This is a genomic window from Nocardia sp. NPDC088792, assembly GCF_044750615.1.
Taxonomy (GTDB): Bacteria; Actinomycetota; Actinomycetes; order Mycobacteriales; family Mycobacteriaceae; genus Nocardia.
Map to the genome: position 1 here is coordinate 1 of NZ_JBIVKC010000005.1, position 57671 is coordinate 57671.

Annotated in this window: 52 protein-coding genes and 1 pseudogene (1 of these 53 running past the window's edge); 24 read left to right on the plus strand and 29 right to left on the minus strand. The window is 67.3% G+C overall.

Annotation, left to right across the window (positions count from 1 at the left end; genetic code table 11):
- The 4 genes and pseudogenes from ACIP5Y_RS32205 to ACIP5Y_RS32220 all read right to left on the minus strand — a co-directional run.
- Positions 1-158 (minus strand): annotated as a pseudogene (locus ACIP5Y_RS32205) (mammalian cell entry protein); the annotation flags it as partial.
- Positions 155-1651 (minus strand): MlaD family protein, encoded by a 1497-nt coding sequence (locus tag ACIP5Y_RS32210; protein ID WP_400355896.1) that lies wholly within the window; start codon positions 1649-1651, stop codon positions 155-157. The gene ACIP5Y_RS32210 and the pseudogene ACIP5Y_RS32205, both read right to left, overlap by 4 nt.
- A 10-nt stretch (positions 1652-1661) precedes the next feature.
- Positions 1662-2525, minus strand: a complete 864-nt coding sequence (locus ACIP5Y_RS32215) for an MlaE family ABC transporter permease (protein ID WP_400355898.1) — start codon at positions 2523-2525, stop codon at positions 1662-1664.
- 3 nt (positions 2526-2528) lie between these two features.
- Positions 2529-3392 carry an MlaE family ABC transporter permease gene (locus tag ACIP5Y_RS32220; protein ID WP_400356911.1) on the minus strand — a complete coding sequence of 288 codons (864 nt, stop codon included), beginning with the start codon at positions 3390-3392 and terminating at the stop codon, positions 2529-2531.
- A 471-nt stretch (positions 3393-3863) separates the two neighbouring features.
- Here ACIP5Y_RS32220 and ACIP5Y_RS32225 point away from each other — a divergent pair, with 471 nt between their 5' ends.
- Positions 3864-4526 carry a serine protease gene (locus ACIP5Y_RS32225; protein ID WP_400355899.1) on the plus strand — a complete coding sequence of 221 codons (663 nt, stop codon included), beginning with the start codon at positions 3864-3866 and terminating at the stop codon, positions 4524-4526.
- Between the two features lie 83 nt (positions 4527-4609).
- Here ACIP5Y_RS32225 and ACIP5Y_RS32230 read toward each other — a convergent pair whose 3' ends face one another.
- Positions 4610-5248 (minus strand): hypothetical protein, encoded by a 639-nt coding sequence (locus ACIP5Y_RS32230; protein WP_400355901.1) that lies wholly within the window; start codon positions 5246-5248, stop codon positions 4610-4612.
- Positions 5249-5364: 116 nt separating this feature from the next.
- Between ACIP5Y_RS32230 and ACIP5Y_RS32235 the strand changes: the two genes are divergently transcribed.
- The 6 genes from ACIP5Y_RS32235 (at position 5365) to ACIP5Y_RS32260 (ending at position 12422) form a co-directional block, all read left to right on the plus strand.
- A complete protein-coding gene (locus tag ACIP5Y_RS32235) occupies positions 5365-6681 on the plus strand; it encodes a cytochrome P450 (protein WP_400355902.1) in 1317 nt (438 codons plus the stop codon).
- Between the two features lie 410 nt (positions 6682-7091).
- On the plus strand, positions 7092-7994 hold the full coding sequence (locus ACIP5Y_RS32240) for an Ig-like domain-containing protein (protein WP_400355903.1): 903 nt from the start codon (positions 7092-7094) through the stop codon (positions 7992-7994).
- A 176-nt stretch (positions 7995-8170) separates the two neighbouring features.
- The gene (locus tag ACIP5Y_RS32245) at positions 8171-9100 is read left to right on the plus strand and encodes a carbohydrate ABC transporter permease (protein ID WP_400355905.1); all 930 of its coding nucleotides are present in this window, start codon (positions 8171-8173) and stop codon (positions 9098-9100) included.
- A 53-nt stretch (positions 9101-9153) separates the two neighbouring features.
- The gene (locus ACIP5Y_RS32250) at positions 9154-9945 is read left to right on the plus strand and encodes a carbohydrate ABC transporter permease (RefSeq protein ID WP_400356912.1); all 792 of its coding nucleotides are present in this window, start codon (positions 9154-9156) and stop codon (positions 9943-9945) included.
- Positions 9946-9979: 34 nt separating this feature from the next.
- Complete coding sequence (locus ACIP5Y_RS32255; RefSeq protein WP_400356913.1) at positions 9980-11296, plus strand: ABC transporter substrate-binding protein; 1317 nt, start codon at positions 9980-9982, stop codon at positions 11294-11296.
- Between the two features lie 46 nt (positions 11297-11342).
- Positions 11343-12422, plus strand: coding sequence for an ABC transporter ATP-binding protein (locus ACIP5Y_RS32260; protein ID WP_400355907.1), 1080 nt, complete (start codon positions 11343-11345; stop codon positions 12420-12422).
- A gap of 52 nt (positions 12423-12474) precedes the next feature.
- Here the strand turns inward: ACIP5Y_RS32260 and ACIP5Y_RS32265 are convergent, their stop codons facing one another.
- The 3 genes from ACIP5Y_RS32265 to ACIP5Y_RS32275 are packed head-to-tail and all read right to left on the minus strand — an operon-like array spanning position 12475 to position 15754.
- Positions 12475-14457, minus strand: coding sequence for a M13 family metallopeptidase (locus tag ACIP5Y_RS32265; protein WP_400355909.1), 1983 nt, complete (start codon positions 14455-14457; stop codon positions 12475-12477).
- Between the two features lie 33 nt (positions 14458-14490).
- A complete protein-coding gene (locus ACIP5Y_RS32270) occupies positions 14491-14871 on the minus strand; it encodes a DUF397 domain-containing protein (protein WP_400355911.1) in 381 nt (126 codons plus the stop codon).
- Between the two features lie 10 nt (positions 14872-14881).
- A complete protein-coding gene (locus ACIP5Y_RS32275) occupies positions 14882-15754 on the minus strand; it encodes a Scr1 family TA system antitoxin-like transcriptional regulator (protein ID WP_400355913.1) in 873 nt (290 codons plus the stop codon).
- A gap of 90 nt (positions 15755-15844) precedes the next feature.
- Here ACIP5Y_RS32275 and ACIP5Y_RS32280 point away from each other — a divergent pair, with 90 nt between their 5' ends.
- On the plus strand, positions 15845-16318 hold the full coding sequence (locus tag ACIP5Y_RS32280) for a hypothetical protein (RefSeq protein WP_400355915.1): 474 nt from the start codon (positions 15845-15847) through the stop codon (positions 16316-16318).
- 25 nt (positions 16319-16343) lie between these two features.
- Here ACIP5Y_RS32280 and ACIP5Y_RS32285 read toward each other — a convergent pair whose 3' ends face one another.
- A complete protein-coding gene (locus ACIP5Y_RS32285; protein WP_400355917.1) occupies positions 16344-16829 on the minus strand; it encodes a DUF4190 domain-containing protein in 486 nt (161 codons plus the stop codon).
- Positions 16830-16839: 10 nt separating this feature from the next.
- A complete protein-coding gene (locus tag ACIP5Y_RS32290; RefSeq protein ID WP_400355919.1) occupies positions 16840-17619 on the minus strand; it encodes a pirin family protein in 780 nt (259 codons plus the stop codon).
- A 258-nt stretch (positions 17620-17877) separates the two neighbouring features.
- On the opposite strand from ACIP5Y_RS32290, the gene ACIP5Y_RS32295 reads away from it, so the two are divergent.
- From ACIP5Y_RS32295 to ACIP5Y_RS32305, 3 genes are all read left to right on the plus strand, one after another.
- Complete coding sequence (locus tag ACIP5Y_RS32295) at positions 17878-18345, plus strand: NUDIX hydrolase (RefSeq protein ID WP_400355921.1); 468 nt, start codon at positions 17878-17880, stop codon at positions 18343-18345.
- Positions 18346-18392: 47 nt separating this feature from the next.
- Positions 18393-19736 carry an MFS transporter gene (locus ACIP5Y_RS32300; protein WP_400356914.1) on the plus strand — a complete coding sequence of 448 codons (1344 nt, stop codon included), beginning with the start codon at positions 18393-18395 and terminating at the stop codon, positions 19734-19736.
- Between the two features lie 180 nt (positions 19737-19916).
- Complete coding sequence (locus ACIP5Y_RS32305; protein ID WP_400355923.1) at positions 19917-21602, plus strand: DUF4185 domain-containing protein; 1686 nt, start codon at positions 19917-19919, stop codon at positions 21600-21602.
- Here the strand turns inward: ACIP5Y_RS32305 and ACIP5Y_RS32310 are convergent.
- The 8 genes from ACIP5Y_RS32310 to ACIP5Y_RS32345 form a co-directional block, all read right to left on the minus strand.
- Positions 21571-22449, minus strand: a complete 879-nt coding sequence (locus ACIP5Y_RS32310; protein WP_400355925.1) for a biotin-dependent carboxyltransferase family protein — start codon at positions 22447-22449, stop codon at positions 21571-21573. The genes ACIP5Y_RS32305 and ACIP5Y_RS32310 overlap by 32 nt on opposite strands.
- A complete protein-coding gene (locus tag ACIP5Y_RS32315; RefSeq protein WP_400355927.1) occupies positions 22446-23144 on the minus strand; it encodes an allophanate hydrolase subunit 1 in 699 nt (232 codons plus the stop codon). The genes ACIP5Y_RS32310 and ACIP5Y_RS32315 overlap by 4 nt, the downstream gene beginning before the upstream one ends.
- A gap of 81 nt (positions 23145-23225) precedes the next feature.
- Positions 23226-23978 (minus strand): LamB/YcsF family protein, encoded by a 753-nt coding sequence (locus tag ACIP5Y_RS32320; protein WP_400355929.1) that lies wholly within the window; start codon positions 23976-23978, stop codon positions 23226-23228.
- A gap of 60 nt (positions 23979-24038) precedes the next feature.
- A complete protein-coding gene (locus ACIP5Y_RS32325) occupies positions 24039-25382 on the minus strand; it encodes a sulfate/molybdate ABC transporter ATP-binding protein (RefSeq protein WP_400355931.1) in 1344 nt (447 codons plus the stop codon).
- A gap of 161 nt (positions 25383-25543) precedes the next feature.
- The gene (locus ACIP5Y_RS32330; protein ID WP_400355933.1) at positions 25544-27163 is read right to left on the minus strand and encodes a DUF885 domain-containing protein; all 1620 of its coding nucleotides are present in this window, start codon (positions 27161-27163) and stop codon (positions 25544-25546) included.
- Positions 27164-27173: 10 nt separating this feature from the next.
- Positions 27174-28028 (minus strand): ABC transporter permease, encoded by an 855-nt coding sequence (locus tag ACIP5Y_RS32335; RefSeq protein ID WP_400356915.1) that lies wholly within the window; start codon positions 28026-28028, stop codon positions 27174-27176.
- Positions 28029-28117: 89 nt separating this feature from the next.
- Complete coding sequence (modA, locus tag ACIP5Y_RS32340; protein WP_400355935.1) at positions 28118-28873, minus strand: molybdate ABC transporter substrate-binding protein; 756 nt, start codon at positions 28871-28873, stop codon at positions 28118-28120.
- A gap of 14 nt (positions 28874-28887) precedes the next feature.
- The gene (locus tag ACIP5Y_RS32345) at positions 28888-29301 is read right to left on the minus strand and encodes a molybdopterin-binding protein (protein ID WP_400355937.1); all 414 of its coding nucleotides are present in this window, start codon (positions 29299-29301) and stop codon (positions 28888-28890) included.
- Positions 29302-29462: 161 nt separating this feature from the next.
- On the opposite strand from ACIP5Y_RS32345, the gene ACIP5Y_RS32350 reads away from it, so the two are divergent.
- Positions 29463-30215 (plus strand): hypothetical protein, encoded by a 753-nt coding sequence (locus ACIP5Y_RS32350; RefSeq protein ID WP_400355939.1) that lies wholly within the window; start codon positions 29463-29465, stop codon positions 30213-30215.
- Between the two features lie 10 nt (positions 30216-30225).
- On the opposite strand, the gene ACIP5Y_RS32355 is transcribed toward ACIP5Y_RS32350, so the two are convergent.
- Positions 30226-31659, minus strand: coding sequence for a CCA tRNA nucleotidyltransferase (locus ACIP5Y_RS32355; protein ID WP_400355941.1), 1434 nt, complete (start codon positions 31657-31659; stop codon positions 30226-30228).
- A 111-nt stretch (positions 31660-31770) separates the two neighbouring features.
- On the opposite strand from ACIP5Y_RS32355, the gene ACIP5Y_RS32360 reads away from it, so the two are divergent.
- The 8 genes from ACIP5Y_RS32360 to ACIP5Y_RS32395 all read left to right on the plus strand — a co-directional run bounded on the left by ACIP5Y_RS32360 (position 31771) and on the right by ACIP5Y_RS32395 (position 44332).
- On the plus strand, positions 31771-32343 hold the full coding sequence (locus ACIP5Y_RS32360) for an NUDIX hydrolase (RefSeq protein ID WP_397007913.1): 573 nt from the start codon (positions 31771-31773) through the stop codon (positions 32341-32343).
- Complete coding sequence (locus ACIP5Y_RS32365; protein WP_400355943.1) at positions 32340-34910, plus strand: hypothetical protein; 2571 nt, start codon at positions 32340-32342, stop codon at positions 34908-34910. The genes ACIP5Y_RS32360 and ACIP5Y_RS32365 overlap by 4 nt, the downstream gene beginning before the upstream one ends.
- A 671-nt stretch (positions 34911-35581) precedes the next feature.
- Positions 35582-39442: a murein biosynthesis integral membrane protein MurJ gene (murJ, locus tag ACIP5Y_RS32370; RefSeq protein ID WP_400355945.1), complete on the plus strand. Its 3861-nt coding sequence runs from the start codon at positions 35582-35584 to the stop codon at positions 39440-39442.
- 306 nt (positions 39443-39748) lie between these two features.
- Complete coding sequence (gene sigM / locus ACIP5Y_RS32375; protein WP_400355947.1) at positions 39749-40366, plus strand: RNA polymerase sigma factor SigM; 618 nt, start codon at positions 39749-39751, stop codon at positions 40364-40366.
- Between the two features lie 119 nt (positions 40367-40485).
- Positions 40486-41499: a hypothetical protein gene (locus ACIP5Y_RS32380; RefSeq protein ID WP_400355949.1), complete on the plus strand. Its 1014-nt coding sequence runs from the start codon at positions 40486-40488 to the stop codon at positions 41497-41499.
- 104 nt (positions 41500-41603) lie between these two features.
- A complete protein-coding gene (trxB, locus tag ACIP5Y_RS32385; RefSeq protein WP_400355950.1) occupies positions 41604-42587 on the plus strand; it encodes a thioredoxin-disulfide reductase in 984 nt (327 codons plus the stop codon).
- 11 nt (positions 42588-42598) lie between these two features.
- Positions 42599-42925, plus strand: coding sequence for a thioredoxin (gene trxA / locus ACIP5Y_RS32390; RefSeq protein ID WP_397007923.1), 327 nt, complete (start codon positions 42599-42601; stop codon positions 42923-42925).
- 219 nt (positions 42926-43144) lie between these two features.
- Entirely contained in the window at positions 43145-44332 is a 1188-nt protein-coding gene (locus tag ACIP5Y_RS32395; RefSeq protein ID WP_400355952.1) for an N-acetylmuramoyl-L-alanine amidase, read from the plus strand.
- 62 nt (positions 44333-44394) lie between these two features.
- On the opposite strand, the gene ACIP5Y_RS32400 is transcribed toward ACIP5Y_RS32395, so the two are convergent.
- The 10 genes from ACIP5Y_RS32400 to rpmH form a co-directional block, all read right to left on the minus strand.
- A complete protein-coding gene (locus tag ACIP5Y_RS32400; RefSeq protein WP_400355954.1) occupies positions 44395-45114 on the minus strand; it encodes a GNAT family N-acetyltransferase in 720 nt (239 codons plus the stop codon).
- 160 nt (positions 45115-45274) lie between these two features.
- Positions 45275-46291, minus strand: a complete 1017-nt coding sequence (locus tag ACIP5Y_RS32405; protein WP_400355955.1) for a ParB/RepB/Spo0J family partition protein — start codon at positions 46289-46291, stop codon at positions 45275-45277.
- Positions 46292-46335: 44 nt separating this feature from the next.
- Positions 46336-47304 (minus strand): ParA family protein, encoded by a 969-nt coding sequence (locus ACIP5Y_RS32410; protein ID WP_400355957.1) that lies wholly within the window; start codon positions 47302-47304, stop codon positions 46336-46338.
- Between the two features lie 409 nt (positions 47305-47713).
- A complete protein-coding gene (locus ACIP5Y_RS32415) occupies positions 47714-48058 on the minus strand; it encodes a hypothetical protein (protein WP_400355959.1) in 345 nt (114 codons plus the stop codon).
- Positions 48059-48143: 85 nt separating this feature from the next.
- The gene (rsmG, locus tag ACIP5Y_RS32420) at positions 48144-48866 is read right to left on the minus strand and encodes a 16S rRNA (guanine(527)-N(7))-methyltransferase RsmG (RefSeq protein WP_400355961.1); all 723 of its coding nucleotides are present in this window, start codon (positions 48864-48866) and stop codon (positions 48144-48146) included.
- A 96-nt stretch (positions 48867-48962) separates the two neighbouring features.
- Entirely contained in the window at positions 48963-49508 is a 546-nt protein-coding gene (locus ACIP5Y_RS32425) for a protein jag (protein ID WP_400355963.1), read from the minus strand.
- Between the two features lie 76 nt (positions 49509-49584).
- Positions 49585-50679, minus strand: coding sequence for a membrane protein insertase YidC (gene yidC, locus ACIP5Y_RS32430; protein ID WP_400355965.1), 1095 nt, complete (start codon positions 50677-50679; stop codon positions 49585-49587).
- A 4-nt stretch (positions 50680-50683) separates the two neighbouring features.
- Positions 50684-51025: a membrane protein insertion efficiency factor YidD gene (yidD, locus tag ACIP5Y_RS32435; RefSeq protein ID WP_400355967.1), complete on the minus strand. Its 342-nt coding sequence runs from the start codon at positions 51023-51025 to the stop codon at positions 50684-50686.
- Positions 51022-51456, minus strand: a complete 435-nt coding sequence (rnpA, locus tag ACIP5Y_RS32440) for a ribonuclease P protein component (protein WP_400355968.1) — start codon at positions 51454-51456, stop codon at positions 51022-51024. The genes yidD and rnpA overlap by 4 nt, the downstream gene beginning before the upstream one ends.
- A gap of 135 nt (positions 51457-51591) precedes the next feature.
- Positions 51592-51735 (minus strand): 50S ribosomal protein L34, encoded by a 144-nt coding sequence (rpmH, locus tag ACIP5Y_RS32445; protein WP_033085250.1) that lies wholly within the window; start codon positions 51733-51735, stop codon positions 51592-51594.
- Between the two features lie 649 nt (positions 51736-52384).
- Between rpmH and dnaA the strand changes: the two genes are divergently transcribed.
- The 4 genes from dnaA to ACIP5Y_RS32465 form a co-directional block, all read left to right on the plus strand.
- The gene (dnaA, locus tag ACIP5Y_RS32450) at positions 52385-54295 is read left to right on the plus strand and encodes a chromosomal replication initiator protein DnaA (RefSeq protein WP_400355971.1); all 1911 of its coding nucleotides are present in this window, start codon (positions 52385-52387) and stop codon (positions 54293-54295) included.
- A gap of 768 nt (positions 54296-55063) precedes the next feature.
- Complete coding sequence (gene dnaN, locus ACIP5Y_RS32455) at positions 55064-56233, plus strand: DNA polymerase III subunit beta (protein WP_400355973.1); 1170 nt, start codon at positions 55064-55066, stop codon at positions 56231-56233.
- Positions 56234-56388: 155 nt separating this feature from the next.
- On the plus strand, positions 56389-57561 hold the full coding sequence (gene recF, locus ACIP5Y_RS32460) for a DNA replication/repair protein RecF (RefSeq protein WP_400355975.1): 1173 nt from the start codon (positions 56389-56391) through the stop codon (positions 57559-57561).
- Between the two features lie 73 nt (positions 57562-57634).
- Positions 57635-57671, plus strand: the beginning of a protein-coding gene (locus ACIP5Y_RS32465) for a DUF721 family protein (RefSeq protein ID WP_400355977.1). 530 nt of this gene lie beyond the right edge of the window; only the first 37 of its 567 coding nucleotides appear in the window; the start codon lies at positions 57635-57637; the stop codon falls past the right edge of the window.

A 57671-nucleotide genomic window follows, 5' to 3' on the forward strand; every position in this document is an offset into this window, starting at 1 on the left:
TCGCCCACACGCAGGCCGAGCACATCGGTGAAGGTCGCCGAGTAAGTGTCGGTACTGCCACTCACGGTGCGCGCCAACGTGTTCCAGATGACCGCGGTCACCAGAATCGACACGATGGCGAAGAGGCTGAAGCCGATCAGCGGCTTGCGAATACTCACTTACCCGCCCCGCTTTCGGACACGGTCAACGTTCCACCCCTCAGAATCGAGCTCAGCAGCAGGTATTCGGCCGCGGTGGGACGCCGGCCGAGCAGGGCGGTGATGGCGTCATCGCCGGCATAGGCGATCGCTCCGGCCTGCGGTGCGGCGCCGGGCTGCGGGGCCGGCTGGCTTGCCGGCGCGGCGGGAACGGCGGGTGCGGCAGGTGCGCCGGGCAGGCCCGGGATGTTCAGGTTCGGGAACAGGCCCTCCAGCGGGGTGCCCGCGAAGGGGTTGCCCGGCTGCGGGTTCTGGCCCGGCTGCGTGATATCGGTATTGAGGCCCGGAATGCTGGGGAAGCCCGGCGGCGGCGGGCTCTTCGGCAGGCCGGCGGCCGAGTCGAGCGCCTTGGGGCGCAACGACTCCGGCAGCGTGCCCGGATCCGAGACCAGCGGCGCGGTGCCGCAGCTGGGCGCGGCGAGGTCGCCGTAGCGCGGGCAGTCGTCACGTGTGTACGGCTTGTACGGCGTGAAGGTGATGCCCATGTTCCAGATCATCTGGCGCTGCGGTCCCCAGTGGAACGTGGTGTTCAGCTTGCGGACCGAGTCGTTCAGGTTGGAGATGGCCTGTGGGATGGCATCCGGGTTGCTGGCCAGCGCGCCGAACAGGGCGCTGGTGCCGACGGTGACGTCCTTGCCCACGTTGGGGTTCCGGGCGAACAGCGCGTTGACCTTGTCGACGGTGCCGGAGGCGCCGGTGATGAGCGAGATCAGCTCGGCCCGGCGATCGGAGATGGTCTGCGCGGTCTTCACCGATTCCTGCAGCACGTCCATGAGTTCCGGCGCGGACTGGTTGAGCGCGTGGAAGGAGGTGGAGAAGTCGTCGAGGAAGCCGCCCAGATCCGGCACCGAGGCGCGGGTCTGCTGCAGCCAGTTGTCGATTCGCTCGATGCTGGAGCCGGGCATGCGGCCGCTGCCGTCGAGGGCGTAGGACAGGGTGCCGAGCACCCGGCCGAACTGCACCGGATCGATCTTGCCGAGGATATTGCGCACCGTGGTGAGCGTGTCCTGCAGGGCGATGGTGCCCTCGGACTTGTCCTCGGAGATCTGCGAACCCTCCTTCAGGTGCGTGGCGTCCGAACCGTTGTAGACGAGTTCGACCGAGGTGACCGCGAACAGGTTGGACGGCACCACCCGGGCGGTGACATTGGCCGGGATGCCGGTCACGAATTCGGGCTTCATCTCGATGTGAACCTCTTGCAGTTCACCCTGATTCGCGACCGAGACATCCTTCACCGCACCCACCAGCACGCCGCGGAACTTCACGTCCGCGTCGGCGGGCAGGCCGTCACCGGTGGTGGTGAGGTTGGCGGTGACATTGACCTTCGGTACGAGATAGCCCTTGTACCGCGCCATCAGGAAACCCAGGATGAGGGCGAACACCACGAGGCCCGCGACGCCCGCGAGCAGCAGTTGCCGCATGGTCGGGCCGCGCCCGCTCGGATCGATGATCATTTCGCGCCCCCTATCCCGAGATGCGGATTCCGGGGTTGACGCCCCAGATGGCCAAGGTCATGAAGAGGTCCGCGAAGACGACCGCGATGATGCAGAGCTTGATGGCGCGACCGGCCGCGACACCCACGCCCTCCGGGCCGCCCGAGGCGAAAAACCCGTAGTAGCACTGGATGAACGTGGTGATCGCGACGAAGATGATCGCCTTCAGCAGTGAGTACAGCACATCGTGAGGTATCAGGAACTCATAGAAGTAGTGCTGGAAGGTGCCTGTCGCGGTACCGCCGACCAGCGTCACCGTCAGCGAGCACGCGATGTACGCGAACGGCAGCGCCAGGCAGTACAGCGGCACGATGGCGATCATGGCCGCCATCATGCGGGTGCTCACCAGGTACGGAAGCGGCCGGATGGCAACCGATTCCAGCGCGTCGATCTCCTCGGAGATGCGCATGGCGCCCAGCTGGGCGGTGAACCGGCAGCCGGCCTGCGCCGCGAAGGCGACCGTGGCCAGCATGGGCCCGAGTTCCCGGGTGGTGGCGAAGGCGGAGATGGCGCCGGTCAGCGGCGCCAGGCCGAGCAGGTTGAGCGAGGTGTAGCCCTGGATGCCGACCGTCATACCGCCGAACGCGGACAGGATCAGCACGATGCCGATGGTGCCGCCACCGACGACGAGATTGCCGTTGCCCCAGGTGACGTCGGACAGCAGGCGCCAGACTTCCTTGGGGTAGTGCTTGAACGCCATCGGCATGGAGCCGATCGAGCGCAGGAAGAAGAAGACCTGATGGCCGATGCGGGCCAGCCAGTCCCGGGGCGCGGTGGCCGCGCCCCGGAGACGCTGGAACGGCCGCAGCAGCGGGGGAACATAAGTTGCAGACACGTCTCAGACCACCTGCGGGGGGAACAGGGAGTTGTAGATCTGGGTGAGGGCCAGATTGGTGCCGAAGAGCATGACGGCCGACATGACCACCGCGGTGTTGACCGCGTTCGCCACGCCGCCCGGCCCGCCGCGGGCATTGAGCCCCGCGTCGCAGGCGATGATGGCGGCCAGCAGTCCGAAGATGAGCGACTTCAGCAGCGCCACAAAGAGATCGAGGGTTACCGCGAATGAGGAGAAGGTGCCGATATAGGAGCCCGGCGTGCCGTTCTGCGCGAAGATATTGAAGATGTAGCCGGTCAGAAAGCCGACGAAAACCACGAAGCCGCAGAGGAGTACGGAGACCAGCATGGCGGCGCCGAGACGCGGGGCGACCAGCCGTCGCATGGGGTCGACGCCCATCACCTTCATGGCGTCGATCTCCTCGCGGATGGTGCGGGAGCCGAGGTCGGCGCAGATGGCGGAGCCGACCGCGCCGGCGATCATGAGGGAGGTGACCAGGGGCGCGCCCTGCTGGATGATGCCGAGCCCGTTGGCGGCGCCGATGAACGAGGTGGCGCCCACCTGTCCGGCGACCGAGCCGACCTGAATGGAGACGATGACGCCGATCGGAATGGCGACCAGCAGGGTGGGGGCGGCGGCGACATTGGCCATGAAGGCGCACTGCCGCACGAACTCTTTGAAGGGGAAACGCCTGCGGAAGATGGCGATGAAGAGTTCGGCCACCGCGGCCACACCCATGGTGATCATGCGGCCGCCGGTTTCCAGCGATGCCTGGGGGTGATCCCGCCAGTAGCCCTTTGCCCAATCCAGGGCGAGATTCGCCCGTGATTCGGTTGGGCTCCCCTGCCCATCCAGGCTCTTGCTCAACTGCACTGGCTACCCCTCTCGACGCCGGAGTTACCCGCCTCCGACGACTGTTTGCTTGACGCACCCTACTACGGAGTTAGAAAAAACACATCACCGATTGTGGTTCCCGTCATAGACCCGGATCACTTTCGGCGTACCGCTGTGAACAGCCACATCAGAGTTGGTTTCTCGCCCAAAGAACCAGGCAGTTATCTAGAACTTGTTCTAGTTTGATACTTTCCGCCGCAACTTCAGAACTTCTGAAGACCTTCTAGGTAAGAATTAATCGGATTGAATTTATCGGAAATCGATACCCGATGCCTATTGATCCGATAACTACATCCAACTAGCTAACCGACGCTTCGCGGTGCAGGACACGGCTCGGCAACATGTGGCAGTACAACCGTCGACCTGGCCCGAATACTGACAGGATGAGGGCAGGATGAGGGCAGTCACGTTCGATTCGCGAGCGCTTCCGACGTCTGGAGGGTCATGATCAGGAAATTCGCCGGGGTGGTCGGTGTTTTCGCCGTCCTGAGCACAGCGCTGCTCGGCGCCGGAACCGCGAACGCCGACCCCGCTCCGGCCGTCATCGGCGGCGGTTCCGGGATCATCATCGATGACATGTTCGAATGCACCGTCACCACAGTCGGATACGACGGCGCCGGCCGGCTGGTCGGCCTCACCGCCGGGCACTGTGGCGATCCGGGCGCCAAGGTATGGGCCGAAAAGGACCGCGGCGCAGGGCAGATCGGCACCTTCGTGTACTCCGACCACGACCTGGACTACGCGATCATCCAGTTCGATCCGGGCCGCATCATTCCGGTCAACCACATCGGGAACGTGACGATCACCGGACTGGGCGGCCCGCCCGGATTCCCGATGATCGTCTGCAAGGAAGGCCGCACCACCGGCAATACCTGCGGCATCTCCTGGGGCGACGTCTTCGACACCAGTGTGGAGACCTGGAGCCAGATGTGCGTCGTCGAAGGTGACTCCGGCGCACCGGTTGTCGTGGGCACCACGCTCGTCGGCATGGTGAACGCCTACCTGGCCGTGGCCTGCTTCGGCCCCGAGGTCGGCACCAATATGTCGTCGATCATGAACGACATCAACAATCGCGGCAGTATCGGCGCGGGCTACCGCCCGATCTGATCGGCGAAAGACACAGGAGGAGGCGGTGATCCGGGATCACCGCCTCCTTCTTTGTGTGCGAGCTACAAGTTCTCGTCCGCGAGCTACAAGGCCCCGACGCAGACGACCGTCCTGCGGTCCCGGTACACATAGCCGCTGTCGCCGACGGTGCAATCGTCGAGGCTGATGCTGTTGGGCAGGATCGCGAGCACATGCACGCCGTCGGTGACGCCGGGCGTGCCGCAGGGGATGCGGTGCGGATCGTCACCGCCGACATCGAAGCAGTCGCCGACCACCCAGTCGACATCGAGACACAGTGCGCCCGTTTCGAGGCCGTTGACGGTCTCGTAGTAGGCCTGGTCGACATCCTTGGGGCACTGGGTGTTCGAGGGCGCCTTGCCGATCACCTTGTAATTGGCGTCCTGACTGCCGCAGGGTTCCTTGGCGATGGTGGCGTTGTCCGTGGTGCCGCCGAGCTTCACGCAGTCACCGACGCTCGCCTGGAAGTCGGTGTTGCCGCCCTTGTCGGCGCGGGCGGTGGTGGTGGGCGCGGCCGGCGCGCCGGGGGTGGTGGTGCTGCCGGGGCCCGTCTTGCCCGGCGGCTTACCGGGATTCCCGGAGACGGCCTGCGGGGTGCCGGAGATGGTGGAGCCGCAGCCGGTGAGCGCCGCGGCGCCCGCGAGCAACAGGACGGCGGAGATCGCGGGCAGCGCGATCCGAGCGGTGAGCTGCCTACGCAACACGGGCAATCCTCGCCTCAACTGATGGAAACCGCACAATTCGGACTTGCTCCCCATGGTTACACGACCTGCGGGGCGCGTATCGAACCGGGCCGTCGGTGCATGTCGTATAAAGCAGTATGGGCACCGGCGGGCTCGATCTGGAGCACTACTTCCGCTGGCGGCGGGCACGCGACGGCGATCCGTTCCGCATCCGATTCCCGGGACTCGGCACCTGCGTCTGCACCGGCACCCCGGCGGGCGCACGAGAACTCTTCCGCGCGCCGATCGACCTGCTCGCGCCGCCGCTGCCCAACCCCATCGAGCCCATGGTGGGCGCGGCCTCGCTGATCCTCGCCCGGCCGGAGAAGCATCGACCGGAACGGGCGCTGCTCGCCCCCGCCTTCCACCACACCCGGATCGCGCACTACGGCACCGTGATCCGCGACGTGACCCGGGCCGAGTTGAACGGCGACCGCACCGGACAGGCGTGGCGGCCCGGAGCACGGGTGGATGCGCGCGCCGCGGCGCGCGCCATGACGCTGCGGGTGATCCTGGCCGCGGTATTCGGCATCGACGATGCACGGCGACAGGCCGAATACACCGTCGCCACAATGGATTTCGTCACTTCGTTCAGTGGAGTGCTGATGCTGGCGCCGGCGCTGCGGCGCAATCTACTCGGATTGTCCGGGTGGGAGCGGTTCCGCGCGGCGCGGGATCGGCTCGACGCACTCATCGACGCCGATATCGCGCGGCGGCGGGCCGGCAGCGGCCAGGCCGGCCACGATGGCTCGGATGTGCTGGCGTTATTGCTGGCTACCCGCTACGCGGACGGGACCGCGATGACCGATACGGAGCTGCGCGAGCAGGTGCGCACCCTGCTGGTGGCCGGGCACGAGACGACGGCCACCGCCCTGGTCTGGGCGTTGTACCGGCTGCATCGCGAACCGGCGACGCTGGCGCGGTTGCGTACGGAATTGGCCGCGGCCGGAACGGATCTCGATCCGGGCGAACTGGCCGAACTGCCCTATCTGGATGCGGTCTGCCAGGAGACGCTGCGCCTGCATCCGCCGGTGCCGATCGTATTGCGCAGGCTCACCGGTGATTTCACGCTGCGGGGCACGGCGCTGGTGACCGGGGACACCATGGGGCTGATTGTGCCGCTGCTGCACTCCGATGCGACAGTGTGGGAGGCGCCGCGGTTGTTCCGGCCCGAGCGTTTCCTCGAACGGCACTACAGCCCATTCGAATTCGCGCCCTTCGGGGGCGGGCACCGGCGGTGTATCGGGGCGGCGCTGGCGGAGTACGAAATGCGCATCGTGCTGGCGACGGTGCTGAATACGGTGCGGCTACGGCTGTCTCCGCGTTTCGCGCGCGGGCGGGTGCCGTGGACGGTGCCACACAACATCGCGACCGGTCCGCACGCCGCGATAACATTCGAGGTCGCCGCGTCCTGACCAGGTGGTCGCCGAATTCCGATGGGGCGCAACATCGCTGCGACTCCAGTGATTTCGATCACAACCAGGTTTGCGGAAGCGACCGCTCCACAACCGGGCGCACGCCCGCCGGCGCCGGGGAATCGCCGGTGTCATCGGCGCATTCGCGCCATCCTGGACGGCCGTACCAATCAATGTGACCTGTTCCACACCAGGAAGTTGGTATGCATAACTGGCAGAACACGATTGGACTACCGCGCCTCGCGCGGTAGTAATGGATGCTGGTTACAACTGATTTCGCAAGTTCCGGGTAACTCGTGGGGTACGCCCAAAATCGGGTTGCTCGCCAAACCACCGCCGCGTACGCAACTGTCCACGGCTCTCAGCCGTGCGCTGAAGTCACGGAGAGGCGGTACAGAGAGGACCAAGCTGTGCGAGTTACCCGGTACCGGAGAACGGGACTGATCGCCCTCGCTGCCATCGCGGCGACCGGAGCCGTGGTGGCCGGACCGGCCGCAGCCGCACCGCTATGGCCGGGCGGGCCGGATATCCCGGGCGTGCCCTCCGCCGTCATGCCGCAGCCCGCACCGGGTTCGCTGCCCACCGATCCGAACGCCAAGTCGCCCGTGCCGCCGGCGAACTTCGCCGCCCCCAACATCACCCCCGGTGACGGTGACACCGTCGGCGTGGCCATGCCGGTCATCATCAACTTCAAGGACCCGGTGACGGATCACGCCACCGCCGAGAAGGCCATCCGCATCACTTCCACCAACAAGGTGGACGGCCACTTCTACTGGCTGAGCGACAAGCAGGTGCGCTGGCGGCCCGAGCAGTTCTGGCCGGCCGGGACCGACGTGACCGTCTCCGCGGGCGGCACGGACGTCGCCTACCACATCGGCGACGCCCTCGTGGCCACCGCCGACGACGCCACCGAGACCATCACCGTCACCCGCAACGGTGACGTCGTGAAGACCATGCCCACCTCCATGGGCAAGGCGGGGCACGAGACCCCGAACGGGACCTACATCATCAGCGAGATGAATCGCAAGATGATCATGGATTCCGCCACCTACGGTGTGCCCAGCACCGCCGCCGAGGGGTACCGGCTCGAGGTCGAGTACGCGAGCCGCATGGCCAACAACGGCATCTTCCTGCACGCCGCACCGTGGAGTGTTGCGCAGCAGGGTGTTTCGGACACCTCGCACGGGTGCTTGAACGTCTCCACGGAGAACGCCAAGTGGTACTTCGAGAACGCCAAGAAGGGCGACCCGGTCATCGTGAAGAACACCAACGGCGGCACCTTCACCGGTGACGGCTGGAGCGACTGGAACTGACGTTCCACACAGACGGACAAGGGGCCCCGCCGGATGGCGGGGCCCCTTGTTGTTGATCTGACGTTCATCCGTTTCATGCTCGAAAGCGGTTACTCAATCGTATTATTCGCCGCATGTCCGCATTGTCGGTATCCCTGATTAACCGGCTATTTGCCAAAGATCGCGACAGTGCGCGGGTGCGATCACACCCCGAACGAGTCCTGCCACAGCCCAGAGGGCGTGGCCGGCGCAGCCGACCATGGCAGGACTATGCGCTGTTCGCCGTGCTCGTCGCACCCAACCTGATCCTGCTGGGACTGTTCGTCTACCGGCCGCTGATCGACAACGTCCGGCTGTCCTTCACCGACTGGAACCTCTCCGCGACCAGCCTGAGCTGGGTCGGTTTCGACAACTACACGGAGTGGTTCCGCCGCGACGACTCCTGGCAGATCGTCGGCAATACCGTGATCTTCACGGTCGCCGCCGTCCTCGGCAGCATGGTGCTGGGACTGGGGCTGGCCCTGCTGCTGGATCGCAAACTGCTCGGGCGCAATATCGTCCGGTCCGCCATCTTCGCGCCCTACGTCATCTCCGGAGCGGCCATCGGCGTGGGCTTCCAGTTCATCTTCGACCCCGGCTTCGGGCTGATCCCGGACCTGTTGCAGAAGCTGGGAATTCACTCACCCGACTTCGTGCAGAACCCGCACTGGGCGCTGTTCATGATCACGGTCACCTACATCTGGAAGAACCTGGGCTACAGCTTCGTCATCTACCTGGCGGCGCTGCAAGGAGTCCGGGCCGACCTGATGGAGGCCGCCGAGATCGACGGCGCGAGCCGCTGGACCACCTTCAGCCGGGTGCTGCTGCCGCAATTGCGGCCCACCACCTACTTCCTGTCGATCACCGTGCTGCTCAACTCGTTGCAGGTCTTCGACCTCATCAATGTGATGACCCGCGGCGGGCCGATCGGCACCGGCACCACCACCATGATCTATCAGGTCTATCGCGAGTCCTGGGTCAACCAGCGCGCCGGATACGGGGCGGCCGTCGCCACCATCATGTTCCTGGCGCTGCTGATCGTGACCGTGGTGCAGGTACGCATGATGGACCGAGGAGACGAGAAGTGAACCGGCTCAACGACAATCGGGACCTGTGGGCGAAGGTCTTCGGCTACGCCGCCATGCTGTGCGTGCTGATCATCGTCGGCGTCCCGCTGTACTACATCCTCACGCGCTCGTTCATGGCGCACTCCGAGGTCTACACCCAGCCCGTCACCTACTGGCCGAAACATTGGCTCGCCTCGAACTATCACGACGCCACCACCACACTGCCGTTCTGGCAGTTCCTGCGGAACTCGATCATCGTCACCGGCATCGTGTCCGCCGTGAAGTTCGTGCTCGGCGTGTTCAGCGCCTACGGGCTGGTGTTCCTGCGCTTCCCGGGCAAGAACATCGTGTTCCTGGTGATCATCGCGGCGCTCATGGTGCCCAACCAGATCACCATCATCTCCAACTACGCCCTCATCGCCCAGCTGGGCTGGCGGAACACCTTCCAGGGCATCATCATTCCGCTCTGCGGCGTCGCCTTCGGCACCTTCCTCATGCGCAATCACTTCCTGTCGCTGCCCGGTGAAGTGATCGAGGCCGCGCGCATGGACGGCGCCGGCTGGTGGCGGCTGCTCACCCGGGTGGTGCTGCCCATGTCCGGACCGACCATGGTGGCGTTCGCCGTGGTGACGCTGGTCAACGAGTGGAACGAATACCTGTGGCCGTTCCTCATGGCCGACGACGCGCGCGTCGCGACCCTGCCGGTCGGCCTGACCCTGTTGCAGAACACCGAGAACCCCAGCGTCACCAACTGGGGGCCGGTCATGGCCGGCGTCGTGCTGACCATGCTGCCCATCCTCATCGTCTTCCTCGCGCTGCAGCGCCAAATGATCAAGGGCCTCACCTCCGGTGCGGTCAAGGGTTAAGTCCCAGAAGGAGATTCCTGTGCCCGAATCACGTCTGCCCGCATTGTCCCGACGCGGGTTCCTAGGCCTCGCCGGCGCGGCCGCGGGCGCGGTCGCGCTGACCGCCTGCGCCGGTACCGGCGGCGGCGGTACGCAGGGTGGCGACTCGAAGACCATTACCTTCTGGTCCAATCACCCCGGTACCTCGAAGGATCAGGAAAACGAGCTGATCAAGCGCTTCGAAGCCAAGTACCCGGACCTGAAGGTCGACCTGGTCGACGCGGGCAAGAACTACGAGGAGGTCGCGACCAAGTTCAACGCGGCGCTCACCGGCGGCGAGCTGCCGGACGTGGTGATCCTGTCCGACGTCTGGTGGTTCAACTACGCGCTCAACGGCGCCATCGAACCGCTGGACAGCCACTTCTCGGCCGCGGGCGTGAACGTGTCCGACTACGTGGACACCTTCGTCGGCGACTACAAGTTCAACGGCAAGACCTGGGCGCTGCCGTACGCGCGCTCGACGCAGATCTTCTACTACAACAAGGACGTCTGGGCCAAGGCCGGGCTGCCCGACCGCACCCCGGACAGCTGGGCCGAATTCGACGAGTGGGGCCCGAAGATCCAGAGCGTGCTCGGCGGCGGTAAGTGGGCGCACGGCTGGGGCGACGCCAAGAACTACCTGGCCTGGACCTTCCAGGGACCGATCTGGACCTTCGGCGGCGCCTACTCCGACGAATGGAAGCTGAAGTTCGACGATCCCGCCACCCTCGCCGCCGGCAACTACCTGCGCGACTCCATGAACACCAAGAAGTACGCCAGCATCCGCCCCACCTACGCGGTGGACTTCGGCAACGGCATCATCGCCTCCGCCATCGGCTCCACCGGCGATCTGAAGGCCATCGACACCAGCTCCGCGGGCAAGGTGGAGTTCGGCACCGGCTTCCTGCCGCACCCGAACGGACTGGCGGGCTGCACCACCGGCGGTGCGGGCCTGGCGATTCCGTCGCGGATCAGCGACGCCCGCAAGGAGAACGCGCTGAAGTTCATCGACTTCATCACCGATACCACCAATACGGCGTACTTCTCGCAGGCCACCGGGTACGTGCCGGTGCGCAAGTCGGCGGCGCAGGAACCCGGCATGGTGGACTTCCTGGCCAAGAACCCGCACTTCAAGACCGCCATCGACCAGCTGCCGCTGACCAAGCCGCAGAACTACGCGCGCGTCTTCGTACCCGGCGGCGATCAGATCATCGGCACCGGCCTCGAGCAGATGGGCCTGCAGAACCGGGATACGGCAGCCACTTTCGCCGATATCGGCAAGCAGCTGCAGACCATCATCGACCGGCAGATCACGCCCAAACTGCCCAAGTAATCAGCAACCGCCTGACAGGTGGTGAGACACAAGGAGATCCGCCGGCATGGCGACTGTGCAGTTCGAGGGTGTTTCCCTCACCTATCCGGGTACGCCCGGCCCCGCGGTGGACGACCTGAACATCGAGATCGCCGACGGCGAATTCCTGGTGCTGGTCGGCCCTTCGGGCTGTGGCAAATCCACCAGTCTGCGCATGCTGGCGGGCCTCGAAGCGGTGACCGGCGGCCACATCCGCATCGGCGGGCAGGACGTGACCGGCCTGCCGCCGCGGGCCCGCGATGTGGCCATGGTCTTCCAGAGCTACGCGCTCTACCCGAACATGACCGTGGCCGCGAACATGGGCTTCGCACTGCGTAATGCGGGAATGAGCAAGGCGGACACCCGCATCCGGGTCGAGGAGGCCGCCGCCATGCTGGAACTCGAAGACCTCCTCGACCGCAAGCCCGCGAAACTGTCCGGCGGGCAACGCCAGCGCGTCGCGATGGGCCGCGCCATCGTGCGCCGGCCCCAGGTCTTCTGCATGGACGAACCGCTGTCCAACCTGGACGCCAAACTCCGGGTCAGCACCCGCTCGCAGATCGCGGCCCTGCAGAAACGCCTCGGTACCACCACGGTCTACGTCACCCACGACCAGGTCGAGGCCATGACCATGGGCCACCGGGTAGCCGTGATGAAAGACGGCAGACTGCAACAGATCGCGGCCCCGCGCGAGCTCTACGACAACCCGGTCAACACCTTCGTCGCGGGCTTCATCGGCTCACCGGGCATGAACCTGCTGACCGCGCCGGTCCAGGACGGGCAGGCGGTCCTGAACGAGCTGCGAATCCCCTTGCCGCGCACCGTCACCGGCAAGAACGTGATCATCGGCATCCGCCCGGAATCCTGGGAGGTCGCCGCCGGCGGCGAGAACGCCCTCACCGTCGAGGTCGAACTGCTGGAAGAACTCGGCTCCGAATCCTTCCTCTACTCCCACGGCGTCACCGCCGAATGGTCCAGCCGCTCCGGCCGCGTCGTCGCCCGGGTCGACCGCCGCTTCCGCGTCGCCCTCGGCGACCGCCTGTCCCTGACTCCCAAGCAGGACGAACTGTTCTTCTTCGACGCGGATACCGAAGAGCGCATCTCTTGACGGGCTCGTGCCCCCGTCCGCGGACGGGGGCACGAGATTCCAGCGCGGGGGGCTACCAGATCTTCACGCGCTCCGCCGGGTCGAGGTAGAGGGCGTCGCCTTGTTTCACGTTGAACGCTTCGTGGAAGGTGTCCAGGTTGCGGACCACGCCGTTGCAGCGGAACTCGGGCGGGGAGTGCGGGTCCACGGCGAGACGGCGGATGGCCTCCTCGGCGCGGGCCTTGGTGCGCCAGACCTGGGCCCAGCCGAAGAAGACGCGCTGCAGGCCGGTGAGGTCGTCGAGGACGGGGGAGTCCTTGCCCTCCAGGGCGATCTTGTAGGCCTCCAGGGCGATGGTGAGGCCACCCAGATCGCCGATGTTCTCGCCGATGGTGAACTCGCCGTTGACCTTGTGGTCTTCGGAGAGATCCTTCGGGGTGAACTGGTTGTACTGGGCGATGAGGGCCTTGGTGCGCTTGCCGAATTCGGTGCGGTCCGATTCGGTCCACCAGTCGATCATGTTGCCGTCGCCGTCGTACTTCGAGCCCTGATCGTCGAAGCCGTGACCGATCTCGTGGCCGATGACCGCGCCGATGCCGCCGTAATTGGCGGCGTCGTCGGCGTTCATGTCGAAGAACGGGGGCTGCAGAATGGCCGCGGGGAAGACGATCTCGTTCATGCCCGGGTTGTAATAGGCGTTCACCGTCTGCGGGGTCATGAACCACTCGCCGCGGTCCACCGCGCCGCCCAGCTTGTTCAGATCGCGATCGTGATCGGCCGCATAGCCGCTGCGGTAATTGCCGACCAGGTCGGCCGGGTCGACCGTGATCGCGGAGTAGTCACGCCACTCGTCCGGGTAGCCGATCTTCGGGGTGAACTTCTCCAGCTTGGCCAGGGCCGCCTGCCGGGTATCCGGACCCATCCACTCCAGCTGGGAGATATTGCGGCGGTACGCCTCCTGCAGGTTGGCCACCAGGTCGACCATGCGGGCCTTGGCCTCCGGCGGGAAGTGCCGGGCCACATACAGTTTGCCGACCGCCTCACCGAGCAGGTCCTGCACCAGGGACACGCCACGCTTCCAGCGCTCCCGGTTCTCCTGCGCGCCGGTGAGGGTGCGGCCGTAGAAGTCGAAGTTCTGCTCCACCAGGTCGGCGGTCAGGTAGGAGGCGCGGGCCTTCACGACACGCCAAGCCGCCCAGGCCTTCCAGTCATCCAAGGACTCCGACGCCCACAACTGGGCGAAGGTGCGCAGGTAATCCGGCTGGCGCACCACCAGTTCGGCGAACAACTCCGCGCCGGAACGATCCACGCCCGCGGCCAGCGCCGAAGTCCACGCGGCCCAGTCGAATTCGGGGTTCTCGGTGGTCAGCGCGTCGAAGGTGGTGAGGTTGTAGCTCAACTCGGCATCACGGCGGCGCACCACATCCCAGTGCCCTGCGGCCAGCTTGGCCTCCAGGTCGAAGACGCGCTGCGCGTCGTAGTCCAGACCGGCCAGTTCGAACATGCGGCGGGTGTGCGCAACGTACTTCGCGCGGATCTCCGCGTACTCGTCCTTGTGGTAGTAGGACTCGTCGGGCAAGCCGATCCCGGACTGGGAGACGTGCACCAGGTAGCGCTCGGAGTTCTTGTCGTCTGTGTCGACATAGAAGGACACCGCGCCACCCACGCCGGTGCGCTGCAGGCGGCCGATGAGCGCCGCGAACTCGGAGCGGTCCGAGACGGCGGCGACGGCGGCCAGTTCCTCGGCGATCGGGGTCAGACCGGCCGCCGCGACGGCGGCCTCGTCCATGAAGCTGTTGTAGAGGTCGCCGATCTTGCGCTCTTCGGTGCCGGGCGCGGCATCGGCGGCGGAAGCGTCCTGGATGATCTGCTGGACATCCTTCTCGGCCTGGTCGTACAGCGTGCGGAAGGCGCCGTCGACCGCGCGATCGGCCGGTATCTCGTGAGTGTCCAGCCATTTGCCGTTGACGTGCGCGAACAGGTCATCCTGCACACGGACAGCCTGATCTACGAAGGACAGGTCGATACCGGAGGGTGCGTTCAACTGCGAAGTCACGATCTCCAGTATGCCGATTTCGGACGATGCCGGTCAGGCGGCGACCGGAACTCGATCGAATTCACCGTCGCGGGCGCCGGCGGTGAAGGCAGCCCATTCGCCAGGGGTGTAGACCAGGGTGATCTCGGCGTGGCGGAGTTCGGTGTGGCCGTCGAGGCGGGTGTGTGCCGTGAGGGCGGTGCGGGCGGAACGGCGGTCCGGGAGGGTACCCAGGAACGACATCCATTCGCTCGCGGTGACAGTGATGACGGGCTCGGATTCGAGGCGATTTTCCGGGTTGCGCCGGTACTTGCTGTCGCGGATGAGCACCGACGCACCGTCGAATCGAACCTCCACGCACTGATTTCCGTTATTGGTACGGGTCGACGTGAACCAGCCGGTGGATTCCGGCTGGTACTTCGCGGTGGTAAGCATGCGCTGCATTTTACCGTCCGACCTCCGTATCCCACCCTTTCGAATAGCGTTCGATGAGCTCCAAAGAATCTGCGCGGCTGAGTGATTGGTCCAGCGCACGCACAAATGCGAACCCCAGATCGCGAACCTGATCCGTATCTTCCACGGCGCCACCGAAAACCGCGCTCTCCACCCAGGTGAAGGTGGGCAGATTTTCGGAAGCGAAATCCAGCAGATGGAAACTCGAGCCACCGAGCATCGCACCGCTCGTCGCGGTGAACGGAATCACCCGAACCGAAACGGAATCCAGTTCGGTGAGCAGATCCACCAGGTGTTCGAGTTGGCCGCGCAATACTTTCGGGCCGCCGATCTGTTGCAACAGCGTGGCCTCGCCGACCACCGCGGTCAATTCGACCCGGTCGTCACCGCGCAATCGCTCCTGCCGCCGCAACCGCACCGCCACCAGTTGTTCCACCTGGACCGGGCGGATCATGACGTCGGCGCTGATGAGCGCCCGCGCATACTCTTCGGTCTGCAGCAGGCCCGGCACCACCAGACTGTCGTAACTGCGGATGCTCTCCGCCCCGAACTCCATGCCGTAATAGCGCTGCAGTTCCGCGCCCAGCAGGGCCGAGGACTTGGCCCACCAGCCGCGCTCCTTGCTCTCGGTCAGCAGGGCGAGCAGTTCCTCGCGCTCCTCGCCGTCCACCTCGAGCAGTTCCAGCACCGGGCCGATGGTGGTCGCGGTCAGCACGCGCCGGGCCTTCTCCACATGCGACCAGTTGGCCGGCGTGAAGCCGGTGCGCTTGGCGAAGGTGGCCGAATCGAAGCCGCGCTGCTCGCGGAGTTCACGCAGCCGCAGAACCAGCTCCCACCGGGCGACCGTGGGCGAGACGGGTGCCATGACAGGCGATCCTACTCCGCACAACTCACTGGCGTGTGACTATTGTCATACAGATTGCGGGATAATAGGGTCGGTAGCAGGAGGTTCGCCATGAGCGCGCTGGACCCGTCCTCATACACCGCCACCCAGGAAGCACTGGCCCGCTGCCGGCGCTACCGCAAGGAGCACGGCCTGTACGGCGTCGTCGACTCGGCACTCGGGCGGATCATGCTGGAAGTCGGGGCGGTCGGCGCGGTCACCATGCCCGCTGAACTCGGCGCACGCGTCCGCAACCGGCTGCATGCACAGCATCGGTGCGGGCCCGTCATCGCCCATCCCCGGTCCGGGCGGTGGACCTTCCTCACCGGGCCCATGGACGACTCCTACCTCGACATGGCCCTGTTCTCCGACCTTTTCCGGGACTGCGCCGCGGTGGCGCTACCCGGTAGCCGCATCGTGCTGCCCTCACCCAGTGATGAGCACACCGGCTACCGCGCCTGGATCTGCCCGCCGCAGGGCGACTTCCGGCCCGAACTCGCCGAAGTGGTCCGGGCTACCCGCGAATGCCGCCCGGCCGCCGGTTGATCGAGAAACCGCTCAGGGCGCTCTCTCAGGGGGTCGGCTCGGGCGTGACGGTGATGCCGTACTTATCGCTGATGGTGGTCTTGAAGTCGTTCTGGCATTGGTCGACCTTGGCCTGATCGTTCCCGGCCTTGTTCAGGCAGTCGACCAGATCCTTACCGCCATTGTCGACGAACCAGCTGTAGGCGAAGACCGCAAGCAGAATCGAGATGATGATGCCGATAATGCCCAGGATCAGGCCCGACACTCCCATACCGAGACCACCCGCGGTGCCGTTGCGCGCCTTCACCATTGCGATGAGACCGAAGACCGTCGCGAACAGACCGAACAGAATGCCGCCGACCACCGTGACCGAACCGATCACCGCGAGAATGCCGAGCACCAGCGCGGTGATCGCCAGGCCCTTGCGCTTCGGCGACTCCTGCCAGTACGGCTGCCCGCCCGGCGGGGGATAGTTACCGGGCGGAGGCGGCGGATAGTTGCCGTACTGACCCGGCGGCGGGTACTGGCTCATGGCGTCGATGCTATTGCCCACCGAGGCGGGCATGCATCTCCCACACCAGAATTTCGGACGGCAGGTTCGCCGTCACCCGCTGGCCGCCACTGCGCACCATACGGACCGCGTCACCCTCGTACAGGGTGCCGACGCCCTCCATCTCCACCTCACCGCGCGCCACGAAGACATGCAGGTAAGGGGCCTCCGGCAGCCGCACCTCGACCGGCGCGGCCGGACCCGCCATGCGGGCCACGTGCAATGCCGAATGACTACTGGCAATGGCGATCGCGCTGCGATCCCGATAGCGCGGCAGGCCCGAGGCCACCGTCACCAGACCGCCGCCGGCCAGCTCGTCGTCGACCTCCAGCTGCTGATAGCCGGGCGTCAGGCCGGGCTCGTCCGGCACCACCCACATCTGCACGAAATGCACCGGCTCGTCATGCTCCGGGGCGGTACTGAGCCGCCACGAATCGTTCTTCTCCGAATGCAGAATGCCGGTACCAGCGCTCATCCGCTGCGCCAGACCCGGATAGATGACGCCGTTGTGCCCCAGCGAATCCTGGTGCACCAGGCTGCCGCTCAGCACCCAGGTGACGATCTCCATATCCCGATGCGGATGCGTTTCGAATCCCTCACCGGGCAGGACGATGTCCTCATTGTTCACCAGCAGCAGGCCGTGATGCGTGTTGTCGGGATCGTAATGCTCCCCGAACGAGAACGAATGCTTCGAATCCAGCCACGCCACACGGGTTTTCATGCGGTCGCCGCCACGATGGACATCGATGTGTGGTGTCGTGAGGGTGGACACCGCCGTACTCCTCTCACCGGCGAGCACCGATCGGATTCCAGGGTAGGGGCATAATCCATGCCCTGAGCTGAACTCCAGGTAAATAGTCTAGCGTGAGAGCACCGTTGCCCTACCCGCCGCCGACCAGGCGCTTCACCCTCGGCACGCGGTGCGGGCAAATGACTGGCGATGATCATCGGGAAGTCCGCGCGACGGCGTGATCCGGGTGGCGACCGTATCATGATGTGCCGCAAGTGAAACCGGAGGGAGAGCAGGGGGATGCGACCCGAAGTACTCGCGAGCATCGAACGCGAACTCCGGCAGCAGGCCGAGGCCGAGGGGATCGCGCACTTCGTGGTGGGGGTGGCGGTATTCCGCGCGGGCAAACTCCTGGTCGTGCGGCGTGTCGAAGGAACATACCGGGGCATGTGGGAGTTACCCGGCGGCGGCGTCGAATCCGGGGAAAGCTTTGCCGACTGCGTAGGACGCGAACTCTTCGAGGAAACCGGACTGCGCGTACTCGATATCACCGATGTACTCGGCGGCTTCGACTACGCCACCCGCACCAAATCCCGGGTCCGCAAATACAGCTTCGTCGCCGAGGCCGAGCCCGGCGACGTGCTGCTCGATCCGGCCGAGCACGATCAATATCAATGGATAGACGCCGACAGCCTGGACAACCTGCCCATGGCCGACGATATGCGCGCCGCGGTTTTCGCCTTGGTGACCACGCACCCGGCCCGGTGACCCGGACGGCCCCGCTGCGCGGCAGGCTGACGGCGGCACGCACCGGAATGGCAGCCGCACGCACGGGACTCGCCGAGAACCCCGGCACGTTACGGCTCACCGCGGTCCGGCTGGCCGGGCAATTCGGGGACGGCATGTTCCAGGCGGCGCTGTCCGGGGCCATCCTCTTCAATCCCGAACGCGAGACCGATCCACTCGCCATCGCGGGCGGATTCGCGGCGCTGCTGCTGCCGTATTCGATCATCGGGCCCTACGCGGGCGCGCTGCTGGACCGCTGGGATCGGCGGCTCGTGCTGCTGGTCGCGAACGTGCTGCGCGGAGTGCTGATTGCGATCACCGCCGTGAGCCTGGCGGCCGGGGCGAGTGACCGTGCGCTGCTCGCCCTCGCGCTGGCCGTGGTCGGTGTCAGCCGGTTCGTCAATGCCGGCGTCTCCGCCTCGCTGCCCCGAGTGCTCGCCCAGCGCCGGCTCGTCCCCATGAACTCGATCATGGCCACTGCGGCGTCCGGGTGCGCGATCCTCGGTGCGGGCGTGGCCTTCTCGATCATCGGCCTGGCCGGGGCCGGCAACACCGCCTCCGGACTCGCCGTCGCGGGCAGTGCCGTGGGATCCGTCGTGGGTGCGGTGGCCGCCGCCGGGTTCCGCTCGCGCGCCCTCGGACCGGCCTGGCCGGCAAGCGGATCCGGCGGCACACCGGAGGAGACCGCGTCGGCTGCCCCACCCGTGCAGCGGAGCGCGGTGCGGGCCATCGCCGCTGGGCTGAGAGAAGGGGCGGTGGCGGTGTGGCGGGTGCCGGAGGTGACGACCACGATGATCGGGATCGGGGCGCATCGGATCGTGTTCGGGGCCGACACGCTGGTGATGGTGCTGGTGCTGCGGCGGGGGGATCAGGCGGCGGTCGGGGCGCATATCGCGCAGTTCAGTGCGGCGATCACCGCGACCGGGGCGGGCATGCTGGGGGCGGCGGTGGTTGCGCCGGTGCTGATTCCACGCCTCGGGCGGCCACGGACCGTGGAGGCGGGGCTGATCATGGCGATCGTGGTGCAGTTGACGCTGGTCACGCCGATCACCGTGGCGCACGGCGCGGACGAGGATCGGGCCGGGCTGATGCTGCTGGCGGCGGCCTTCCTGCTCGGGCTGGCGGGGCAGACCATCAAGCTGACCGGGGACGCGGCCATGCAGATCGGCATCGACGACGCGCACCGCGGGCAGGTGTTCGCCTTGCAGGACACCATCTTCAACATCACCTATGTATCGGCGCTGGCGGGCACGGCGCTGTGGATACCGTCCGACGGGCGCTCCCCGGCCGTCGTGATGGCCGCGGCCGGCGTCTACGCCTGCGGCATCGCCGCAATCGCACTCAATTCGCGGCGCAGCGGAACGACACGGTAGCGATGACACCGGAGCGATAACGATCTTCCGGGACCCCGGCACCCATCCAACGGGTCGCGGCATTCGAATTGTCTTGGGGTCGGCCGACAATGCGGTCGGCACGGCCCGTTTTTCCGTGTTCGCGGTGTTAATATCGCCCGGGGCGCCACCCCCAGCCCCGGATGAGGAGAAACATACGGCATGGGATTCCGTTCGGTCGCGAGACCACGACGTTCCGAAATCCCCGCCGCACTCACCCTCTCCGGCAGTGTTGCCGCCGTCGCCGCGCTACTGCTGCCCGCCGCGACCGCGGGCGCCGCACCCCTCGCGCCCTGGGCCCCGCCGCCCGTGAACAGTTGCGGCGAAACGGGATACGACCCGCTGGCCCGGCAGCAGCCACCGGCACCGCCGGGACCACCGCCGCCGCAATCGAATCCGACCATCCACATCCCCGTACCGGTACCGCAGATCATGCCGGTACCCATCCCGGGACCCCTGCCCGACAACACCCGCGTCGATCAGCAGCCGCTGCCCGAGGACCCGTGCACCAACCCCTGCCCGGACATTCGCGACGACGCCAAACCTAAAACGGATGTGCCTGCACCGCAGGATGATCCGGCCACGACACCGGACCCCGCCGCCACCGGCACCGGGGAACCGCCGCAACCCACCACCACTCCGCCCACCACCACTCCGCCCACCACCACGCCACCGCCACCCAGCACGAACAATCCGCTGGGGCTGCCGCAGATCCAGATCGACCCGCAGACCGAGCCCATCCCGATCCCGGTACCCGGCGGCGAACCGCCCGAACCGCAGCCCGCACCCACCCCCGACGTGCAGCCCGCCGCACCGGCCCCGGTCGCGGCCGCACCGGCGAAACCGCAGGTGCAGTCCCTGGATCTGGTCGATCAGGTCACCGGGCACGGCTCCGCCAACCGCACCGATATGCGCTGGTCCGTCGACGGCACCGACCTCGGCCTGATCTGGGAGACCAAACCCGATCAGGTGGCCGTCGTCTTCGGCGACACCTTCGGAAAGGGCTGGGAAGCGCCCGGCGCGGGCACCGGCGACCAGGACTGGCGCAGCAACACCATCGCCTACAGCAGCAACCACGACCTGTCCCAGGGCCTCACCCTGGACAGCTTCGTCCAGGACAGCCGCTGCCACGCGGCCCAGATCCTGGACAGCCGCAAGATCGCCAACTTCGAGATCACCACCATCCCCACCTCCGGCTTCGCCATCGGCGACCGGCAATACCTGACCTACATGTCGATCAACCGGTGGAGCAAGATCCCGGGCATGTGGTGGACCAACCTCGGCGGCATCGCCTGGTCCGACGACAACGGCCGCACCTGGACCAAATCGCAATGGGCCCAATGGGACAACCTGTTCGGCGCCAACCGGTTCCAGGTCTCCACCATGGTGCCGCACGACGACTACGTCTACATGTTCGGAACACCCAACGGGCGCATGGGATTCATCGGCCTCGGGCGCGTACCCAAGGACCAGGTGCTCAACAAGTCCGCCTACCAGTACTGGGTCAACGGCAACTGGGAACCGACCGCCGGACCGGGCCAACTGCTCGCCACCTCGATCGCCGACGGCATGGCCGGCGAGATCTCGGTGCGCTACGACCAGGACAGCAAGCTGTGGCAGATGACCTACCTCGACGTCAGCAAGCATCAGATCGTGCTGCGCACCGCCACCGAACCCCAAGGCACCTGGTCCGCGCCGGTACCGCTGGTCGACACCGACGACTATCCCGCCGCCTACGGCGGCTTCATGCACCCGTGGTCGACCGGCAAGGACCTGTACTTCACCATGTCCGCCTGGAACAGCTACAACGTGTACCTCATGCACGCGACCCTGGATCCGGCGCACTGAGCCGGAACCGCACGGCCTGACCCGGGCGGGCCTGCGCCACCACATCCACATCGGCGTCCACCACCACCCCGATCACCGGATAGCCGCCGGTGATCGGATGATCGGCCAGGAACACCACCGGCTGACCGCTCGGCGGCACCTGAATGGAACCCAGAGCCATACCCTCCGTGGGCAATTCGGTGTCCACCGCACGCCGCAGCACCGGACCCGAACGCCGGTCCAGGCGGGCGCCGATGCGATCGGTGTCCGGGGAGACGGTCCACTCGCCCGCGAAAAGCGCTGCGGCATCGGCGAACCAGTCGGCGCGCGGACCCGGCACCACCCGCACGGTCAGCGGTCCGGCGGTGAGCGCGGCGATCGGGGCCACATCCACCGTCGGATGCGTGCGCGGCGGCCTCCCCACCGGCAGCACATCACCCACCCGCAGCGGCTCCGGGCCGATACCCGACAGCGTGTCGCGACTGCGCGAACCCAGCACCGGCGGCACATCGATACCGCCACGCACCGCGATATAACTGCGCAGGCCCGACCCGGCGAAACCCAGCCGAAGCCGTTGCTCCTCTTCGATTTCCAGCACGCTGGCCATCCCCATCGGGCGGCCGTCCACGGTGATGGGGGCGACGGCGCCGGTCACAGCCACGGTGAGATGCCGCAACGCGAGCAACTCCACGCCACCCAGCAGGGCCTCGATAGCGGCCGCGCCCTCCGGATTTCCGACCAGGCGATTCGCGAGCCGCAGCGAACCGCGATCCGCCGCACCCGCCGCACCGACACCGGAATCGAACCAGCCGGGACGGCCCAGATCCTGAATGGTGGCCAGCGGGCCCACCCGCTCCACCCGGATCATGCCGCGCCACCCTCGACAGCCACGAACTGGACGCGGCTACCCGCGCGTACCAGCGCGGGCGGGTCGCGATCCACATCCCACAAGGTCAGCTCGGTGCTGCCGATGAGCTGCCAGCCACCCGGACTACGCCGCGGATAGACCGCCGAATAACCACCCGCCAGGGCCACCGCACCGGCCGGGATCGCGGTGCGGGACTGGGCGCGGCGGGGGACCGTCAACCTGCGGTCCGGGGATTCCAGATAGCCGAAGCCCGGTGCGAAACCCGCGAAGGCGCAACGCCATACGACGCCGGTGTGCTGTGCGATCAATTCCGCGCGGGTGAGACCCAGCAACGCCGCCACCTCGGGCAGATCCGTGCCGTCGTAGCGCACCGGGATCCGCACCGGATCCGCGCCGGAACCATTGCCGCCCAGCGGGTCACTCGTCGCCGGCGCCCCCGCCAGGCCCGCCAGCAGTGCGGCCAGCTGTTTGCGCACCGGTTCCGCCGCCGCCGGGGAAGACAGTGTGACCAGGACGGTTTCGGCCGCGGGCAGCACATCGACGACGCCACCCGGCCGGATGCGCAGGGCCGCCACCAGCTCGGTCAGGACGGTGCGCCGCGGCACCATCACCAGCAGGGCGCAATCGCCCGCGGGCCGGATCTCACCGAGACCCGGTGCAGCGGATCGGAACTGGTCGGAGGCCGGATCGCTCATCGTTCACCTATCGCAGACATTCCGAGTTAATCCATTGCAGCCGTCCCGGATTCGACCATCGCAGCCATGCGGGGCGCACCGTCAGGTGAAGGCCCGCACGGGAATTCCGGAATCGTCCAGGGCGGCGCGTATGCGGCGCGCCATCATCACCGCCGCCGGAGTGTCACCGTGTACGCAGATGCTCGTCGCGGACACGGCGACCGTGCCGCCGTCCACGGTGACGGCCTTTCCATGATTCGCGATCGACAGCGCCTGCGTCACAGCTTCGTCCTCGTGCAACACCGCGCCGGGGGTGCCGCGCGGGGTGAGCAGACCCTCCGGCGTGTACGCACGATCCGCGAAACCCTCACCCACGAACGGGGTTCCGGCCGCATGCGCCGCCTGCTCCAGTTCGGTGGACGCCGGTCCCAGCAGGGCCAGCGCGGGATCGAATTCGCGCAGGGCGGCGACGATCGCCTCGGCGAGTGCCCGATCCGCGGCGACCTGGTGGTACAGCGCGCCATGCGGTTTCACGTAGCGCACCCGGTCACCGGCGGCGCGGGCGAAGGCGTCCAGGCTGCCGATCTGGTACAGCGTCTCGTCACGCACCTCGTCCGGGGTCACCGGAATCGCGCGGCGGCCGAAACCCGCCAGATCACGGTGACCGATATGCGCGCCGATGCGCACGCCCCGCTCCACCGCCAGCGCACAGGTGCGCCGCATGATGGCCGGATCCCCGGCATGGAACCCGCACGCGATATTGGCGCTGGTCACGACGTCCAGCATGGCCGCATCATCGCCCATCCGATAGGCGCCGAAGCCCTCGCCGAGATCACTGTTGAGGTCCAGGGTCATAGTTCCTCCCGAGCTCCAGAATATGACTCAGGTCACATCGATGAGACAGTGGCCCACAGGTCAGTATGAATAGACCTCGACCTCGGTCGCCTTCACGGCATAGAACACATCCATACCGGGAGCAAGATCCAGCTGGGCCGCCGCGGCGGGCGTCAGATCCGCGGCCAACCCCGCGGTCGCCCCCTGACCGTCTTCGGCGCGCACCCGGACGATGCCGCCGCGATCCTCCAACTCCGCGATCCGCACCCGAAACACATTGCGGGGACTGCCCTCCGGATGCTCGCGATGGACCGCCACCGCGGCCGGTGAGAAAACCGCGGCCGCGCGGGAATCCGGCACAACGTCGTCCTCCGAGCGGCCGGTCACTGTCGTATCGCCGTCGATGACAGCGACAAGACCGGCGGTCTCGCCGCCGGCCCCGGTACCGACGATCAGATTCACACCCGCGATCCGCGCGGCGAACCGGCTCCGCGGTCGCGCGAGAACCGTTGCCACCGGCCCGGACTCGACCACCCGGCCGGACTCGATGACCGCCACCCGATCGGCGAGCGTCACCGCGTCGATGATGTCGTGCGTCACCAGAATGGTCACCACCGGGCGCCCGAACTCCCGCACCCCGGCAATCCGGCCCGCGCGACCGGCAGTCCCCGCCGCACCCGCACCCCCGGCAGCACGCACCGTGCGAGGAGAGGCAGCACCGCCCCGCGCACCCAGGCCGACGCCGCCGGCGCCCGCCTTGCCGGCGGGACCCGGCGCGCCCGCGGCCTTACCGGCCACCGCGGCTCCTGAGAGCGTCGACGGCGCGTCATCGGTGATCGCGAGTGCCGACTCGGATACCGGATTCGGGCGGAGGACACGGCGCAGCAGAGTTCGCATCGCGGGTGCGGCGGTCACATCCAGGGCGGCCATGGGTTCGTCGAGCAGCAGCACTTCCGGCCGGACGGCCAGTGCGCGAGCGAGAGCCACCCGCTGTGCCTGCCCGCCCGAGAGGGAATCCGGTGGGCGCCCGGCGAAATCCCACATGTCGACCGCCCGCAACCATTCCTGGGCGACGGTATCGGCCCTATGCCCGCGCATACCCCGGCTACGCGGGCCGAACGCCACATTCGCGCGCACCGACATATGCGGGAACAGCAGCGCATCCTGCGCCAGCAACGACACCGAACGCCGATGCGGCGGCACCGCGATGCCCGCGGCGATATCGGTGAGCACCTCGCCGTTCAGGGTCAGCCGACCCGAATCCGGGACCAGCAGGCCGGCGACCATGTCCAGCAGCGTCGACTTGCCCGCGCCGTTGGGACCGAGGATCGCCAGCACCTCGCCGGGCGGTACCCGCAGCTCGACCTGGAAGTCGCGCTGTGCCAGGGTCGCCGACAGCACGAGGCCCGAATCCGGCTCAGCCATTGCGGACTCCGCCCCGGCTACGACGGGGCTCGAGCACTTCGGCCGGCCCGCACCGTCCATCGGCGAGTGTCACCCGGCCGCTGTCCGGCGTCGGTTGCAGCCGGATATTCCGTTCCATCAGACGGGAATCGGCTTCCGGGCCGGCGGATTCGCGCATCGATTCAGGTCCTGTCCACGCCGAGTAGGGCGGCCAAGTGGCGGGGGGCGGGGGAGCCGTGGGCGAGCATGGCGTCGTGCCAATCGCGGAGGGGAGTGGTGGCGGGGCGGGCGGCGGCGATGGCGGAAACCTCCGTGTAGCCGACGAAGTAGGTGGAGAGCTGGGTGGAGCTGAGGAGGGCGCGGCGCCATTTGCCGGCGGCTTCGCCCTCCTCTTGGAAGCCGCGGCGCAGCATGAGGTCCATGGCCTCCGGCTCGGTCAGGCCGGCGCAGTGCACGCCCTGATCCAGGATGGCGTTGATGGTCATGCGCAGGTGGGACTTCAAGCGCTGCAGGAGAACCGGCAGGCCACCGAAACCGTGCTCGGACATGAGCTGCTCGGTGTAAACCGCCCAGCCCTCGATGAAGGTGCCGCTCCAGCACATGGCGCGCGCCGCCGTGGAACCACGGAAACGCCGGGCCCGCGCCAACTGCAGAAAGTGGCCGGGCATGGCCTCGTGCACGGTCAGATTGCGCATCATGTGATCGTTGTATTCGCGATAGAACGAGGCGACCCGCTCGGCCGACCAGTCCGAAGGGGTCGGGGCGATGGCGAAAAACGTGGGCAGCTCGGCAGTTTCGAGCGGGCCCACCGGATCGCAGTAGGCGACCGCCACACCACGCGCGAACTCCGGCATCTCCTGGATCACCAGCGGATCGTCGACGAGAGTCGCCAGCTCGTGGGCGGCGACGAACGCGGTCGCCTCCTCGAGTGCGGTGGTGGCCGTGCCGACCACCGTGGCATTGCTCGGATGATCGGCGGCCAGGCGGGCCAGCGCCGCCCGGACCGTCTCGTCATCCGGATTCGCGACCCCGAGCAGTTCGCCTGCGGCGGCGCGGATCTCGGTGGTCAAGCGATCGAGGTGGGTGTGCGCGCGGTCCAGCACCGCGGCGGCGCTCAGGTCGGTGTCGAGGGTGTGCCAGAGTTTGGCCTCCCACAGGCGGCGGCCCAGTCGCGGATCCCGCTCCGAATGCTCTACGCGCTCGGCGAGCCAGCCCTTGAATTCGATCAGCGCCGCCACCGCCGTCCGCGCGGCCGCGTCGATCTCGAATCCGGGCGCCTGCGCGGTCAATTCGGGCAGCAGGTCATGAATCAGGGACTTGACCCCGCCGAACTGGCCGATCGCCGTCTCCACATGCACGCGCGGACAGTCACCCAGCACCTTGCGGGCCGTCGCCAGCGCATCCGGCAGGGCTTCCAGACGGGATCGCACCGCTTCCAGGCGTTCCTCGGCGGGCGCGAACGGGCGCGCCATCAGCCCGTACAGCAGCGGACCCGGGTTGTGTACCAGCGGATTCCACTCGTGCTCCCGCGCCTCGGTGAACTCGAAGAGCATCCCGTCCACGTGCTGCTGCAGCATGGCGTGATCCACCCGATCCTCCGGATCGAGCTCGTCGTCGTCGACCTCGGCCAGCGCGTGCGAGGCCTCACGCAGCATGGTGACCTGCGCGGCCACCGCCTCCGGCGAGTAATCCGGCAGCCGGTGATCGGCGCCGTGATCACCTACGAACGCGGCCAATTGCGGGTCGGCGGACAGCACGGCGGAGACGATGCGCTCCGCGCGATCAGCGAAAACACTCGGCATTCCGGCCACGCTACCCGCGCACCAGGGAACGGCGGTCCGTTCCGGACACGCCCGAACGGCGGTACGCCACCAGCACCACGAACACCGCCACCAGCACCAACAGCAGCGAAAGCGCCACCGCCGCATCCGGATCCACCTCGCGCTGCAGATAGATCTCCAGCGGCAGGGTCCGCGTCCTGCCCTGCAGGCTGCCTGCGAATGTCAGCGTGGCGCCGAACTCGCCGAGGGCCCGCGCGAACGCGAGGATCGTGCCCGAGATCAAGGCCGGGCGCAGCAGCGGCAGGGTCACCCGCCACCACACGATCGTCGGACGCGCGCCCAGAGTGGCGGCCACCCGCTCGTATCGATCGCCCGCGGTGCGCATCGCGCCCTCCAGGGTGATCACCAGGAACGGCAGGGCCACGAACGTCTGCGCCAGCACCACCGCGGTCGTACTGAACGCGATCTGGATCCCCATCGCATCCAGCTGCTTACCGAGCAGACCCTGCCGGCCGAACAGGTACAGCAACGCGATACCGCCCACCACCGGCGGTAATACCAAGGGCAGCAACACCAGTGCCCGCAAGATCGGCATGCCGCGCCAGTGCATGCGCGCCAGCACCGAGGCCATCGGCACGCCGAACACGACGCACAGCAGCGCCGCGGCAAGCGAGGTGCGCAGGCTCAGCAGCAGTGCGATCCGCGACGAATCCGACGTGACCAAGCCCAGGAAATGCGACCAATCGACCGCATCCGTCAAACCCACCAGCGGGCCCGCCACGAAACCGAAACCCAGCGCCGCCGGCAACAACAGCCACACCGGAATACGCGTGCCGCCACGATGATTCGACCATCGCCGCGGCCACCGAGGGATGCGACGGCCCATAGGCACCCGGGCCGCCGGATCCGGCGCGGAGCCGACGTCGACCCCGCCCCGCTCCGGGACGCCGGTCTCGGTCGCTTCCGCACCCGTCATTACGGAGCGCCGAACCCGGCCTGGCTCAACGCCTTCTGCCCCTCCGCGCCCGTGATCATGGCGACGAACTGATTCGCGACATCGGCGTTCTTGGAATCCGCCACGGCGGCAATCGGATAGGTGTTCACCGCGGTCTTCGACTCCGGGAACGCCACCGTGGTCACCTTGTTACCGGCCGACGAGGCATCGGTCACGTACACCAGGCCCGCATCCGCCTGACCCGTCTCCACCTTGGTGAGCACATCGGTCACCGAGGACTCCTCGGACACCGGGGACAACTTCACCTTGGTCTCGCCCTCCACCTTCTTGGTCGCCGAACCACACGGCACCTGCGGAGCGCACACCACCAGGTGCACGTTCGGCTTGGCCAGATCCGAGAAGTTCGCGATGTGATCCGGATTGCCCGGCGGGGTCACGATGGTCAGCACATTCGTGGCGAAGTTCTGCGGCTTGGCGCTGATCCGATTGGTCTTGGTGACCTTGTCCATGTTCGCCTGATCCGCCGACGCGAACACATCCGCGGGCGCGCCCTGATTCAGCTGCGCCGCCAGATCCGAGGAACCGGCGAAGGAGAACACCACCTTGGTGCCCGGATGCTCGGTCTGGAATTGATTGCCCAGCTGCGTGAACACCTGCTGCAGCGAGGCGGCCGCGAACACGGTGACGGTCTTGGTGCCGGAGCCGCTGTTGCTCGAGGACGAACCGCAACCCGACAGCAGGCCCGCGCCGAGCACCGCCGCCGCGGCCACCGCCACGCCGGACCGGGTGCCTAGCCGGCGCCACCCGATTCCGCGGTGGTCTCCACCACGACCGTGGTGGCCTTCACCGTGGCCATCGCCACGCTGCCCGGTTGCAAACCCAGCTCGCGCACCGATTCGCTGCTCATCAGGGATACGACTGTGAATGGTCCGCATTGCATCTCCACCTGTGCCATCACGGTATCGGCCACCACACGGGTGACCAGTCCGGGGAATCGATTTCGTGCCGAACTGGCACTACCCATCCGGGTCTGCGGGGTGCGAGCCTGCTCGACGGCGAGTTCCGCCAGCTCCCGTCCGTCCACCACCAGGCGACCGGACTCGTCACGACGCGCGGACAAGGTGCCGTTGTCTATCCACCGGCGCACCGTGTCGTCGCTGACGCCCAGCAACTGGGCGGCGTCACGAATCCGAATATCGGGCATGAGGAGCAGAGTACTTCCGCAGATGCGGAACAATCAATCGAATCCCACCGTATCTGCGGACACGTAACCCGTTCGCGTGTTTCACGTCACCTACCCGTTCCCCGGCGCCCGCTTTCTCGTTCCCGGCACTGTCACCGACGGTCGGTACGCTCGTTGCAATCATGGCCACGTACTTCGATCCGAAGGCCTGGGCAAGCTTCACCACCGCCTGGCTGGAACCTGCCACCGATTTCGGCGTCGGCGCCGTCACCGCCCTCATGCCCGACGTGCTCATGACCCTGCTGTCCGAAGGCATCCTCAGCCAGTTCGGTGGCAAAGAAGTCAGCGCCACCCTGCTCGGCCACGAAATGCGCGCCACGCTACAGACACTCAAGGTCCGCAGACGCGGGGCGCACTTCCAGACCAAAACCGTGCTCACCGGCCTGCGCTGGAACCGCCACCCCGTCGACGAAGTGACCGTCATCGCGCACGGCGTCCGGCTCATACCGGGCGTACCCACCAAGGTCCGGGCCGCACAACTCGATCTCACCGGCGCCATATCCGTTGCAGCGCTACTGGAATGGATCAACGGCTGGCAGACCGACTGGGAACTCGAACCCGCCGAAGGCGGACTGGTCCTCGCCAGACATCGCCGGCGCCGCATCCGCGCCCTCGCCGATGCCGAGATCAGCGACAATGTGCTGACCATCCGGGTGCACCGGGCGCACTGGCGAAAAGTCCCCGCCCCCAGGCGAATGACGAAACTCGACCCGATCCTCTTGTCGGACCTACCGAATCAGGCGCGCATCGCACGCGCGGAACGGGTCGGCGACAAGATCCACTTCACCGCCGACCTACCCGCCATGACCGGGTCGTTCGACCTCGCGCAGATCCGGGCAGCCATCGTCGCCGGCACCACACTGATCATCTTCTAGCGGCCGGCGGCTAAACCTGCTGCGTGGGCCACCATTCGAGCAAGGCGGCCTCCGCCTCGTCACGCGTCATCGGACCGCGGTCCAGGCGCAGTTCCTTCAGGAAACGCCACGCCTTACCGACATCCGGACCCGGTTGCAGGTCCAGCAGTTCCATGATCGCGTTGCCGTCCAGATCCGGGCGGACGCGGGCCAGATCCTCCTGCTCCGCCAGGCGCTCGATACGGACCTCGAGGTCGTCGTAGGTGGAACGCAGCAGGGCGGCGCGACGCTTGTTGCGGGTCGTGCAGTCCGCGCGCACCAGTTTGTGCAAGCGCGGCAACAACTCTCCCGCATCGGTCACATAGCGGCGCACCGCCGAATCCGTCCACTGGCCCTTGCCGTAGCCGTGGAAACGCAGGTGCAGGTACACCAGTTTCGCCACGTCCTCGGTGAACTGCTTCGGATACTTCAAGGCGCGCATGCGCTTTCGCACCATCTTCGCGCCCACCACCTCGTGGTGATGGAAGCTCACGCCGCCGCCCGGCTCGTTCCGCTTGGTCGGCGGCTTGCCGATATCGTGCAGCAACGCCGCCCAGCGCAACACCAGATCCGGATCGCCCTGCTCCTGATCGATGGCCTGCCGCAACACCGTCAGCGAATGCTGATAGACGTCCTTGTGCTGATGATGCTCGTCGATCTCCAGCTGCATGGCCGGAATCTCCGGCATCACCCGCTCCGCCAGACCCGTCTCGACCATGATGTCGATGCCGTCGGTCGGATACTCGCCGCCGATCAGCTTGTCCAGCTCGGTGTGGATGCGCTCCGCGGTGATCCGATCCAGCTCCGGCGCCATCGCCGTGATCGCCGCCCGCACCCGCGGCGCCAGCCGGAAACCCAGCTGCGACACGAAACGCGCACCACGCAGCATGCGCAGCGGATCGTCCCGGAAGGAATCCTCGGGCGCGGCCGGCGTATCGAGCACACCCTCCAGCAGGGCCTCTACACCGTTCAGCGGATCCACGAACTCGAGCTCACCCAGCGCGCCGATGCGAACGGCCATCGCGTTCACCGTGAAATCCCGGCGCACCAGATCACCCTCGAGCGTGTCACCGAAGGTGACCTCCGGATTACGGGACACCCGGTCGTAGGCGTCACTGCGGAACGTCGTGATCTCCAGCTGCTGACCGGCCTTCGACGCCGTCACCGTGCCGAACGCCAGCCCGCCCGTATCCCACAGATTATCGGCCCAGCCGCGCAGCAACTCCTGCACGACCTCCGGCCGCGCATCGGTGGTGAAATCCAGATCGGTACCGAGACGGCCCAGCACGGCATCGCGCACACTGCCGCCCACCAGATACAACTGATGGCCGTGCGCCGCGAACAGCTCACCCAGCGGAGTCATCACCTCCGACAGCTGCCCCAGGGTTATCGCCGCCGACGCCAGCAATCGGGTACGACGATCCACACTGGCTTCTTCGGACTTCGGCGATACCACGAAAATGCAGCTTAGTGGAGGGGCGCAAACCGCCGGGCCACGACGGTCAGGCAAGCGAACGATCCCCGCTAGACTGACGCAGTGTCCCCGGCCGATCGCGCGAACAGTCGACGCCGCCAGCCCCGGCGCCGAGGTTCGGCCGGTACTGCGGCGAAAGCCGGTGGTGCCCAGCGCGGGGAGGCGGAGCGCAAACCACGCATGCGCACCGTGCGGGAAACCTCCGCCGGCGGACTCGTGGTCGACGGGCTCGACGGGCCCAGCGAAAAACGCGCCGCCGCCCTCATCGGCCGCACCGACCGGCGCGGCCGGCTGCTCTGGTCGCTACCCAAGGGACACATAGAAGAGGGTGAGACCGCCGAGCAGACCGCCATCCGTGAAGTCCAGGAGGAGACCGGAATTCACGGCACCGTGGTCGCCGAACTCGGCAGCATCGACTACTGGTTCGTCACCGAAGGCCGGCGGGTACACAAAACCGTGCACCACTACCTCATGCGATCCCTCGGCGGCGAACTCTCCGACGCCGACGTGGAGGTCACCAAGGTGGCCTGGGTTCCCTTGAGCGAACTGGATTCCCGCCTCGCCTACGCCGACGAACGCAGGCTCGCCGAGGTCGCGAACCGGCTGATCGACCGGATGGAGAACGGCAGACAATGACGCGTGCGGGGTCTGGGCGTCCTGAACACGACACCGCGGCGGCACATCCGACAGCTACGAACAGGACGCTGTATCAGCGGCTGCTGTCGTTCGTCGCGGTACTGCTGGCCGTGCTCACGGTCGCCGGTATCGGACCGGCCGCCGCCCTCGGCGAACCCACCACCGGCGCCGGGAACGGCTCCGGCGATACCAGCGGGCCCAAATTCCTGAAACTGTCCCTCGATTCGGTCACGCCCACCGCCATCACCGCCGCCAGCGACCCCTACTTCGTGGTGTCCGGCACCGTCACCAATATCGGCGACCGCAATGTCGACGACATCGCCATCCGCGTCCAGCGCACCGCCGCCGTCACCAACCCCAGCGGACTGCGCTCCAGCCTGCGGCTCGAACAATCCAATTACGACATCACCGGCGAATTCCAGGATGTCGCAGACCGATTGACGCCCGGGCAGCGCAAACAATTCAGCCTCACCGTCGCCGTGCGCTCGGGAACCGATCTGCCCGACGGGGTTTCCGCGCTCGACATCACCAGCCCCGGCATCTACCCGCTGCTGCTCAATGTGAACGGGCAACCCGCCTACGGCGGCCAGGCCCGCCTCGACGACGCCCGCTTCCTGCTGCCCGTCCTCGGCATCCCCGCCGACCCCAACGCGAACAAGACCGACAACCCGGCGCCCCCGGCCGCACCACCCGCGCCACCCGTCGCCACCACCCTGATCTGGCCGCTGGCCGACCGGCCCCGCCTGGTCGCCGGACGACCCGGCGCACCCGACAACCACGCCCTGCTCACCGATGACGACCTCGCCTCCTCCCTCGCCACCGGCGGACGGCTCGACCAGCTGCTGTCCGCGCTGGAGAGCGCGCTCAAACCCGACAGCGGGCACGACAAGAACCTCACCTCCGCGCTCTGCCTGGCCATCGACCCGGACCTACTCATCACCGTGTCCGATATGACCAACGGCTACCAGGTCCTCGCCAGCCCCTCCGATCCGGACGGACCCACCCGCGCCGGCACCGGCGACAAGGCCGCCAAGGCCTGGCTGGACCGGCTGCGCGCCATCGCACCCCGGCTGTGCGTGGTGGCCCTGCCCTTCGCACAGGCCGACCCGAGCGCCCTCGCCGCCACCGACGACGCCACCCTCACCGACCGCGCCCTCACCGCGCCCGCCGACATCATCGATTCCCGGCTGTCGGTGAAATCCGTACGCGGCGTGGCATTGCCGGACGCCGGCACCATCGACGCCGACGGCGCCAACCTGCTCGCCCGGCACGGCTTCACCACCACCCTGCTCGCCGACAACGCCGTCACCGCGCCCGACGGGCACAGCAACCTCACCGCCCTGAAATCGGCCACCCCGGCGAACGATTCGGTGAATCCGGACATCGTGCAACTCGACGGCATCACCCTGCCCGCACCCGCCGGCGGCGAGAACAAGCCGCCGCCAACCGAATTGCGGGCCGCCACCTTCGACATCTGGTCGGCCACCGCGCTCGCCGCCATCGGGTCACACCCGCCGACCCCGCCGTTCACCCCCGACCGGGTGCGCTACGACGTCACCAACGACTCGCGCGCCGCCCGGCTGCAGGACGCGCTCGGCGCGGTCTCCTGGACGGCCTTGAACCCGCTGCCCGGCCACCCCCGCTCCCAGCTGCTCATGCCGCCGCAACAGTGGGGCGCCAACCGCGACGAGGCGAACGCCCTGCTCACCCAGCTCGACCTGTTGTTGCGCAACAACCTGGCGACCGCGCGGCCCCTCACCGATCTGCTCGCCCAGCCGGCCGACCCGCAGCCCTACGAACTCGACTACCTCAGCACCGCCGCCGACGACGCCGTGCCCGCGCACTTCGCCGAACCGGTCCGGCAGCAGGCGCAGCGCATCACCCAGCTGATGGGCGCCCTCGTCGACGTGCCGCAGCAGGAACTCAGCCCGCACGACTTCCTCACCCCGCTGCGCGACGACCTGGTCCGCGTGCTCTCGCTCTCCGACCGGTGGGCCGGCGGCTCCCTCGCCGATACCTCGGCGCAACGCCGCCTCGACCTCACCACCTCGACCATGGACGGCCTCTTCAACTCGGTGACCGTGCTACCACCCGGCGGCGTCTACACCCTCGCCTCGGAACAGAGTCCCTTGCTGCTGGTCGCGCGCAACGACCTGCCCGTCGCCATCCGCGTCCGCTTCCACATCGACGCGCCCGCCGAGACGAACATCACCGATATCGGTGAACAGCAGCTTCCCGCCAAGGGCAATCGGTCATTCCAGATCCCGACCGAGGTCTCCGACCGCCGGAACCTGGTCATTCCCATCGCTCTTACCACACCCGACGGCGTGTCGCTGGGCAAGGCCGTCTCGGTATCGGTGCGATCCAACGCCTACGGTCGTGTGTTGGCAATAATTACCGCGTGCGCTTGTGCACTCCTGCTTCTGCTGGTCGCTCGCCGACTGTGGCACCGCTTCCGCGGACAGTCCGACCCGGCTGACGAGGGGTTCGACCCGGGGACACGACGTCGAGTCAACCGGTACCGGCGCGCGCGAAAGCAGGAGTTGCGACGCAAGGAGGCGCGGTGACCGAACGACCGGAAGGGAATGACGGGCCGTCGCCGCGCCGCGCGCCCTCGGCACCCTGGGAACGCGGAGCGCCACGCCGGCCACAAGGACCGGCGGCCGGGCAACAGCGCGGGGTGCCCCCACAGGGGCCCGCGTCGGGGCAACAGCGATCCGTCCCACCGGGACCGGGCTCGGGACAACAACGTTCCGTGCCACCGGGACCGGCTTCGGGACAACAACGTTCCGTGCCACCGGGACCGGCTTCGGGACAACAACGTTCGGTGCCGCCCGGACCCGCTTCGGGGCAGCAGCGATCGGTACCGCCCGGGCCCGCGTCCGGGCAGCAGCGTGGCGTGCCGCCACAGGGACCCGGATCGGGAACGCAAAGGTCCGTGCCCGGCGTGAGCGTGCCACCGGGCCCGCAGCGGATTCCGCCACGGCCGCAAGGACAACCGTCCGGTCCGCGGACCGGTGAACCCTGGGCCCCCGAATCGGGACCCGTCATGCACCGGCAACCCCGGCCCGTGCCCCCCGGCGCACAACGACCGCCACAGCCCACCCGGAACCCCGGTGGGCCGGACCGCGGTGCGGCAAACCGCACTCCGTCCGAAGAGCGCTACCACTGGGGGCACTCCGGCCCCGACGCCAATCGTCCACCCGGACAGGCCCCCCAGCGCTACCCCACCCCACCGATGTCCAATCCGCGGGCACAGCAATCACTTCCGCGGAAACTGCCCGGCGCCGTCGCCACCGCACCGCGCGAAGAAAAGCCGGAGAGCGCGAACGCCAAACTGGTCCGCGACACCGGCTCCATCGCCATCGCCACGCTGATCAGCCGCATCACCGGGTTCGCGAAACAGGCCCTGCTGCTCACCGTGCTCGGCCCGGCCATCGCCAGCGCCTTCACCGTCGCCAGCTCCATCCCGAACATGATCTCGGAACTGCTGCTCGGCGCGGTGCTCACCGCCATCGTGGTGCCCACCCTGGTGCGCGCCGAACGCGAAGACGCCGACGGCGGAGCCGCTTTCGTGCGCCGCCTCTTCACCGCCGCGCTCACCGTGCTCGTCACCGGCACCGTCTTCGCCATGGTGCTCGCACCGGTCCTGACCGAACACATCTTCCTGACCAAGGACGGCCAGGTCAGCACCGGACTCACCACCGCGCTCACCTACCTGCTGCTGCCCGCCGTCGTGCTGTACGGCATGTCGGCGCTGCTCATGGCGATCCTGAACACCCACCAGGTGTTCAAACCCGGCGCCTGGGCGCCCGTCCTCAACAACGTGGTCGTGCTGGTGGTGCTCGCCCTCTACCTGATCCTGCCGGGCGAGATCAGCCTCGATCCGGTCCGGATGGGCGAACCCAAGCTGCTGCTGCTCGGCATCGGCGTCACCCTCGGCGTCGCCGTCCAGGTGCTGACACTGCTGCCGGCCATCCGGCGTGAAGGCATCAACCTGCGGCCGCTGTGGGGAGTCGACGCGCGGCTCAAGCAGTTCGGCGGCATGGCCGCGGCCATCATCCTCTACGTCCTGATCAGCCAGGCCGGCTTCAGCTTCACGCTGCGCGTCTCCTCGCACACCGACGTCGCCGGCCCGACCATCTATCAGAACGCCTGGCTGCTGCTGCAATTGCCGTACGGCGTGCTCGGCGTGACCCTGCTGACCGCGATCATGCCGCGGCTCAGCCGCAATGCCGCCGCCGACGACACGCCCGCCGTGGTGGACGATCTCGGCGCGGCCACCCGGCTCACCATGATCGCGCTGGTCCCGATCGTCACCTTCCTGACCTTCGCCGGACCCCAGATCGGCCAGGCCATCTACGGCTACGGGCGCTTCCACCACCACGCCGAACGACTCGGCGAGGCCGTGTCCTGGTCCGCGTTCACGCTGATCCCGTACTCGCTGGTGCTGATTCACCTCCGGGTCTTCTACGCCCGCGAGAAGGCGTGGACGCCGACCTGGATCATCCTCGGCATCACCAGCGTCCAGATCACGCTCTCCGCGCTGGCGCCGTCGTTCGTCTCCGCCGACCACGTGGTCATCGCGCTCGGCGTGGCCCGCGGACTCGGCTTCCTGTGCGGCGCCATCATCGGCGGCTGGCTGCTGCACCGCAGCCTCGGCGACCTGCGCATGACCAATGTCGGCCGCACCATCAGCCGCGTCGTGCTGGCCTCCCTGGCCGGTGGCGCCGTCATGCTGATCGTCGACAAAGTGCTGGGGCTGCACCGGCTTTCGGACTCCTTCGGCGGGTTCGGCTCACTGCTCCGGGTCGGCCTCACCGCCATCATCATGTTCGGCGTGGCCTTCGGCTTGATGCGGCTCGCAGGCGTTCCGGAGATCGTCGCCATCACCGTCGCCATCTCCCGGCGACTCGGCATCACCCCGCCCGCACCCGACCTCGGGCTGGACGGCACGCCGATCGACGACATCCACGAAACCACCGTGCTGCCCCGGCCCGATCTGCGCGCCGCACCGTACTACTACCGGTTCGACCCGTACCTCGACGCGCAGACCATGGTGCTGCCCGTCATCCGACCCGATGCGGTTGACATCACCCGCTCGGATGAGTTCCCGTACCCTGTTCCGCAGAGAAGCGCAACCGCCGGATCAGGCGCGCCCACGGACAATCGCGGGCCGTCGGACAGCGCCCGCGCATCGGACACCGGAGTCCGCACGACATCGGATGCCGGTGGCTCGGTTCCGGCCCCGACACATCGGTCTTCGAGATACCAGGGCGAAGGAGGCATGAGGGTGAGCGACGACGCGGCAGGCGGTGTGCCGGCCGCAGAGGCTGCAACAACCGCGGGTGGCGCCCTTTCCACGGATACCCCTCCGCCCGGTGGGCAGAGCGGAAAGCCTGGCGGCAACCCCGAATCCACGGCCCGGACCAGCGAGTCCGGCGACGACGCGCCGGAGAACCTACCGGAAGAGGACCACGCCGGTCCCGAAACCGGTGTCTACGAAGCGGTCTCGCCACAGATGCCACCCATGCGGGTGGAATCGCCGAGCAAGAAGATGCAACGCGGCCCCAAGCTGATCCCCGGCGCCTCGGTGGCGGGCGGCAGATACCGGCTGCTGGCAGGCCACGGCGGGGCACGCGGGCTACGGTTCTGGCAGGCCCTGGATGTGAAACTCGACCGCGAGGTCGCGCTCACCTTCGTCGACGCGGACCAGAAGTCCGCCGACAACTCCGGACACGATGGGCCGCAGGCCATCCTGTCCCGCACCCTGCGCCTGGGCCGCATCAACTCACCGGGCCTGGCCCGCGTGCTCGACGTGGTCCGCGGCTCCTCCGGCGGCATCGTGGTGGCGGAATGGACACCCGGCCGCTCCCTCAAGGAGATGGCCGACACGGTGCCCTCACCCATCGGCGCGGCCCGCGCCGTGCGGGCGCTCGCCGCGGCGGCCGAAATGGCGCACCGCGGCGGCGGATCACTCTCCATCGACCATCCGGACCGGGTGCGCATCAGCGCCACCGGGGACGCGGTGCTGGCCTTCCCGGGCACCCTGTCCGACTCCGACGCGCAATCCGATGTGCGCGGCCTGGGCGCCATGCTCTACGCGCTCATCACCGCGCACTGGCCCATCCGGGTCGGCGGTATGAGCGGCAGCGCGGCCACCGTCGGCGGGCTCCCACTGGCCGATTTCGGACCGGACGGAACTCCGGTGGAGCCCAGGACGATTCGGCCCGAGGTGCCGTTCGAGATCTCGGCGGTCGCGGTGCGGTCGCTGGAATCCAACAAGGGCGTGCGTACCGCGGCCACCGTCCAGCACGTGCTGGAACAGGCGTCCGTGGTCGACCAGAAGACCGATTTCATCCCCGTGCTGCGGCTGGGCCAGCGCCCGCCGAGCGCGCCGGACGAAACCCTCGCTGATCCGGAACTGCTTGCGGCCGAGAAGGAACGGTCGCAGCGCATGATGTGGATCCTGGTCGGGCTCGGTGTGCTGGCCGCGCTCGTGGTCGGCGTGATCATCTGGTGGCTGCTGAGCGTCTTCGCGCCCGGCTCCGCCAACGCACCGCTCAACGAGCAGCGCAATATCGGCCTCACCACCTCGCAGCCCGTACCGGCGCCGCCGGGGACGCCGCAGGCGCCCGCGGCCACCACGCCCACGGGTGGGGTGCCGGTGCCGGTGACCGGGGCCATGGTGTTCTCGCCGGAGGGCACTCCGGACAATGTCGGCAGCGTCGGGTCGGTGGTGGACAACAATCCCGGCTCGTCCTGGCGCACCGACGCCTATTTCCAGCAGTTTCCGGCCCTGAAGAAGGGCGTGGGCATTCTGGCCACCCTGGGCAGCCCCAGCAAGCTGACCAAGGCCATCATCGAATCGCCCTCGCCCGGAACGAAGGTCGAGATCCGCACCTCGCCGACCGCCTCGCCGACCCTCGATCAGACCCAGCTGATCGGGTCGGCGGTGCTCGGCGACGGCACCACGGAGATCCCGGTGCAGGCCGACCAGCCTGCCCGGTACGTGCTCGTGTGGATCACCCAGCTAGCGAACAGTGGGGGACAGTTTCAGTCGTCGATCGCCAAGATCCACTTCGAGGCCACTGCGTAATCTGCCCTCCGCTGCGCTCCGGGCGGGGGTTCGCGGCCCTAAGTCTCGATTCTTCCCTCCCTCCGCTCCTCCAAGGCGCAGGTCTATGGAGCCGTTCGCTCCCCCGCTCCACTCAGTCCAGAACCGAGCCGGCCGCGAACCATGAGCGTCGAGTGATAGCCAGGGTGGATAACAGACTGGTCGCGCATTTCGTACCAAACGGCCGCTACCAGCACTTTTTCTTATTCACTGTTGCTATCGAATCGTTATCTTCGATATGATCTTGCCTCGTCGTTGTGGTCGAATTCACCGGCCCTGAGGGGATTCATGTCGCCTTTGAACGGATACGGGCGAGCGGTCGAGCGAAACGCTCGAGCGGTAGCGACGGCCGTCCGGCCGAACCTGGCAACCTCCACCGACCGGGAGCTACTCGCCGCCCACGCCGCCGGCGAACGCGACGCCTTCGCCGAACTGTTCCGCCGCCATCGCGACCATCTCTACCAGGTCGCCCGCCGCACCTGCCCCACCCAGGTCGACGCCGAGGACTCGGTCCAGGAGGCCATGCTCTCCGCCCACCGCAATGCCGCCGGATTCCGCGGCGACGCGGAGGTTCGCAGCTGGCTGCACCGGATCGTCGTCAACGCCTGCCTGGACCGCATCCGGCGCAACAAACTGCGCACCACCGTCCCGCTCACCGAGGACAAGGCCGACGAACACCGGTACGACAGAGACGATTACGCGGCCCTGGAAGCCACGCTGCTCGTCGACGCCGCCCTGTTCACCCTGCCCGACGAACAACGCACCGCACTGGTCGCCGTCGAACTACACGGCCTGACCATCGCGGAAGCGGCTGAGCGGCTGGGCATTCCGGAAGGCACCGTCAAGAGCCGGTGCGCCCGCGCACGGCAGCGCCTCACCGCGCACTTCCAGGCCATGCACAACTGAATTCCGTTCCGGCGCCGCAAAATTCCGGCACCGGAAAACGGCCGGAACCGTAACGATCTCGGCCGCGTCAGAAATAAAGTCAGGTCTGCGAATTTCCTACCCGAAGCCCTGGAGGGGCAATGGACGAGAAGGCCGAAACGGGCGCGCGGCGCCACCCGGCCGATAACGGAGCAGGAGCCATGGCCGGAACCATGCCGCCCTTCTCCGCCGAACTGCTCGCCGACCTGCACGCCGGCAACATCCCGGCGAAGGTGTCCGAGCAACTCTGGCCCGCGGTCCGCCGGGACCCCGCGGCCATGCGCTACCTGCACTCCCTGGACCAGGTGAACGATCGCGTCCGCGACCTCGGCCGCGACCCGCGCATCCTGCACCCCATGCCCGCCGACGTCACCGAACGGCTGGAACGCATGATCGACGAACTGGCCGCCGCCCCGATCGCGGCCACCACCGCACCGACTGCGACCTCTACCGCCCCGCGCGCGGCCGCCACCGTGCACCCGCTGCCGCGGCATTCCGGGCCGGCCGGCACCGCACCCCAGCCGGTGCGGCTCCCACCGGCCACCGCGCCCATGCCCGCACTCGGCGCCGCCATCTTCGACACCGGCCGCCTCGACCCGCGCGAACTCGAGGCCGACATGCCCGGCGCCGACGGCACTTTCGCGCCGGACAGCGACGGCGGTTTCGAGCCCGAGGCCGACGACACGCCGATCCGGCTGCCCGAACGGCCCTCCCGGCGGCTGCGCTGGCTCACCGCCGCGGCAGCGGTGGCGGCCGTCGCCGCGGGTGGCGTCGTCGCCGTGGACGCCCTGAACAGCCGTACCGTGGCCCCCGGCGGCCCACCGGCGGCCGACACCCAGCTGGCCGCCGATCTGCCGCCCACCGTCGTGCTGAGCGCCATGGGCAACCAGTCCTTCACCGGGCCGCTGTCGGCCGGGACGAACCTCACCGCGTGTCTCACCGCCGCCGGATTGAATCGCCCGATACTCGGCGCCCGGAATGTGACGTATTCGAACCAGCAGGCCGTCCTCGTACTGCTACCCGGAGCCAAGACACCGCAGATCACCGCGGTGGTCCTCGGAAACGGCTGCGGCGCAGGAAATCCGCAGGTCCTCGGCCGCGCCGACATCGGCTGAGACCCGAGCCCTCCGGAGCCCGCTGCCGAAGGGCAGGGAACAACAGCGTTTACGCTGTTGTTGACCGACACGCTCGTTCCACAAAATCTGCTTCGGAGGGCCCCTTGAGCACGCCTGTACGCGACCTGATCATTGTCGGTTCCGGGCCGGCCGGCTACACGGCGGCCGTCTACGCGGCCCGCGCGGAACTGCAACCGCTCCTCTTCGAGGGCACCCAGTTCGGCGGCGCGCTCATGACCACCACCGAGGTCGAGAACTTCCCCGGCTTCCGCGAGGGCATCATGGGCCCCGACCTCATGGAGGAGATGCGGGAGCAGGCCAAGCGTTTCGGCACCGACATCCGCACCGAGGACGTGGACGCCCTCGACCTGTCCGGCCCGATCAAGAAGGTGACGGTCGGCGGCGAGATCTACCAGGCGTACGCCGTCATCCTCGCCATGGGCTCGGCCGCCCGCTACCTGAACGTGCACGGCGAGCAGGACCTGCTCGGCCGCGGCGTCAGCGCCTGCGCCACCTGTGACGGCTTCTTCTTCAAGGGCCAGGACATCGTGGTGGTCGGCGGCGGCGACTCGGCCATGGAGGAAGCGACCTTCCTCACCAAGTTCGCCTCCAGCGTCACCATCATCCACCGCCGCGAGGAGTTCCGCGCCTCCCGCATCATGCTGGAGCGCGCCAAGAACAACGACAAGATCCGGTTCATCCTGAACTCGGAAGTCATTGGCGTGCACGGTGATTCGAGCGTCACCAGCCTGACCCTGCGCGACACCCGCACCGGCGAGACCAGCGAGCACGCGGCCACCGGCCTGTTCGTCGCCATCGGCCACGACCCGCGCAGCGAACTGGTGCGCGGCCAGGTCGACCTGGACGACGAGGGTTACGTGCTGGTCAAGGGCCAGAGCACCTACACCTCGCTGCCCGGCGTGTTCGCCGCCGGCGATCTGGTCGACCACACCTACCGCCAGGCCATCACCGCCGCCGGCACCGGCTGCCGTGCGGCCATCGACGCCGAACGGTGGCTCGCCGACCAGGGCGACATCACCAGCAACACCCTCGATCACGCCGGCGCGCCGGTCGAAGTGAACAACTGAAGGAGCACCCCATGTCCGACGCCACCAAGACCGTCACCGACAAGACCTTCGCGGACGACGTGCTGCTCAGCGAGAAGCCGGTCCTGGTCGACTTCTGGGCGGCCTGGTGCGGCCCCTGCAAGATGATCGCCCCGGTACTGGACGAGATCGCCGCCGCCAACAGCGACAAGATCACCATCGCCAAGCTCGACGCCGACAACAATCCCGAGACCGCCGCCAGCTACGGTGTCATGGCATTGCCCACCATGATCCTGTTCCAGGGGGGCAAAGAAACCAAGCGGATTGTCGGCGCAAAGGGCAAAGCGGCCCTCTTGCGCGAACTCGAAAGCGTTCTCTGACACCGCTGTGTAGGATTTCGGCGCCAGGAGGGGCCGGAGTTGGTAGCGAAAGCTCCCGCCTCCGGCCCCTCACACTGGCGTCAAGTTAGTATTCCTGCACTCGACAGTTGCCGAAATTCGGTCCGGGTCTGAGAGAATCGACCGACGCTCCGACCGTGCGAAGGTGTGAACCGACGCATTGTGGGTACCCGGGTTGGCGGAAGGAAAGGGCTCTCACGCATGCACCGACTTCGTCACGGCGATACCGGCCCAGCCGTAGCAGAGGTTCGGAGCACCCTGGCAAGCCTCGGGTTCCTGCACACCCACCCCGTCGAAGGGGCGAACGGTGAGTACTGGAAGGACGCAGACGCCTCCTTCGGTCACGACCTCGACTCCGCGGTGCGCGCCTTCCAGCAGCATCGTGGCCTGCTCGTCGACGGTGTCGTCGGCCCGGCCACCTATCGCGCGCTGAAGGAAGCCTCCTACCGGCTCGGCGCCCGCACCCTCATCTACCAGCTCTCCGCGCCCCTGTACGGCGACGATGTCGCCACCCTGCAGCGCCGCCTGCAGGACCTCGGGTTCTACGTGCACCGCGTGGACGGCTACTTCGGGCCGCACACCCACGACGCGCTCACCTCGTTCCAGCGGGAGATCGGCCTGTCCTCCGACGGCATCTGCGGTCCGGACACGCTGCGCTCCCTGGAACTGCTCGGCGCCCGCGTCACCGGCGGCAACCCGCACCGCATCGCCGAGGAAGAAGTGGTGCACCGGGCGGGCCCGCAGCTCACCGGCAAGCGCATCGTCATCGACCCGGGCCTGGGCGGACCGTACAAGGGCACGCCCGTACCCACCGAATTCGGCGACGTGTACGAGTCGGAGATCCTGTGGGACCTGGCCAGCCGCCTCGAGGGCCGCATGGCCGCCACCGGCATGGAGACCTTCCTGTCCCGGCCGTGGGGCGCCAACCCCTCCGATGCCGAACGAGCCGACACTTCCAACACTTTCGACGCCGATCTGATGATCTCGCTGCGCTGCGCCGGCAACCCCAGCACCTCCGCCAGCGGTGTGGCCAGCTTCCATTTCGGCAATTCGCACGGCTCCACCTCGATGATCGGGCAGGTGCTGGCCGGGTTCATCCAGCGTGAGATCGTGGCGCGCACCTCGCTGCAGGACTGCCGCACCCACGCCCGCACCTGGGACCTGCTGCGCCTCACCAAGATGCCCACCGTCCAGGTCGACATCGGTTACCTGACAAACGATTACGACTCCTCCGTGCTCACCAACCCGCGCATGCGCGACGTGATCGCGGAGGCCATCCTCATCTCCGTGAAGCGGCTCTACCTGCTCGGCCAGGACGATCAGCCCACCGGCACATACACATTCGCCGAACTGCTGGCCGAGGAATTGGCCGCGGCGGACCGCATCTGAGCCTTCGAAGCAACGAAAAAGGGGCCTGGGAGAACATCCCAGGCCCCTTTTCTGTCCGTAGGTCAGAGTGTCATGACCCGGTTGGGCATGGTCATGGAGGCGGCGGCGAGCAGCTGATCCAGCGCGCGCTCGACGTCTTCCTTCCACAGATGCTCAGTATCGAGTTCCAGCCGCAGCCGCGGGAAACGATGATGCGAGGCAACCACTTTGAAACCGACATCTTCCAAGAAGTCGGCCTCGATCATGCAGGTCTCCGGCGAGCATCCCGAGGGCGCCGGCGCGGGGGAGCGCCGCGGAGTCCCGATCCGCTCCCGCAGGGTCATCGACCCCACCGACGGCATGGGCGAGGTCGGCGGATCCTTGCGAATCCCGAACGCCTCGATCGCTCGCACGCCACGACGCATCAGATCGCCGACCACGGCCTGCAAAAGCTGATTGGCCACATCGGTGCCCTCGTAAGGGGATTCGGCCCGCAGCGTGGTGATGAGCACGGCATCCGGGCTCACCGGGGACGTGGGGAACAGGCCCGCGCGCGGCACCGCGCTGGGCGGCGCATAGAGCGCGCACCCGGCCGACTTGTCCTCCACCATGGCGACCTGCCCGCAGGAACCCCATTCGAGCAGGACCCGGGACAACCAGGCCTCCTTCTCGAAGACCGGGTCACTGAATTCACGACAATCCGCGGCCACGGCGGGATCCATCTCCCAGAACACGCAGCGCCGCGCGTGCGTAGGGAGTTTGTCGAGTCCGCCGAGGGTAAGTGCGGTCACGCTGGTCGACACTGCTCTGCTCAGCCTCCAGCTGTCCGATTCATCCACGCTCACGCCGCATCAACTGCTCGCCAGCCAGGATATGCGATCACCGCAATATGCCTCTCCACCGCATAGGAAAAGAGCCCCGTCACTGTGACGTTTCAGCCGAGGCCCCCAAGTAGGGCCCTTTTCAGAGCTTGGACTGCTCCATGAGACTCACGATCCGCTCCAGATCATCGATGGAACCGAACTCCACCGTGATCTTGCCCTTCCGCTTGCCGAGGCTCACCGTGACGCGAGTATCGAACGACTCCGACAACCGCTCCGCCACATCCTGCAGACCCGGCATCTGAATCGGCTTGCGCTTGGGAGCCGGGGGAGTGGTCCCGGCATCCGGATCCCGATTGGCCAGCGTCACGGCTTCCTCGGTGGCCCGGACCGACATACCCTCCGCCACGATCCGGGCGGCGAGTGCTTCCTGCGCCTCGGCTCCGGCTTCCACGGCGAGTAGCGCCCGGGCATGTCCGGCGGACAGCACGCCCGCCGCGACCCGGCGCTGGACCGGAATCGGAAGCTTCAGCAGCCGAATCATATTCGTGACGACCGGACGGGAACGGCCGATCCGGGAAGCCAGTTCCTCGTGGGTGACGCCGAACTCCTCGAGCAGCTGCTGATATGCGGCCGCCTCTTCGAGCGGATTCAGCTGCACCCGATGGATGTTCTCCAGCAACGCATCGCGCAGCAGCGACTCGTCCGCGGTCTCGCGCACGATGGCCGGGATCGCGGTGAGTCCCGCCTCCTGACTCGCCCGCCACCGCCGCTCGCCCATGACGAGCTGATAGCGCGGCTCCGGCAGGGTCGACACCTGACGCACCACGATGGGCTGCATGAGCCCGAATTCCTTGATCGAGTGCACCAGTTCGGCGAGCGCCTCGTCCTCGAAAACCTGACGCGGCTGCTTCGGGTTCGGCTCGATCTGCTCGGGCGGGATCTCCCGATACACCGCACCCGCGTCCAGCGCATCGGCGCCTTCGACCGGATCGGGGACCCGGTGCAGATACGCGGAGGCCGGCTGCGGGCCGATCGGGTCTACACCGATGACGACATTGGCGGCGGCACTGCCGAGCCCGCCGGGTGTGGTCGCGGGCCCGGTCGGGATCAAGGCCGCGAGACCGCGGCCCAGTCCACCTTTCTTCGCCTGACTCATCGGCTTACCGACCCCTTTCGTTGTTCAGCGCACCCGAAATTCAACTACACACCGGATTCTGCGCCGGGCTGGGGCACCGGCTCGGTCTGGCGCGCCGTGCGCGCCGCAATCTCTCGTCCCGCATCGAGGTAGCTCATGGCGCCTCGTGAACCCGGGTCGTAGTCGAGCACGGTCATGCCGTAGCCGGGCGCCTCGGACACCTTGACGCTGCGGGGGATGACCGAGCGCAGCACCGCGTCACCGAAGTGCGAGCGCACCTCCTCGGCCACCTGATCGGCGAGCTTGGTGCGGCCGTCGTACATGGTGAGAACGACGGTGGAGACATGCAATTCGGGATTCAGGTGCGCCTGCACAAGACCGATATTGCGCAGCAACTGGCCCACGCCCTCGAGTGCGTAGTACTCGCACTGGATGGGGATGAGCACCTCCTTGGCCGCGACCATCGCATTGACGGTGAGCAGGCCCAGCGAAGGCGGGCAGTCGATCATGACGTAGTCGATGTCGTACCCGGCGAGATTGGCTTCCTGGATGGCGGCCTTCAGGCGGCCCTCGCGGGCGACCATGGAGACGAGTTCGATCTCCGCACCGGCAAGGTCGATGGTGGCGGGGATACACATCAGACGCTCATTGTGCGGGCTCTGCTGGATCGCTTCACTCACCGTGCACTCGCCGATGAGGAGTTCGTAGCTGGAGGGGATGCCCGAGTGGTGGTCGATGCCGAGGGCGGTGCTGGCATTGCCCTGCGGGTCGAGATCGATCACCAGCACCCGCATGCCCTGGATCGCGAGGGCGGCGGCCAGGTTCACGGCGGTGGTCGTCTTGCCCACGCCGCCCTTCTGATTCGCGATGGTGAGGATCCGCTGTTCCCGCGGGCGGGGTATGGAAGCGGCGGTGCCGGAAAGCACCTGGGTGGCACGCTGCGCTTCGGCGGCAATCGGGGTCTCGGCGCCGGAGATGTTCCCGAACGGGGTGCGGTTGAACTCCTCTGCATCGAAGGGACCGCTATCGAGCATGCCTGGAACCCGGGACGTTGTTTCCCGTGAAACATTCGCCGGACCGTTGGACATACAGGCTCCTAACCCCGAGAACTCAAAGACACGTGGCCGAGCAGAATTCCGCGCACCCGACAGCAGCAGCCGCAACGCTGCGTCGTCACCGAGGAGATGCGAGGTGTGAGATCGATACCCATTCCGAAGCCGTTCCGCTGACTCCCAGCCGATTTCGAGCCGGTGCCGGGCATCTCGAGTCTGCGCTCACGCTCGACGTTCACTAGCTTGCCAGTACGGGACACAATACGGAAGTTGAACGGGAATCATCTCGGTGCGACACGCGAATCTAGCAACCTCGCACCCCATTCGAGTCATGTTTCACGGGAAACATTGCCCGAGCGGGCAAACCGGGGAGGGGTGTCCGGGGGAGGGGTCACTCCGTCACGGTGACGGTAACGTACCGGGCGCCGGCATCCGGCTGACTGGCCGCCAACTCGTGCGTGCCTCCGGTCGAAGGACTCCAGTCGGTCGACGCCGTCGGGCCGGCGGCCATCACCTGAGCGATCTCGGATCCATTGTCGGTGAAGGTAACCGGGAGGGGATTGTCGCTCGGCGCCACCGTGGCGGTCACCGTATAGGTCTGCCCGACCGAGACCCGGACGGCGGACACCTCGACCTTCAGCACGACCGCCTCGGCGCGGGGCGCGGCGCACCAGACGCCCGCGGCGAGTACGAGGGAAAGACCGGCCCCCACACCGGCGCTCCGGAAAGATCTCATGGGTACTCCTGCAGCGCATCCCGCAGCCGCACCGCGCATTCCGCCTCCGCCCGGTGCCTTCGCATCCGCGGGGATGATTCGGACGCTACCCCTTCGCGCGCTTCTCGGCACGAACCCCGGCGCGTCGTTCCTTCCGGGGGAGTCGCTCGGCGCTGATGACCACAGTGGGCGTCTCCAGCACTCCCACACCACATTCCAGGACTTCGGTCTTACCGGCGCCCGCCTTGGTCAGTTCGGCGCGATCCCGCTCGAGTTCCTCGGCCGCGCTGATTCCCTTGAGCGCCAGCATCCGTCCGTGATCCCGGACCAGCGGCATGGACCAACCGGCGAGCTTGGCCAGTGGCGCCACCGCGCGGGAGGTGACCACATCGGCGCCGCCCGCTTCCTTCTTCACCCCGGCCTGCTCGGCCCGCCCGCGCACGATGGTCACATTGGTCAGTCCCGCGGCATCGACGAACTCGGCGAGGAACAGGGTGCGGCGAAGCAGCGGCTCCACCAAGGTGATTCGAAGGTCCGGGCGCGCGATGGCGAGCGGGATGCCGGGCAGGCCCGCGCCGCTGCCGATATCCACGACCGTCGCGCCCTGGGGGATGAGGTCACCGATCACGGCGCAATTGAGGATGTGCCGATCCCACAGCCGGGGAACCTCGCGGGGTCCGATCAGGCCGCGCTCCACGCCCGCACTCGCGAGCACTTCGTAGTAGCGGCGGGCCAGCGGCAGCCGGTCCCCGAAGACGACCGCGGCAGCGGCGGGCGGCTCGGCCGAACCCTGATCGATCGCCTCGGCGTCAGGTTCCACGTGAAACATCCTTCCAACTCTCGCGTCGTTCCGATTGCAGATAAGCGTAGGGCCCCCGGTCCATTCGAACCGGGGGCCCCGAGACTGCGTGTCCGCGCGGCGGACTCAGCCGGGCAGGACCACCACGCGGCGGCTCGGCTCGACGCCTTCGCTCTCACTCACCACACCGTCGACGGCGGCGACGGCGTCGTGCACGATCTTGCGCTCGAACGGAGTCATGGGGACCAGCACCTCGCGCTCGCCGGACTCCAGCACCCGCTTCGCCGCCTCCGTGCCGAGGGCGCTCAGCTCGGAGCGGCGGTTGGCGCGCCAGCCCGCCACATCCAGCATGAGCCGGCTGCGCACGCCGGTCGCCTGCTGCACGGCCAGACGGGTCAGCTCCTGGAGCGCGTCCAGGACTTCACCGCGCCGGCCGACCAGCTTCGCCAGATCCTTACCGCCGTCGATGCTGACGACCGCGCGGTCACCCTCCACATCGAGGTCGATGTCACCGTCGAAGTCGAGGACATCCAGCAACTGCTCCAGGTAGTCGCCCGCGATCTCACCCTCTTCGATGAGCGCTTCCTCGGTGTCGTTCGCGTCGTTCGCGACTTCGGTCGCTGCCGTCGCAGCCGTCACAGTGGGGTCCCCTCCGTCGGTTTCAACAGTCATGGTTGTTTCCTTCATCTGGAGTTGTCGGCGCGATGCGCCGCAGCAGCTTTCTCAAATCTGCACAGCGGCCGGAGAGTCAGCGACGCCGCTTCTGGTTCGGCCGACCACGATTGCCCGAACGCTTCTTGGCCGTCGCGGGTCGCGCACCCGGCGAAGGCTTCGCGCCCGGCGCGGGCTTGGAACCGTTCTGCGACGCCTGCGCCGGCGCGTCCTCGAGCGGAGCGTCCTGCACGCCATCGGTCTTCGCGTCCTGTTTCTTCCGGACGTCGACCGGCTTCGCCCCCGGCTTGGGAGCGTTCTGCGCGCGGCGCTCCAATGCGGCTGCCTTCTTCGCCTCTTCTTCCTTCTCGATACGACCGAAGACGAGGTGCTGCTGCGCATAGGTCCAGATGTTGTTGGACACCCAGTAGATCAAGATGGCGACGGGCAGGAACGGGCCACCGACCATGACACCGAGCGGGAACACATACAGCGCAAGCTTGTTCATCATGGCGGCCTGCGGGTTGGCGGCGGCCGCCTCCGACTGCCGGGCCACCGAGGCGCGGGCGTTGAAATGGGTTGCCACACCGGCGATCACCATCAGCGGAATGGAGACGGCCGCGATGGCCACCTTGCTCGGGATCCCGCCGTAGTGCGCGAAGGAATCCAGCATGGTGGTCGGCTGCGTGATGTACGCCGAGAGAGGAGCGCCGAAAAGCCGTGCCGACAGGAAGGATTGAACATCCGGCACGCTGAAGATGTAGTTCGGCGTATTGGCATTCTGCTCGGGCGACATGCCGAGCTGGCCGATGCCGTGGCCGGTGCGCTGGAACGAACGCAGCACATGGAACAGACCGAGGAACACCGGCACCTGCAGCAGCACGGGCAGGCAGCCCATGAGCGGGTTGAAGCCGTGTTCCTTCTGCAGCTTCTGCATCTGGACCGTCATTTCCTGACGGTCGTTCTTGTACTTCTTCTGCAGTTCCTTGATCTGCGGCTGCAGCTCCTGCATCTGCCGGGTGGTGCGCACCTGCTTCACGAACGGCTGGAACAGCACCAGTCGCAGGGTGAACACGAGGAACACCACGGCAAGTGCCCAGGCGAACCCGCTGTTCTTGCCCAGCACATACCCGAAGGCCTGGTGCCAGAACCACAGAATGGCCGACACCGGGTAATAGATGAAGTCGAGCACGGCTCTATGCACTCCCGTCGTTCGTATCGCCGGTCACCGCAGGCGGTGACCCTTCACAAGCTTGTGCCGCGTGCCGGTGACCGTGATCCTTGCGAGCAGACCGAGGTTCCGGTACGGGGTCCCACCCACCAGGGTGCCAGGGCGCACATTTCGCCAAACGGACGGCCGCCAGTCCGAGACCGACGAACAGTCCGCGGGTGCGCAACGCGGTCACCGCGTACTCGCTACAGGTGGGCGTGAACCGGCACACCGGCATCCGAGTGGGAGAGATATAGGTCCGATACAGCTCGATGAGGAATATCAGAGCTTTGGCCGGGAGCCGGGCAGCGGCGCGCACACCATTCATGATTCGCCACTCACAGGGATACCGGCCTCACCTTCGGCCGTGTTCGATTCACCGCTCGCGGTGGTGATCATCCCGAGTTTGCGTAATCCGGCGTGCAACTGCCGATGCAGGTCTTCGGAGGTCGCGTCCGCGGCCCCGGGGAGCGCACGAATGACAACGTCTGCGCCGTCGGGCAATTCGGCCACGAAGCTTGCGCAGATATGACGCAGGCGGCGGGCCACCCGGTGGCGTACCACCGCCGGACCCACCGCCTTGCTGACGATCAAGCCGAAGCGCGGACCGCCCACCCGGATTGCCGGGTCGGATCCGTTCGCTTGGTCGTCGTGTAGCAGTAGATGCACAACGAGGTCCCGTCTCCCGATCCGCCGGCCCTGCCGCACCGTCCGGGAGAAGTCGATGCGTCGATGCAGCCGGTGATGCTCAGGCAGCACCTGAGCATCCGTCGGAATGCTGGGGGATGGGGGACCGGAGACCGGACGGCGAGCCGTGCGAGCGACTCTGCGACGAGCCGTCGATTCGACTCAGCGGCGAGCCGCACATCCGACTCTGCATCCGGGATTACCGAATCAGGCCGTCAGCTTGGCGCGGCCCTTGCCACGCCGAGCGGAGACGATGGCGCGACCCGCGCGGGTGCGCATCCGGAGACGGAAGCCGTGGACGCGCGCCCGACGACGGTTGTTCGGCTGGAACGTCCGCTTGCCCTTGGCCACGGTCAACACTCCTCTAGGTGGTGGGCGTCCTTTGACGCCCGAAGCTTTGTCGGTGATACGTGCTCTCGGTGAATCCTGGGATTCTCCGGCGCAATACCCTGGTAGGCACGGGCAGCAGACAGCCGCCACCGCACCATAGGGTGACTGTAGAAGGGTACTTACCCGCTGAACGAGAATCAAACTCGGGGGTGAGTGACCCTGGACTCCTCCGCCTCTCCGGGACTTCAGCGCCCGGCTGAGTGCCGTCATCAGCTGCGCATGCGGTGAACGGTCAGGTACCGAACCTATTTTGGACGTCCCCGACGAGTTACCCCGAAACCTGCGAAATCAGTCGTTCCGCCCCGCAACTGCGGGTTTCGTCTCGTGAGGGGATGTCGTGTACGGTCCTTTCCACGGCCTAGACGTGACCGCGGTTGACTTTGCCAGCGATTAGCTGTGAACCCGCAGGTCCGAGCCGGATTCGCCCCATCGGACACGCGGAGACGTGTATCCCCAGGTTTTCCACATCTGTGGATAATTGTGTGGAAAGACCCCTGGAGTGGCATATTCGTAGGGCTGGCGGTGCCTCGCCGACGCCCGGCGACTGGGGGAGCCGAGCATACGACGGCCGTCTGCTCCTATCGACATACATCCGGGGAGGAACGCGTTCGTGGACGACGAGCAGAATGTGCTGACCGCTGTCTGGCCGGAGGTGATCGCCGAACTGGCGGACGGCTCGGCGGACGGTGAGATCCAGCCGGTCAGCAAGGCGCACAAGGCGTGGCTCAACACTATCGAACCGATCACCTTCGCACAGGGATTCGCCCTGCTCTCGGTGCCGGGAACGATGGCGCAGGTCACGGTGGAGCGCGATCTGCGTGAGATCATTCTGCGCTCGCTCGCCCGCCGCGGCCTGCAGGTGGAGGGCCTGGGTGTGCGTATCCGCGCCCAGCAGCATCCGCCGTCGGACCGGTCGGCGAATCCGCCGCGGCACGCGCGCATGACCTCCCGTCCCGAGCGGCCCCGCGAACCCAAACCCGCACCTCGGTCCTACGCTCCGGAACCCGTCGGCTACGGCCAGGAGCCGGTCGGATACGGCCAGGACACCAACGGATACGCCCAGGAACCGCAGCCGGCCGAGCGTCCGGCACCCGGTTATCCGGCGCCGCAGGACTACCAGACGACGCGCTACCTTCCTCCCCAGGACTACCCGGCCGAGTACGGCGAGCGGGATGCTTATCCACCTGTGGAATTCGGGCAGCCGTCGATGGCCGAAGAGTTGCCGGCGCCCGCTCCGGAGCCGCAGCAACCGCCGCGTCGCCGTGATAATCACCGGGCCCAGAGCATGCCGCCCGGCCAGGAAGCGCTCTTCTCGCCCGAAGCGGACGACGACGAACCGCCCCGGCCCGCACCGCGCCGCATGCCGGAGGAACCGGCCGCCCGCCGCCCGGTCGACGAGGACCACGACGACGAACCGGTGGTGAACGTCCGCAATTCGTGGCCGACCTACTTCAACCGGCCGCCCGAGCGGGAGCCGCAGTCGTCCTCACCTTCGGCCAGCCTGAACGCGAAGTACACCTTCGAAACCTTCGTCATCGGCGCGTCCAACCGGTTCGCGCATGCCGCGGCGGTGGCCATCGCGGAAGCGCCGGCCCGCGCCTACAACCCGCTGTTCGTCTGGGGCGCTTCGGGTTTGGGCAAGACGCACCTGCTACACGCGGCGGGGCACTACGCCCAGCGGCTGTTCCCGGGGATGCGCGTGAAGTACGTGTCCACCGAGGAGTTCACCAACGACTTCATCAACTCGCTGCGGGACGACCGGAAGGTGGCGTTCAAGCGCCGCTACCGGGAGACCGACATCCTGCTGGTGGACGACATCCAGTTCATCGAGGGCAAGGAAGGCATCCAGGAGGAGTTCTTCCACACCTTCAACACCCTGCACAACGCGAACAAGCAGATCGTGGTGTCCTCCGACCGGCCGCCGAAGCAGCTGGCGACGCTGGAGGAGCGGCTGCGGACCCGGTTCGAGTGGGGTCTCATCACCGATGTGCAGCCGCCGGAGCTGGAGACGCGGATCGCGATCCTGCGCAAGAAGGCCCGGATGGATCGCCTGGATGTGCCGCATGACGTGCTGGAACTCATCGCCAGCCGGGTGGAGCGCAATATCCGGGAGCTGGAGGGCGCGTTGATCCGGGTGACGGCGTTCGCGTCGTTGAACGGGCAGCCGCTGGATCTGTCGCTGGCCGAGGTGGTGCTGCGGGATCTGATGCCGGATACCGCGACGCTGGAGATCACGGCGGCCACGATCATGGCCGTGACCGCGGAGTACTTCAACACCACCCTGGAAGAGCTGACCGGGCCGGGTAAGGCGCGGCCGCTGGCGCAGGCCCGGCAGATCGCCATGTATCTGTGCCGTGAGCTCACGGATCTATCCCTGCCGAAGATCGGCCAGGCGTTCGGCCGCGACCACACCACGGTGATGTACGCGGAGAAGAAGATCCGCAAGGAGATGACCGAGCGGCGGCGTGTGTACGACCAGGTTCAGGAACTAACAGCCCGAATCAAACAGCGGTCCCGGTAATCCACAGTCCACAGGCCCCCACGTCGATTGACGTGGGGGTCTTTCGTTTTCGGGGGTGTGGATTCCTCGAGGAGTCCTCGAGGAGGGTGTGTGGATTCCTCGAGGAATCCCACTGTTGTCCACCGGTTCGCTACCAGGCCTCTACTAACAGGGGTGCACAACAAGTAGTGCACAGTTCCCACAGGTGAATTCATCCTCGAGGGCTGACCAGCGGTGATGGCAGTTGTGCCATGTGGATTCCTCGAGGAGTCCTTGTCGAGTCCTCGAGGAATCCTCGAGTTGTCCCCGGATCGGCTCAGATGTTGGCAGCGGGCCCGGAAACCGGGGAGCAACTCGAGGATGGCTCGAGGATGGATGTGGAGTAAGGCGTTGCCTCCACAGCCACCCGCCGTTAACCCTCGAGCCATCCAGACGACATCCCCACGCCGCCGCACGCTCCTGCCTGCGGAAACGGGCGAAGTCCACAGAACTAACAGGACCTATTACTACTGAGATTTCTCTTCTAAGAATCCTTCTTCTAAAACAGGGTGTGTGGAAAGTCGGTCTGGGAGGGGACGGTTCGATGGGTAGCTCCTCCCCACTCGATCGGGAGGCAAGGAGGACAAGGGGCGAGGGATCCCGTCCGCTCGATGCGTCCCGAGGGCGGGCCGGAACGCCGGAGGGTCGGCGTAGGCGTCGCGGCGCTGCGCAGGTACGGTTTGGTGTCGGCCCCGTGTGCGAGACTGCCGATTACACGACTGATCGAGACTGGGAGAGGACAAACGGGCGATGGAGCTTGCCAGCATGAAGTTTCGGGTCGCCCGCGAGGACTTCGCCGAATCCGTAGCGTGGGTGGCGCGCAGTCTGCCTTCCAGGCCTCCGGTGCCCGTGCTGGGCGGCGTTCTTCTCGTGGCTGACGAGGACGGCCTGACGGTGTCCGGCTTCGACTACGAAGTCTCCGCGCAGATGCGGGTGGCTGCCGAGGTCGCCGGTCCCGGGCAGGTGCTCGTATCGGGCCGCCTGCTGGCCGATATCACCAAGGCGCTGTCCAACAAGCCGGTGGATGTTTCCGTGGACGGCACGCGGGTGCTGATCCAGTGCGGGAGCGCCAAGTTCTCGTTGCCGACCATGCCGGTCGAGGACTACCCCCAGCTGCCCGAATTGCCGCCGCAGACCGGCGAACTCGGCGTCGACCTGTTCTCGGCGGCGGTGGGCCAGGTGGCCGTGGCCGCGGGCCGGGACGACACGCTGCCGATGCTGACGGGCATCCGGGTGGAGATCGAGGGCCCGAAGGTGGTCCTTGCCGCCACCGACCGTTTCCGGCTGGCTGTGCGCGAGCTGGAGTGGCAGCCGGGCCGCGCGGATGTGGAGACGGCGGTGCTGGTTCCGGCCCGCACCCTGTCCGAGTCAGCGAAGACGCTCGGTGCGTCCGATCAGCCGGTGCAGCTGGCGTTCGGTACCGGCACCGACGGCCTGCTGGGCATCGTGAACGGCGGCCGCCGCACCACCACGCGCCTGCTCGACGCGGAATTCCCCAAGTTCCGTCAGTTGCTCCCCAAGGAGCACACCTCCATCGCCACCCTCACGGTGAGCGTGCTGACCGAGGCCATCAAGCGGGTGGCCCTGGTGGCCGAGCGCGGCGCCCAGGTGCGGCTGGAGTTCTCGGAGGAGGGCCTGCTGCTCTCCGCCGGCGGTGACGATGCGGGACGGGCCGAGGAGTGGCTGGAGGCCGATTTCCTCGGTGAGCCGCTGACCATCGCCTTCAATCCGGGCTACCTGATCGACGGCCTGTCCGCGCTGCATGCCGAGAAGGTGGCGTTCGGGTTCACCACTCCCAGTCGTCCGGCGGTGCTGCTGCCGGCGGCGCAGGAGGAGCCGCAGCCGCTGGAGTCGGGTGCGTACCCGGCGCTGACCGGAAACTACATCTACCTGCTGATGCCGGTGCGGCTCCCGGGCTGACCGGGCGCAACCTGTGCACAGTGTTGACAAACCTGTGAAAAACTCGGCGCGCGTAGCGGATTCGCTGCGCGCGTTCGGGTATCCACATGGCTTTTCCCCAGGCCAGGGTTTCGGGGGCGAAGCCCCCGAGTGTCCCGAGAGTTGGTAACTGCCGCGTGTACGTGCGTGCGCTGTCGCTGCGCGATTTCCGGTCCTGGGAGGCGGCCGAGCTCGAATTACCGCCTGGTAGAACCGTTTTCCTGGGCTCCAATGGGAACGGCAAGACGAATCTGATCGAGGCCCTCGGCTATCTGTCCACACTGGGTTCGCACCGGGTGGCGGCCGATGTGCCGCTCATTCGTATGGGTGCGCAGCGGGCGCGGATCGGTGCGACGGTTGTCAACACCGGTCGTGAGTTGCGTGTGGATATGGAGCTGAATCAGGGGTCGGCGAATCGCGCGCAGATCAACCGTTCTCCGGTGCGCCGGACGCGGGAGATCCTGGGGATTCTGCAGACCGTCCTGTTCGCGCCGGAGGATCTGTCGCTGGTCCGGGGCGATCCGGGGGAGCGGCGGCGCTTCCTGGACGAGCTGGCCACCGCGCGACTACCGCGGCTGGCCGGAGTGCGCGCGGACTACGACAAGGTGCTGCGGCAGCGGTCGGCCCTGTTGAAAACCGCTGGGCGGAATGCCCGTTCGGGTGCGCGCGGTGCGGAGATGAGCACCCTCGATGTGTGGGACGGCCATCTGGCGGCGCACGGTGCGGTGCTGGTGGCGCAGCGGCTGCGGTTGGTACACGAGCTTTATCCACATATTGCACAGGCTTATTCAGGTATCGCGCCCGAATCGCGGCCCGCCGCAATCGGTTACCGCAGTTCGAGTCTGCCGCCGGAATTCCTCGACGTCACCAGAACGCCACGTGACGATGACGAGCAGGTGCTGGAAGCCATCCTGTTGCAGGAGTTGTCCACAGCTCGTCCCAAGGAATTGGAGCGCGGTGTATGCCTGGTCGGTCCGCATCGTGACGATCTGGAGCTGATGCTGGGGTCCGCGCCCGCGAAGAGTTTCGCGAGTCACGGTGAATCGTGGTCGTTCGCACTGGCTTTGCGGCTGGGTGCGTTCGAGCTGCTGCGGACGGCCGGCACCGATCCGGTGCTCATCCTCGATGATGTGTTCGCCGAACTGGATCGCCGCCGCCGCACCGCGCTGGTGTCGGTGGCCGCGACCGCCGAGCAGGTGCTGATCACGGCGGCGGTCGCCGAAGATGTTCCGGCAGAGCTGGAGTCGACGCCGATGCGGGTCGAGACGGTCGGCGAGGCGGACAGTCGCACCTCCCGGATCGCCGAATAGGCGTCCCGCGTGGTTGTCGGTGGCATGGGGCAGAATCGGTCGGAACAGGGTCCCGGACGGAGAGAGGTTGCCGATGGCTGACCAGCCGGAAAACACCGATTCCGGTGCCG

Bases quoted from the DNA above. Each gene is read 5' to 3' on its own strand.
- murJ (WP_400355945.1), top strand. From the start codon at position 35,582: ATGTCCAATCCGCGGGCACAGCAATCACTTCCGCGGAAACTGCCCGGC.
- ACIP5Y_RS32250 (WP_400356912.1), top strand. From the start codon at position 9,154: ATGCTGTGCGTGCTGATCATCGTCGGCGTCCCGCTGTACTACATCCTC.
- ACIP5Y_RS32415 (WP_400355959.1), bottom strand. From the start codon at position 48,058: ATGAGATCTTTCCGGAGCGCCGGTGTGGGGGCCGGTCTTTCCCTCGTA.
- ACIP5Y_RS32330 (WP_400355933.1), bottom strand. From the start codon at position 27,163: ATGCCGAGTGTTTTCGCTGATCGCGCGGAGCGCATCGTCTCCGCCGTG.
- ACIP5Y_RS32305 (WP_400355923.1), top strand. From the start codon at position 19,917: ATGGGATTCCGTTCGGTCGCGAGACCACGACGTTCCGAAATCCCCGCC.
- ACIP5Y_RS32225 (WP_400355899.1), top strand. From the start codon at position 3,864: ATGATCAGGAAATTCGCCGGGGTGGTCGGTGTTTTCGCCGTCCTGAGC.
- dnaN (WP_400355973.1), top strand. From the start codon at position 55,064: ATGGAGCTTGCCAGCATGAAGTTTCGGGTCGCCCGCGAGGACTTCGCC.
- ACIP5Y_RS32285 (WP_400355917.1), bottom strand. From the start codon at position 16,829: ATGAGCCAGTACCCGCCGCCGGGTCAGTACGGCAACTATCCGCCGCCT.
- ACIP5Y_RS32410 (WP_400355957.1), bottom strand. From the start codon at position 47,304: ATGCTCGATAGCGGTCCCTTCGATGCAGAGGAGTTCAACCGCACCCCG.
- ACIP5Y_RS32320 (WP_400355929.1), bottom strand. From the start codon at position 23,978: ATGACCCTGGACCTCAACAGTGATCTCGGCGAGGGCTTCGGCGCCTAT.
- ACIP5Y_RS32405 (WP_400355955.1), bottom strand. From the start codon at position 46,291: ATGAGTCAGGCGAAGAAAGGTGGACTGGGCCGCGGTCTCGCGGCCTTG.
- ACIP5Y_RS32365 (WP_400355943.1), top strand. From the start codon at position 32,340: ATGACGCGTGCGGGGTCTGGGCGTCCTGAACACGACACCGCGGCGGCA.
- sigM (WP_400355947.1), top strand. From the start codon at position 39,749: ATGTCGCCTTTGAACGGATACGGGCGAGCGGTCGAGCGAAACGCTCGA.
- ACIP5Y_RS32270 (WP_400355911.1), bottom strand. From the start codon at position 14,871: ATGCTTACCACCGCGAAGTACCAGCCGGAATCCACCGGCTGGTTCACG.
- ACIP5Y_RS32235 (WP_400355902.1), top strand. From the start codon at position 5,365: ATGGGCACCGGCGGGCTCGATCTGGAGCACTACTTCCGCTGGCGGCGG.
- ACIP5Y_RS32425 (WP_400355963.1), bottom strand. From the start codon at position 49,508: ATGACTGTTGAAACCGACGGAGGGGACCCCACTGTGACGGCTGCGACG.
- ACIP5Y_RS32295 (WP_400355921.1), top strand. From the start codon at position 17,878: ATGCGACCCGAAGTACTCGCGAGCATCGAACGCGAACTCCGGCAGCAG.
- ACIP5Y_RS32310 (WP_400355925.1), bottom strand. From the start codon at position 22,449: ATGATCCGGGTGGAGCGGGTGGGCCCGCTGGCCACCATTCAGGATCTG.
- rsmG (WP_400355961.1), bottom strand. From the start codon at position 48,866: ATGTTTCACGTGGAACCTGACGCCGAGGCGATCGATCAGGGTTCGGCC.
- trxA (WP_397007923.1), top strand. From the start codon at position 42,599: ATGTCCGACGCCACCAAGACCGTCACCGACAAGACCTTCGCGGACGAC.
- ACIP5Y_RS32350 (WP_400355939.1), top strand. From the start codon at position 29,463: ATGGCCACGTACTTCGATCCGAAGGCCTGGGCAAGCTTCACCACCGCC.
- ACIP5Y_RS32335 (WP_400356915.1), bottom strand. From the start codon at position 28,028: ATGGGCCGTCGCATCCCTCGGTGGCCGCGGCGATGGTCGAATCATCGT.
- ACIP5Y_RS32325 (WP_400355931.1), bottom strand. From the start codon at position 25,382: ATGGCTGAGCCGGATTCGGGCCTCGTGCTGTCGGCGACCCTGGCACAG.
- ACIP5Y_RS32345 (WP_400355937.1), bottom strand. From the start codon at position 29,301: ATGCCCGATATTCGGATTCGTGACGCCGCCCAGTTGCTGGGCGTCAGC.
- yidD (WP_400355967.1), bottom strand. From the start codon at position 51,025: ATGAATGGTGTGCGCGCCGCTGCCCGGCTCCCGGCCAAAGCTCTGATA.
- ACIP5Y_RS32210 (WP_400355896.1), bottom strand. From the start codon at position 1,651: ATGATCATCGATCCGAGCGGGCGCGGCCCGACCATGCGGCAACTGCTG.
- ACIP5Y_RS32380 (WP_400355949.1), top strand. From the start codon at position 40,486: ATGGACGAGAAGGCCGAAACGGGCGCGCGGCGCCACCCGGCCGATAAC.
- ACIP5Y_RS32260 (WP_400355907.1), top strand. From the start codon at position 11,343: ATGGCGACTGTGCAGTTCGAGGGTGTTTCCCTCACCTATCCGGGTACG.
- ACIP5Y_RS32395 (WP_400355952.1), top strand. From the start codon at position 43,145: ATGCACCGACTTCGTCACGGCGATACCGGCCCAGCCGTAGCAGAGGTT.
- ACIP5Y_RS32315 (WP_400355927.1), bottom strand. From the start codon at position 23,144: ATGAGCGATCCGGCCTCCGACCAGTTCCGATCCGCTGCACCGGGTCTC.
- ACIP5Y_RS32280 (WP_400355915.1), top strand. From the start codon at position 15,845: ATGAGCGCGCTGGACCCGTCCTCATACACCGCCACCCAGGAAGCACTG.
- ACIP5Y_RS32300 (WP_400356914.1), top strand. From the start codon at position 18,393: ATGGCAGCCGCACGCACGGGACTCGCCGAGAACCCCGGCACGTTACGG.
- ACIP5Y_RS32275 (WP_400355913.1), bottom strand. From the start codon at position 15,754: ATGGCACCCGTCTCGCCCACGGTCGCCCGGTGGGAGCTGGTTCTGCGG.